Genomic DNA, 57,490 nt, shown 5'->3' with positions numbered 1-57,490 from the left:
CGCCCTTGCCTTCCAGCACCGCATTCGTGGCGACGGTGGTGCCGTGCAGGAACACTTCGATCTCGTCCGGCGAAATCGCGGCATGGGCGCAGATCGCCTCGACGCCGTTGAGAATGCCTTCCGAACTGTCGTGCGGGGTAGACGGCGTCTTATGCCGCCAAAAGGCTCCGCTATCGTCGTCAAACAGCAGAAGATCGGTAAACGTGCCGCCGACATCGACGCCCAAGCGATAGCCCATTCCTATTGCCCCTTGTTGGAAGACTGATCCTGTTTCGGAAACATGCCCGACCGGCTGACCATGCCGGGCAGTGATTTACCCATGACGCCGGAGAGCCAGGTCGCCGCCTCGATCGCGCGGTCCAGCGCGATACCGGTGGATACGCCCGATCGTTCGAGCAGGTAGATGACGTCCTCGGTCGGTACGTTGCCCGCCGCGCCAGGCGCGAAGGGGCAGCCGCCCAGGCCGCCGAGCGAGCCGTCGATCACGCTTGCGCCCGCCTGCCAGGCGGCCCAGACATTGGCGATCCCGGTATTGCGCGTATTGTGAAAATGGACGCGCACCGGCAGCGGCGCGATCGCATCGCGCACCCGCTCGACCAAGTCGGTGACGGCGGCAGGCACCGCTACACCGATCGTGTCGGCAAGCCCGATCTCCAGCGGCTGCGCATCGGCAGCGCGGCGCGCCATCTCGACAATATGGTCGGGAGCGATCTCGCCCTCGAACGGGCAGCCGAAGGAAGCGCCGATGGTGATTTGCGCGCGCCGGCCCTGCTGGCGCGCAAGCGTGACGATATCGCACGCCGACCGGAGGGACTCGAGCGCCGTTTGCCCCTGGTTGGCCATGGCGAAGCTGTCCGATGCGACACACACCGCGCCCAATTCGCGCACCTTTGTTTCGAACGCACGCAGCGCGCCGCGCTTGTTCATGACGAGGCCGACGGTGATGACATCGTCATAGTCGGGCAGGGCCGCTATCACGGCTTCCGCATCGGCCATTTGCGGCACGCGATCCGCGCGCGTGAAGCTGGCGACCTCGATCCGCTTGATTCCGGCAGCGACCGCTTTCTCGATCAGCGCGACCTTGTCCGCCGTGGCGACGATCAGCGATTCGTTCTGCAATCCGTCACGGGGGCCGACCTCCACGAAATCGACTGCCGCGCGGCCCGAAAGCGGGGGCGTGGTCGCCCCTGTTTCGTCCTGGGATCGTGTCGTGCTGCCGGTCAACTCATCGTGCTCCCGCATCGTGATTTTGTACACATAAATTCATCCATCGACCTTGACAATCGGTTTTATCAAGGGAATTATCGACAAATTACGGGGTTCCGTCGATAATCGTATACATTCTTGAGGAAGGCAAGTCGCGTAATGGCAGCCGCTAAAACCCTCTATGACAAGATATGGGCTGCTCATGCGGCCCCTTTCGACGCAGCGGGGGAGTCGCTCCTTTATATCGACTTCCATTTGCTCCACGAAATTTCGACGCCTCAGGCATTTGCGGGGTTGCGCGCGGCCGGCCGAACGGTCCGCCGGCCCGGGCGCGCGCTGGCGCTTTTCGACCATAACATTCCGACGGAGCGCCAGGCGGACGGTCTTGATGCCATTTCCGATCCTGTTGCGCGCATCCAGCTCGAGGCGCTGCGCAACAACGCGGCCGCCGCTGGTATCGAGGCCTTCCAGATAGGCGATCCGCGCAACGGCATTGTTCATGTCGTCGGTCCGGAACAGGGCCGCACCCAGCCGGGCATGACGATCGTTTGCGGCGACAGCCACACCTCTACCCATGGGGCCTTCGGCGCGCTGGCGCATGGCATCGGCACCTCGGAAGTCGAGCATGTCCTCGCCACCCAGACGCTGCGCACGCGCAAATCGCGCAACATGCGGGTCCGCTTCGAAGGCGAAGCGCCCGCAGGCGTGACCGCCAAGGATTTCGCGTTGGCATTGATCGCGAAGATCGGCACCGGCGGTGGCACCGGTGCGGTGATCGAATATGCCGGCGAAGCGGTGCGTGCCCTGTCGATGGAAGGGCGCATGACGCTGTGCAACATGACGATCGAGGCGGGCGCGCGCGCAGGCCTGATCGCGCCGGATGAGACGACCTTCGCCTATCTGAAGGACCGTCCCGCTGCGCCCAAGGGGGGCGATTGGGATGCCGCTGTCGCATACTGGCGGACATTGTGCAGCGACGATGACGCCGTGTTCGACCAGGAGATCGTCATCGACGTCGCCGCGCTCAAGCCCCTGCTGACGTGGGGCACCAGTCCCGAGCAGGTGATCGCCATCGATGGGCAGGTGCCCGATCCGCGCGATATCGCCGACCCGGTTCGCCGCGCCAGCGCCGAACGCGCGCTGGATTACATGGGGCTCGAACCTGGCCAGCCGATCGCGGGCACGCCGATCCAGCGGGTTTTCATTGGCAGTTGCACCAACAGCCGGATCGAGGATTTGCGCGCGGCGGCCGCTGTGATCGATGGGCGCCATGTCGCCGAGGGCGTCAATGCCATGGTGGTGCCAGGTTCGGGCCTGGTGAAGCGCCAGGCGGAAAGCGAGGGGTTAGACCGCGTTTTCCTCCAGGCGGGGTTCGAGTGGCGCGAGCCGGGTTGCTCGATGTGTCTCGGCATGAATCCGGACCGGCTGGCGCCGGGGGAACGGTCGGCCTCCACATCCAACCGCAATTTCGAGGGCCGGCAGGGACGCGGCGGGCGCACCCATCTGATGAGCCCGGCCATGGCGGCTGCCGCGGCGGTCACAGGGCATCTGGTGGACGTGCGGGCACATGCCAGCGCGGAAGGTGCGGCGGCATGACGCCCTTCACGCGCCTTTCGGGCATCGCCGCGCCGCTGCCGGTCGCCAATGTCGACACGGACCAGATCGTGCCCAAGCAGTTTCTCAAGACGATCGAGCGCACGGGCCTTGCCGGTGCGCTGTTCTATGATTGGCGTTTTGACGAGGCGGGCCAGCCGATGCCCGGTTTCGTCCTCGACACGCCTCCCTATGACAAAGCGGTTGTCCTGGTTGCGGGCGACAATTTCGGCTGCGGTTCCAGCCGCGAACACGCGCCATGGGCGCTGCTCGATTTTGGCATACGCTGCGTCGTATCGACCAGCTTCGCCGACATCTTCTACAACAATTGCATCAACAACGGCCTGCTTCCGATCACGCTGGGCGAGGCCGACGTGGCCGCGCTGCTGGCCGACGCGGCGCAGGGCCTCGTCTTCACCATCGATCTTCAGAACCGCACCATCAGCTGCGGCGGGGTCGTACGCACGTTCGAGATCGAGCCCGCCATTCGCGACAAGCTCCTGGCGGGCCTTGACATGATCGGGGAGACCCTTGCGCGGGCCGAAGATATCGCCGCGATAGAGGGCAAGCTGGAAAGGGCAATGCCGTGGCAACCGCATATAAAACGGGAGGTTGTATGCTGAATGAAGTGACCCCGCCGCGGGCCTATGTCGTCCGTATCGATCTCGTCCATGAAATGTCGCGCCGTTGCATCGCGCAAACCTCGACCAGCCTCAGCGACCAGTTCGGGATCAGCTGGAATACCTGGTCGAAGCTGCGCCGGGGTGAGCCCATCCGCCGCTCGGTCGCGCTGCGCCTGGTAAAGCGCGTCCTTGCCCAGCAGGGGCAGGATGCCGATCCGCTGCATTATCTGAGCGACAGCCAGGCGGAGGGAATTTGAGCATGGCGACGTTAGCCGAAGCTGGCCTGTACGATCGGTTCGCAGCCATTTGCGGTGCGGAGAACGTGGCACGCGCGGGGGAGGATCGCGACTATATGACGCGCGACATCTTCTATGATGGCGCGTCGGCGGCCTTCATCGTAAGCCCCCGCAACAAGGAAGAGATCGTCGCGATAGTCCGCGAGGCGGCTGCCGCCGGGCTCGCCGTCTTTCCGCGCGGCGGTGGCATGTCCTATACCAAGGGCTACGTTCCCTCGGTCGAGCAGTCGGTGCTGATCGACCTTTCGGCACTCGACCAGATCATAACGATCGACGAGGCCAACATGTTCGTGACGGTGCAGCCGGGGGTGACCTGGAAGCAGCTTTACGAGGCGCTTCGGGAAAAGGGTCTGCGCCTGCCTGCCTTCGGCACCATGTCGGGGGCGAAGGCCACGGTTGGTGGTGGGCTCAGCCAAGGCAGCATCTTTTACGGTTCCACCCAGTACGGCACGACCGCCGATCATGTGCTCGGGCTGGAGGTGGTGCTGGCCGATGGTTCGCTGGTGAGGACAGGGCAGGCTGCCATGACCGGTTCCAAGCCCTATTTCCGATGGCATGGCCCTGATCTTACCGGGCCGTTCCTGGGCGATTGTGGCGCGCTCGGTATCAAGGTGGAAATGACCTTCCGCCTGATCCGCTGGCCTGAGCACATGATCACGCTGTCGTTCGGCTTCGATGATTTCGAGTCCGTCTGGCAGGCGCAAAATGCGATCGCCCGCGCGGGCTGCACCGCGGATTGCTTCTCGTTCGACGCCGTGCTGCAGAGCCAGTTGATGGAGCGCAACAGCCTGGTGCAGAACGTCGATGCGCTACGCCATGTCGTCAGCGCCGGCGGCAGCCTGTTCAAGGGCCTGAAGAATGCTGCAAAGATCGTTGCGGGCGGCAAGGGCTTCATGAATGAGAGCGCCTATTCGATGCACGTGGTCGTCGAGCACGCGCTGAAGGCGGCGGCGGAAGCGGCGGCGGAGGAGGTAAGGCTGATCGCCACCGCGCAGGGCGGCAAGCCGATCCCCAACAGCATCCCGCAGGTCATGCGCTCGACCCCATTCGGATCGATGGACCAGGTTCTCGGTCCCTCTGGCGAGCGCTGGGTTCCGGTGCATGGTTTCATTGCGCTGTCGGACGGGATGGAGGGGATGAAGCGGTTGCTCGAACTGCTCGCATCCTACGGCCCCCGCATGATCGAGCACGGCATATTGACCGGGATACTCAGCAACCCGGTCGGCGCGTCGGCGATGATCATCGAGGTGCTGTTCTACTGGCCCGATTCACCGCACGAACTCCACGAGAAGATCCTTTCGCCGCGCAAGCTTGCGCAGGCGCGGAGCTTTGCCAGCAACCCTGCGGCGCGCGCGCTGGTGCAGGAGATCCGCACCGCCATCCTTGCCATGTTCGCTGAAGTCGGCACAGCGCCCTTCGGCATCGGCAAGGTCGCGCCCTATAAGCAGAACCGCGATCCGGCGAGCTACGAGGTGCTGGAAAAGATCAAGACTGCACTGGATCCGGAGCGTCGGCTCAATCCGGGGGCGCTCGGGCTGTCATGACCGAGGTGTTCAGCTTCTCTTACGGCCCGCGGCTTGTCTCGGGGGTCGATGCGGCGCTCGATATGGGCGCGATGCTGCCGGACGGGCCGGTCCTGTTCGTCACCGACGCCAACATGCGCGCTTTGGGTCTGTGCGATGCGCCGATTTCCGCGCTGGAAGCGACGGGGCGTGCGGTGGTGATATTCGATGCCGTAGAGGCCGATCCCTCCGAAGCAACGGTTCTGGCGGCAGTCGCGGCCGGGCAGGGGGCAGCGGGGCGGCGAGCAGAGAGTGTGGTTGGCTTCGGTGGCGGCAGCCCTATGGATGTCGCCAAGGTTGCCGCCTATTTGCTCGGCTCGGGCGATGCGATAGACGCAATCTACGGTGTTGGGCTCGCAACGGGGCAACGCCTGCCGCTGGTGCTTGTGCCGACGACGGCGGGTACCGGTTCGGAAGCGACCCCGATCTCAATCATCACCGTCGGCGATGCCCAGAAGAAAGGCATCGTGGCGCCAGCGCTCTACGCCGACTGGGCGTTGCTCGATGCGAACCTGACGCTGGGGCTTCCGCCCGCTGTCACCGCCGCCACCGGCATCGACGCAATGGTTCACGCGATCGAGGCCTACACTTCGGCCCGGCTGAAGAATCCGCTGTCGGATGCCTTGGCGCGCGAGGCGCTGGCGATGCTCGCCGCGAACATCCGCGTTGCCGTCAAGGATGGGGCGAACGTTGCGGCGCGGCGCGCCATGCTGCTTGGCAGCCACCTTGCGGGCGTGGCTTTTGCCAATGCGCCGGTTGCTGGCGTGCATGCGCTTGCTTATCCGCTGGGGGGGCAATTCCATGTCCCCCACGGCCTGTCCAACGCGCTGATGCTGCCCCATGTCCTGCGGCATAACATGGCGTCCGCCATGGATCTTTACGCTGAACTGGGGCCGCTGGTCGATCCAAAGCTGGCCGCGCTTGGCCGGCAGGCTCAGGCCCAGGGGCTGATCGAGGCGCTGGTCGCGATCGCGTCCGATTGCGGTCTGCCGGATACTCTGGGCGCGGTGGGGGTCCATGGCGACGATCTCGATCGGCTCGCCAGTGATGCGATGCTGCAGACGCGCCTGCTCGTCAACAACCCCTGCGCCATCACACGGGAAGACGCCCGGCGCCTTTACGAAGCGGCCCTCTAGGCGGCGCGGGCAAACTCCCCGGACCGCCTGAAAGCAAAACGCGAGTTGCCGGCGAGGCCAAGAATCCGGTCACGACGCGAGCCGGACCGACTCACGCGTCGCCGTGTGTAATCCCGCGCTGAGGCGGGGCATGGGGTTTTTCCGCGTGCCTGGCGCTTTGCGATCCTTCAATGTGTACAATTGAGCGATGGCTTGAAAGCCGATGGCTACGACGATCCTCCTGAAAATGCCGAAATAATGTCGCATTTGTCGTTGTGTGTTGCATCAAAAAGCGATTGACGTCGTCAATATTGCGTACAAGATTGGGATTGAAGCGGCGGGGCGCACGGGGTTTGCGGTACCGCATCGGGGCTTTCCAGGGGAAAGATTTTGCAAGTTAGAAAAGCCTACATCGACGTTGCCGCCGGCCAGATGCACTACTGCGCGGCCGCCGGTGCGGGCGTGCCTATCGTCTTCTTTCATCAGACGGCCAGTTCTCACAAAATGTGGCTGAAGGTGCTGGATCAGCTCGATCTCGGCCTGCCGATGTATGCGTTCGATACGCCGGGCTTTGGTGGCAGCTTCGATCCTGACGGGGCGACAAGCATGCCGATGTACGCGGACTGGATGGCGGAAGCCATGACGGCGCTTGGCATCGACCGGGCGCACGTCGTCGGCCATCATACCGGCGCCGCGATCGGTGCGGAACTTGCCGCCCGACGGCCTGATCTGGTTGCGTCCGTCACGCTCATCGGTCCGCTTCCGCTGACCGAGGCGGAGCGTGAAGAATCGGCGAAGCAATATGGCCCGGCCTTCCTGCCCGAGCCGACGGGCCGGTATCTCCTCGACAACTGGACCTACATGAGCTTCGGCGAGGAAGTGGACGATCCGCTGGTGCTTCACCGCGAGATGGCAGACATGCTGCGCGCCTATCTGTCCCGTCCGTTTGCTTATCAGGCGGTATGGGATCAGGATTTCACCGCCGCTTACCGCGCCATCGCCTGTCCGCTCCAGATCATGTGTGCGCCCGACGACGTGCTCTACCCCTTCTTTCAGCGAGCGGCGGAAATCCGGCCGGACGCTGTCGCGCACGAACTGGGGGGAGGCGGCAATTTCGAGCCGGACCTTCGCGCCGGGGAAGTGGCTGACAGGATCGCGGTCTTTATCCGGGGAGTTGCGGCGTGATGTCGGCGGGGGCTCTTCTGCGGGCGCGTCTCGCCGAGAACAAGCTGCTGATCGTGCCGGGTGTGCACGATATGATCGCAGCCATCACCGCCCGGAAAATGGGCTATGACGTGCTCTATGGCAGCGGCTTCTGGCTTACCGCGTCCTGCCACGGCATCCCCGATGCCGGGATTGTCGGTTACGCGGAAATGCGCGAGCGCATGGCGACGCTGGTGAAGACCACCGGCCTGGCGATCATCGCCGATGCCGATACCGGCTACGGCGGCCTGCTCAACGTGCATCACACGGTCCGCGGCTATGAGGATGCAGGGGTGGCGGCGATCCAGATCGAGGATCAGATATTTCCGAAGAAATGCGGTCATACCCCCAACCGTCAGGTCATTTCTCTCGAGGACATGGTCGACAAGATACGGGTCGCCTGCGACGCGCGGCAATCGGCCGACACGATGATCATCGCCCGCACCGATGCGCGCGAAAAAGAGGGGCTTGATGGAGCGTTGCGCCGGGCGGAGGCCTATGCGGCCGCCGGCGCTGACATGATCTTCGTCGAGGCGTTAAGAAGCGCGGAAGAGATGCAGCGTGCCGCCGCCGCGCTCGATGCGCCGCTTGTCGCCAATATGTCGAATGGTGGCTACACCCCGATGGTGACCGCCGCCGAACTCGAACAGATGGGTTTTGCCTGCGCTATTTATCCGGCGTTGACGGGCCTTGTGTCCGCCTATGCGATGGAGCGCGCCCTCACCGGACTGCGCGAAACCGGGCGCGCCGATCCGCCCGGCGTTGGCATCTCGAGTTTCAGCGAGTTCTGTGAAGACATCGGCTTTCCAGCAATATGGGAATTCGACCGGAAGTGGGCGCGATAAGTCGGCCTTCGGTTTCATGGTATACTAAAATTGATGACTCGCCAGGTGTCAGTAGGGCCGTCTGCAATGCAGATTTGTTATATTATTGTTAAATAACAATGCATTGATTTTCAATTTTCGGCTTTTCTCAAATCCAATATTCAAACGGAAAAGCGATTGACTCAATAAAAAATGAGTACAAATTTGAAGTTGCAGCCTTGATGAAAAAGTGAGTCAGTCAACCTGACGTCATCGCTGCTCGGGAGGTTTCGGGCTTTCATTTTCAGCAAAACGAGGGGCTTATGACAGACAGATCATTGGTTAGGGCGAGTTCGGTTTCCATCGCGGCGATGGTCGTCTCTCTCGCCTGCCAGCCAGCTTTCGCGCAGGAAACGGTCGCGCCGGCCGACGCCGCTGCAGCTGATAGTGGCGAGATTGTCGTCACCGGTCTGAAGCGCAGCACCAAGCTGATCGATACGCCCGTGTCGATCTCGGTCTTCGACGCCAAGACGATCGAGAACGCCGGTATCGTCAAGCCGACGGATTTCCTGGCGCTGACGCCCAACGTCAACATCACCTCATCGGTCAATGGCGGTGATTTCCTCATCAACGTGCGAGGCCAGGCCTCGATCCGCAACGCGGAACCGGCCGTCGCCATTCTCGTCGATGACGTGAAGGTGGGCAGCCCGGCGGAATTCAACTCCGCGCTTTTCGACCTTGAGCAGATCGAAGTGCTGAAGGGGCCGCAGGGCGCCTACTATGGCCGCAATGCTTCGGCGGGCGCGATCATCCTCACGACGAAGAAGCCGACCGAGGAATTCACCGGGAACATGATGTTCTCGTACGGGAATTTCAATTCCTACAATGCGAACGCAAGCGTCAGCGGCGCGATCATTCCCGGCAAGCTGCGCGCGCGTCTGTCGGGCGCCTTCACCGGTACCGACGGCAGCTATACCAACGTGAATACGGGCGAACACCCGCACCGCTTCAAAGAAGAAGTTGGCCGTCTTCGCCTGATCTGGGACGAGGGTGGTCCGTTCACCGCCGATGGCCGCGTGGTGCTCTCTCATGCCACCGGTGGCGCCGTCGCCTACACTCCGAAGATTCAGGCCACGCCGGGTCTGTCGCCCAACGGAACCATCGTCCACGGCGTCCCCGTCACCGACATCAGTGCGAACGAAAATCTCGACGTGCCCTTCACCTCGGACGTTCCGGGGCGCTATGAGCGCAATGTCCTGAGCATCGGCCTCAAACTCAATTACGCCTTCGACTTTGCCGATTTGTCTCTCATCACCGGATATTCCAGCACGAACCAATATTCGAGCGGCAAGAACTATCCTTACACGGATGCGGCGGATGGTTTGACGAACTACTACGGCTGGGCCCCGATCTTTGGCGATCGCACGCAGAACCTGATCATTCGCAACCGCCAGGTCACCCAGGAAATCCGCCTCACCTCGAAGAACGATCCCAACAGCTTCCTCGAATGGCAGGCTGGTTTCGAATACACTTGGGCGCGGCGTGACTACACCATCGCCAACACGCTGAATGGCGGTATCCCCGCAGGCATGTCAGCGGCTGATCTGGTCGGCTATGTTGGCTATAACGCCGCGGGTGTCCGGACGCTTGTGGGTGGCGGCGCGGGCATTCCCTTCCCGGTCCAGATTTTCGGTCTTAACACGCCGTACGCGACCACCAACTATTTCACAGGTCGCTTCGACGGGACGAACTACGCGCCTTACGCCAACGTGAAATTCAATTTCACGTCCAAGCTTTCGCTTGCCCTGGCAGGCCGTTACGACATCGAAAAGCGTACCGTGGGCGACATTGGCCCCGACCAGCCCAACCCGTTCCTGGGCGGCGCGAGCTACAACCCTTGCGTGCGTATCCTCAGCGAGACGGCGGCGCAGTGCGCTACCGGCATCTCCCGGACCTTCAAGCAGTTCCAGCCGAAGGTCACGCTGACCTACAAGGTACTGCCGACGGCATCGGTATACGCAAGCTGGGGCAAGAGCTTCAAATCGGGCGGCTTCAACCCCATCGGCACCCGTGAGACCGCCGTGTTGAGCCGCGTGACGCTGTATCGCAGCCAGGACCCGACGTTGACGCCCGCGGCCGCGCGTGCCCGCGCCGAAGCGGCGATCATCACGCAGGATTCGTTCAACAAGGAAGTCGCCACAACCTACGAGGTGGGCTTCCGCAGCGAACTGATGAACCGCCGCCTGACTCTGAACGCGGCGCTGTTCTGGACCGACGTGCGGAACGCGCAGCAGTATCTCTTCGACCCCATCGCCTTCGTGGAATCGATCGAGTCGATCGACAAGACGCGGGTCAAGGGCCTTGAGGTCGATGCGAGCATCAAGGCGACGGATTGGCTGACCTTGTTCGGATCCTATGGCCTGATTGACGCCGAGATCCGTGCGCTTGCGGCTAACCCCGCCGTCATCGGCAACAAGCCGCCGTACGTGCCGAAGGACACGCTCACTCTCGGCGCCTCGATCAACGCGCCGATCTCCGATACGAAAACGCTGGTCAGCCGCGTTGACTTCAACCGCGCGGGCCGGACCGAGTACAACACCGCCAACGATCCGGACTTCGCGCGCAAGCCCTACAACGTCGTGAACGGTCGCCTCGGTATCGCCACCGACCGGTTCGACATCACGGTGTGGGCGAAGAACATCTTCAACAAGAAATATGTGAACGAGATCGCGCCGATCATTACCGGTACGGCCAATGCCTACTACCGCGCCGAGCTCAGGACCTTTGGTCTGGAAATCAAGGCTCGCTTCTGATCTTTCACTGCGGCCCCTGCCTGGTTTGGCAGGGGCCGTTCTTTTTGGTCTGTTCTGCTCCGGGAGATAGCGATGACTGGGAAAGTACGGCACGGGCAGGTCATCCCTACCTGGTCTCCGCCTTACGCGCCCGGCCCCTATTTCATGGAAAAATACCACGCGATCATGGTCGAGCTTGAAATCCCGCGAGAGGAGATCGAGTTCATGACGCCCGAGCCACTCAGGCCCGCCGATCACAACCGCGTCATCGCGATCATCATGGACGGCGCGCAGCCGCCGCACAGCCTCCACTACCACGAGGCGCTGATCTGCCACGAGGTCGAGTTCCAGGGGAAGAAGGGGATGCATATCCCCTATATCTGGACTTCGACCGACACTGCCACGCTCGTCGGGCGCGAAATCTTCGGCATGCCGAAGCTGCTGTGCGATGACGACCATATCGCGATCCATGCCAACGAGGTCTACGGCAAGCTGGAGAAATACGGCCGCACCATGATGGAGGTTGCGGTGGTGATAGACCAGAAGGCGTCTCTGGAAGATCTGCGGGCGCTCAATAGCTGGATTATGATGCGCCACATCGCTTCGCCGGACCCCGATGTTCCTGCGCGGCGTCAGATCGTCCATGCGCAAACCGCGGATTTCAAGATGGACTTCTGCTGGAAGGGGCGCGGATGGGCGCGAATGGGTTATCCCGGAACCTCGCGGATCGATCGTATTCCCACGAACAATGTCTCGCGTGCCTGGTACGGCAATTTCACCTTCGTCCTGAATCCCGCTAAAATTCTGGATGATGTCGAATATAAATTCGAAGATTGGCAGTAGAGGCCGAACGATATTCGGGGAGTCGTCCGGGCAATACGTTCCGTACATATTTATGTATACTTTTATGGGTGGCGGCAAAATGAATGCTCCGCCTTATCTTGAATGATGTGGCTGCATATTTCCCTGTTTTCCGACATTTCGTGAGGAAAATTCCAAGAGATTAGCGATTGCAAGTGGATGCAAATGAATACAAATTTCACCCACTGACGCGTAGCGCCTGATTCGGCGCGGTTAACATGAAACTCCCACCGAAAGGCAGGTTCGATGAATACCGCGACTCTCGATCCCAACCGGCAGTTTGAACATGACGCGCTGGCAACGCCGACCTCCGAGGAGGAAAGCCGCCAGATGTTCGTCAAGTCGCTGAAATATCACCTCGCAACCCGTGTCGCACCCGGCAACAAGCTTGCGTACGAAGCGCGCGTTCTGCCGGAGGCGGAGAAGGCGGGCAGGGCGCCCGGCAGTTATCACGATGTTCGTGCGCTGATGGCGGACGATGGCTATTATCGCCTTTGGGGTGCGATGCAGCGCTCCAGCCAGGAGATGATGTGGCGCTCTGTTCAGGTCTCGGTGGAACGCCAGATCGACGAATTGCAGGCAAAGGCGAAGGGGAACACCGCGCCGCTCGGCAGTGTCACGCTCGATCCCGACATGCCGATCCCCGGCTATATCTCGGCGGTCGATATCCACTGCATGCCGGGCAACTATCACGGCGAATTCCGGGAGGATGACCTGTCCAATGGCGCGGTCTATGACCGCGCGGTCTGGTTCTATGCCATGGGACGCATGGGCCCTCTCAACGACGACATGGGGCGTTCGATGAGCGACCATATCAAGGCGCACTATCCGGGCCTGAAGCCCAAACGCGTCCTCGACATGGGCTGCGGCGTCGGCCATTCGACGCTTCCCTATGTCGATGCCTTCCCCGAAGCGGAGATCTACGGCGTCGATCTCGGCGCGCCGATGATCCGTTACGCCCATGCCCGCGCCGAGGCGATGGGCAAGAAGGTCCACTACAGTCAGCAGAACGCGGAGAAGACGAACTTCCCCGATGGCCATTTCGATCTGATCGTGAGCCATATCCTGGTGCATGAAACGTCGAACAAGGCCATCCGCAATATCATGAAGGAGGCCTATCGGCTGCTCGCGCCGGGCGGTGTGGTCCTCCATCTCGAAACGCCGCCCTACCGGGCGATGACCGATTTCGAGGCGTGCATGCTCGACTGGGATACGCGCAACAACAACGAGCCGTTCTGGGGCGGCAGCCACCTTATACAGCCGGAGGAGATGGCCGAGCTCGCGGGCTTCGGCGCCGAACAGGGTTTCGAACGGACGATCCCTTCTGCCTTCGATCAGGCGGAAAAGCAGCGGACGAAAATCTTTCAGGCTGGCGATTTCGGCGGCGGCGGATCCTGGTACATCTGGGGTGCGGAGAAGGAAAAGGCATGATCGAACTTCCCCGCAAGGCCAAGGGCGAACGCCCCAGCTATTTCGAGGACGGCACGCTCGACAGCATGCTCTCCATGCTGCTCGCGCTGGCGGGCGAGGTGGTCGTGCTGCGCGAGCGGCTGGACAGCGCCGAGCGCATCATCGACGGGAGTGGTCTCCTGACCGACCGGATCGATGCTTACCGCCCGTCACCCGAAGTGGCGGCAAAGCGTGAAGCGTTGCGCGCCCAGTTCATCGATCTGGTGATGCGGCCGGTCCAGCAGGAATACGAGAACCTGCAGGAAAAGGCCGCGCGGCAGGAAAGCTACCACAAGGCGATCGACCTGTGCATCTCGGGGTGAGGGCACGGCGCCTTTACCCTTGGGAAGCATGATATGACCAACATCGCCATTCGTCGCGGCTATGCGGATAGCCGCGACGGACAGGTCCATTATCGTCGCGTGGAAGGTGTGGGCCGGCCCGTCGTATTCCTGCACCAGACTGCCAGTTCGGGCGCGATGTTCGAAATGGTGATGCAGCGCCTGGGCGATGACCACCCGAGCATCGCCTTCGATACACCGGGCTTCGGCAACAGCTTCCGGCCTGAGGGCGAGTTTACATTGCCCTATCTCGCCGCACGTCTGGTCGAGGCGCTCGATGACATGGGCGTCGGCGAGTTCGATCTGATCGGTCATCATACCGGTGGCTGCATCGCGCTCGAAATGACCGCGCAGGTTCCGGATCGGATCACCAGCTTCGGCTTGATGGGGCCGGTGATCGCGACCGCGGCCGAGCGGGACAGCTTTCGCTCCACGTTCACCACACCGTTCAGGATGGAGGCCGATGGCAGCCATCTCGGCCAGGCTTGGGAATACCTCAAGATCATTGGCGCGCACACCCGGACCGACCTGCATCATCGTGAGGTTCTGGACCACCTGCTGGCCTGGGATTCGATTCCCAAGGCATTCAGCGCTGTCTGGGACCAGGATAGCGAAAAGCTGCTGGCCGGGATCAAGGTGCCGATCCTGTTGATGATCTCCGAGGATGACGTGCTCTACCGGATCTTCCACAACGCAACCCGCGCCCGCCCGGATGCCTTGGTATCGATCGTCAAGGGCTTCGACTTCCAGCCGGACAATGATCCCGACGGCGTGGCGGCGGGCGTGCGCGATTTCCTGAAGCGCGGCTTGGCCGTTTGAGGGCGCCCTTCGGTGCCGCCTTGCGGTTATCCCGCGCTTGCCGTCACTCGTCGCAGCAGCGCTTCCAGCTGGATCGGAACTTCGACACCGTGCCGCGCCCTGCGGGCATGAATGGCACACGATCGCCCGGGTCGGCATCGCCCCACAGCGCGGAATCGCCGCTTTTGCGCCATTCATGATAGTCGGGGGAGGCATCCTGCAACTTGGCGACGGGATGCTGGTCCCAGGGGATATGGGCGGTCGGCTTGTCCCACTCGGCGCCTTCGAAATAGGCGCGGGCGAGGGCATCGACGCCCGGATAGTCACGCGGCGGCCACGGATACCCCATCGGCGCGTCGGTATGGACGAGGAGGAGCGCGCCGGTGCGCGATATGAACGGCGCATGATACCATTCCTGCGGATGGTTCACCACGCTGCCGATGCCCATCTGCCCTTCGTTCACCAAGAAGCAATCGCCCTGCAGCAGGATGATTTCCTCGAAGCATTCATGATGGACATGCTCCTTGGGCGCGATTGTGTTGGGTTCGATATATTGAAAGCGCAGATAGCCGCCCGGCCCGCCGTCAAAGCCTTCGTCGGTTGGGTGGGGGACGGAGTCGGGCTGGCGGAGCGACTTGTGCATCACGCCGTGGCTGCCCGGCACGCTGTTGATCCACTGCTCGCGCCAGGGCTCGATAACCCGGTTGCGCGTGTAGGGGTAGGGGAAGCAGGGCATGTCGGGGTTCCAGAAGGCAAGCACGAGCGCACCGCCTGTGGTGCTGAACTCGCCGCCGCCGCAACCTTGCGCGACATGGACATAGGCCGACGCCCCGATCACCTGCCCGTTGAAGCTGAGGTCGCCGCGCAGCACGAACAGTTCGAGCGAGGCGAGCTTGCCGTCGGTGCGGCTCCTCCAGCCGGGAAACAGCTCGATGCAGAAGGTCTGCGATCCGGATCGCGGATCGGCGCTCATGAGCGCCCCGCAGAGCCCGCCGAGGAAATCGGGTGCATCCAGCGCATTGCGACCGAGTGCGAGGAAATTGTAGAAGCCCGGATCGGCACGGCTGACGCTCCTCACGCTCATTCTCCTCAATATGCGTTACCGTTCCCGTGTGCCCAGAAAGGTCGACAGCGCCGCGGCAATCTCGCCCGGGACGCGGTCGGTCTGGTAATTCTCCCCGCCCGACAACAACACCGCCTTCGCGTCGGGGCGCATGGCCTTGGCGCGATCGAACAGCGGGAACAGGAAGTCGTCGGGCGAGCAGAAGATGAGAAGCGGTGCCCGCACGGCCTGATAGCGCTCGGCAAAGTCGAACTGCCACACCGCGTCATAGGTCCAGGCCCGTGTCTGCCAGGACCGCAGCATCGCGCTCATCTCGCGATTGGCGAGATCGATGTCCGCCGCGCCCGCCGTGCGAACGTAGTTCCAGTTTTCGAACAGGTATTGCCCGGTGTCTTCCGGCGTGAAGGGCGTACCATATTTTGCCGCACTCTCGGCTTTCTCTTCCGCATTCTGCGGGAGAGGGCCGATCATGCTCAGAGAGAGCGCGAGATCGGGACGATCGGTCGCCAGCGCCAGCGCGACGCCCGCGCCGGTGTGGTGGCCAACGATATGGCAGCGCGCAATGCCCAGGGCGTCGATCGCCTCGGCCAGCCAGGCACCATATTGGGCGAGCGGCACCGGGCTGGAGGGATCGAAGCTCTCGCCGAAGCCGGGCATGTCGAACGCGATCATTCGCCGCCCCGGTTCCATGCGTTCCATTACCGGCAGCCACATGCGATAAGTGCTGACGGTCTTGTGGATGAACACGATCGGATCGCCCGATCCCGCGACCTCCGCATAGTGGATCTGGCCAGAGGGCGTATCGGCATAGGCCTTGCGGTACTGCATCGCGTATTACCTCGCGTTCGCGAGCAGGTAGCGGCGTTCTGCATCATAGGTTGGCAGGTGCGCCATGGTGCCGCCATCGACAGGGAGGACGTGGCCGGTGATGTAGGCGGCATCGTCCGAGGCGAGGAAGGCGACGACTTTGGCGACATCTTCGGGTTGGCCCAGCCGATCCAGCAGAGCCGCATCGGCGTTGTAGTCGATGATCTCCTTGGGCACGAGGCGTTCCAGCGTCGCCGTGCGCATCATCGAGGGGGCGACGGCGTTGCAGCGAATGCCTTCCCGTCCGTGCATCGACGCCACCACTTCGGTCAGCATGTTCACCGCGCACTTCGATACGCTGTAGGCGGGCATCCGGTTGGCGGCGCGGATGCCGTTGATGGAGGAGGTGTTGATGATGCTGCCCCCGCCCGCGCGGCGCATCGCCAGCACGGCATGGCGGCACCCGAGCATCGTGCCGCGCACTGTCACCTCCATGATCCGGTCCCATACGTGCACGGGTACGGTCAGTATATCCTGGTCCCCGATCAGCGCTTCGTCAGAGAGCATGGCGGCATTGTTGTGCAGTACGTCCAGCTTGCCGAATCGGCGCTCCGCCGTCTCTATCGCGTCGCGGATGCTGTCTTCCTCGCCAATGTCGCAGACTGCGGCTTCGGCGGTCCCGCCGGCTGCGACGATCTCGGCCGCGACCGCTTCGGCGCTTTCCAGATTGAGGTCGGTGACCAGCAGCTTGGCGCCCTTGGCGGCCATGGTCATGGCCGATGCGCGGCCAATGCCGGAACCGCCGCCGGTCACCATGGCGACCTTGTTTTCGAGGGACATGAGGTGTTTCTCCGAACCACAAAAAGGGAGGTGCGCCTCCGTGGAAGGCGGCATCACCCGGTTGATACCGGATGCGCCGGGGGAGGGAGTCACTTTGTAATCACATAAACGGGTTTGGGCGCGTGCCGACGGCCAATCGGGTGGCAAGGGGCTTGCGCGGCGCGTCAAGGCAGCATGTATTTCGGCCAGAACAGTCCATCGCGACCGCCCCCCTCCCGGAGTGACAATGTACCAGCAGCAGACCGCTTCCCCGACGTCGCCTGCCATGGACCCAGCGACCAGACGCTCCCTCTTCATCGTCCTGATGAGCGCGGCCGTCCTGTTTGTGAACAACGGCTTCATCGTAACCGGGATCACCGCTTTCGACAGCGAGTTGCTGACCCGCTTTCACGTGAGCGTCGGCGCGCTCAAGCTCCGCGATACCTTTACCTTCGGCACTGTCGCAGTCGCCGGACCGCTGGCGGGCTACCTGCTCGATCGGATCGGCCTCAAGCCGCTGATGGTGATCGGGATGCTGCTGATGGCGATCGGCATGGCCATGTATTCGCGCGCCGATGACATTTACGCGCTCTACGCCATCCACATCCTGTTCGGCTTGTGTCTGGTGACGGCGGGGCTCTTCGCCAACGTCATTCTGGTTGCGGCTTCGACCAACAGGCACCGTGGCCTGTCGATCGGCTTCATCATAGCCGGGTCCAGCTTCGGCCAGGCGATCGCGCCGCGCATCAACGATCTCCTCGCCATGAACCTGGGCTGGCGGCACGCGCTGTTGGTGGACGCGGTCACGCCGCTGCTCATCATCCCGGGCATTCTGTTGATCTTCCCGCGTCTCAAGGGGAGCACCAGCTTTGAAAGCGACGATCCCAATGTTCCCGGCGTGACCTACAAGGCGGCGCTGACCCATCGCAATTTCTGGCTGCTGTCGATCACCGCCGCGATCGGCTTTTGCGTCCAGCTCGGCGTCGTCACCAACATGGTCCTGTTCGTCGAGCGCGACCTGCGACTGGGTGGGGCGGCGGCCAGCGGCGCGGTCTTCCTGCTGTTCATAAGCGCGCTGACCTCTCAGATCGGTGCGGGCTTTCTCGCCGACCGGTTCGGATCGCGGATTGTCCACGTGACCAGTCTTGTCATCATGGCGTGTGGTTGCGCGTGTCTGACCATGGCCACGCCCGGCTGGATGTGGATCGGCGCGCTGCTGTTCGGGCTTGGCTGGGGTGGCAATTACTCGCTGATCCAGCTGCTGACATCGAACTTGTTCCTCGGTCCCGCGATCGGTCGGATCATGGGGACGATCGCCGTTATCGAGTCCGTGGGGGCGGCTTCCGGCCCCTATGCGATCGGCGCGCTTTACGACAGCGCGGGCACCTACAGCGTGCCGTTCGGCATCTCGACCGTGTTGATCCTGCTTTGCGTGCTGGCAGTGCGGGCGCTCGATCTGCCGCCACGCCGCCAGGCCGGCGCACCGGCTCATGCCGAGAATCCCCATGAACCTTATTAGGGGTTAGGAAAAATTCCGCGGGAGCAAAGGGCAGGGGGTATCTGCCATCAGTCTCTCGCGGGCAGACCCGCACCGCACAGGTTATCGATGTAGCTTTTGAACGCACGCGCTGAATCTGCGGGAGAGACACGATCCGCATGCGCGCGTAATTGAGTACGCTCCTGGGGCGAACAGCGGCGATCGAACGCGAAGAGCACTGGCAGAGCCTGAGACAGTTCTGTCGAGCCACCGTTCATTGCCTGGTCGTAGACATAGGCCCAAGCCGAGGGACCAAGAGCAGCGACATCGTCCGCAAGGACAGGTCGGCTCGGTGTCCGCGAATGCAGAACCTCTACATAAAGAGCGTATCGCTCCGGCAGAGCCCGCTGCCTCGCAATCCCGTGGAGCGTTTCATCGGCGACCGTTGCGTAAGGACTTGCGTTACAGCCCGTGACAGCGACCGCGATAATGAGCCAGACAGGTGCGCGCATCCTGCGATGCTAAACGATTTGCACGTCGACCGCTATTAGGCGACAACCGTCGAGACATCTTCAAGCCTCTCCCCCCGTCATGCCAGCGTAGGCTGGCATCTCTGGCCTCAGGCAATCCGGCATGAGATCCCGGCCTGCGCCGGGATGACGGGATTTTGGGCGATAGGTGCCGGGCCATAGCTGTCCGTTTGAAGCGGACCGCCGGTGTCGAGTTCGTGCGTGACTATCTCGCGGCGCGGTTGGCCGCTTTCTCCCCTTCCTTTCGGAAGGGGAGGTCGCCGGTTCCGGTCAGCCCGGCAGCTTGAACAGCTTCAGCGCGTTTTCGCGCATCAGTAGCGGATAGGCCTCGGGCCGGACGCCATGCTCGTTGATCTCGCGAATGCCGCGTTCGGGATCGATAACCGGCCAGTCGGTGCCGAACAGGACCTTATGCTTGCCGTAAGTATTGAGGTAATGCCAGAGTTCCTCCGGCCAGTACTTCGGTGCATAGGCGTCCACGCCGATATAGATGTTCGGGTGCTTCCACGCCATGGCGATCATCTCGCCGGTCCACGGCACGCCGATATGGATGCCGATCAGCTTCAGCTCCGGAAAGTCGATGGCGACCTGGTCGAGCGTGATCGGCCGTGCGACCGACGGCAGGCGGATGTCGGACTGGTAGACGAGGTTCTGCCCGACCTGCATCATCACCGGCACGTCAAGCTCGCAGCATTTGGCGTAATAGGGATAGACCTGTGCCGCGTCGGGAGCGATGCGCGACCAGTGCGGGTACCAGTGGGCGCCGACGAAGCCATACTCCTTGACCGCATGTTCCAGGTCGCGCACGCCCTGCATGCCCATGTTCGGCTCGATGCCCGCAACGCCCGAGAAACGGTCGGGATACTTGGCGCAGATCTCCGCGACGCGTTCATAGGGGATGTGCGCCGACCACTTCATGCGCGGATCGCCCGCGCGGCAGGCGAGCAGCAGCGAGCGTTCTACGCCCGCGGCATCCATCTTCTCGATATAGCGCTCGATGGTGACCCCGCCGCGCATGTCTGCCGGCATGTTGATCTGTTCCATGAACCGTTCGTCGAAGCCCAGGCTGCCCTCTTCGAACTCCACCGGGGTAAAAAGATTGCAGACGATATCGATTGCTTTGACCACTGTTTTGTTCCTCAGGGGATGGTGAGGCCGCCATCGACGGGCAAGACCGCGCCGGTGACGAACGAAGATGCGTCGGAAATCAGCCACAGGATTGCTTCGGCAATTTCCGCAGGCTCGGCGATGCGGCCGATTGGATGGCCGGCGGCCAGAAAGCGCTCCCGGTCGGGGTCTGCCTCGACCCAGCCCGCCAGCATCGGCGTGCGCGTGCCACCCGGGCATACCGCGTTGGCGCGAATGCCTTGCGGCGCATAGTCGATCGCCGCCGACTTGGTGAGTCCGATCACGCCGAACTTGCTGGCGATATACTGGACCTGGTTGGGAACGGCGACGAGGCCCGCGACCGACGACAGGTTCACGATCGACCCGCCGCCAGCCTTGAGCAGCAGCGGGATCGCGGCGCGGATTGTGAAGAACATGCCGGTCAGGTTGACGCCGACAACGCTGTTCCACGTTTCGTCGGTGCATTCGGCCAGCAGCGTCGCGTCACCGGTAAGACCGGCCGCGCAGACGAGGCCGTCGATCGAGCCGGACTTGGCCTCGACTTCCGCCATCATGCGGGCGACATCGGCGGAGTTGGTAACGTCGACGCCCAAGCCGAAGGCGGCACTTTCGCTGCCGATCCCGGCGGCGACGGCGCTGGCCTTGCCAGCATCGATGTCGGCCAGGATCACGCGCGCGCCGCGGCTTGCGGCGATCAGTCCGGTTTCCCGGCCGATGCCCGATCCGCCACCAGTGATGAGGATGGTTTTGCCATCGAGGGATGCGGGGGCCTTGATCAAGACGGTTCTCCGGGGGGAGGCGCTGGCGTGGCGGTCAGGAACCGGGCGCTTCGGCGATCAGCATGTCGCGCAGTTCACGCTTCATGATCTTGCCGCTGGCGTTGCGTGGCAGCTCGCCGATGAAGCTGATGCCGCGCGGCACCTTGTAGCCGGAGAGCTCGGTGCGGCAGGCCTTGATGACGAGGTCGGCATCCACTTCGGCCCCGGTGAAGGGGACGATGAAGGCGTGCAAAGCCTCGCCCCATTCACGATCGGGGCGGCCTACAACGGCGACTTCGGCCACGCCCTCGACCCGCGCCACGACGTTCTCGATCTCACGCGGGTATACGTTGACGCCGCCTGAGACCACCATGTCCTTCTTGCGGTCGACGATGTAGTGGAAGCCGTCGTCATCGCGGATCGCCATGTCGCCAACGGTGACCCATCCGCCTTCCTTTACCGCCTCGGCCGTTTCCTCCGGCCGGTTGAGATAACCGTTGAAGGTTGTGGGGCCGCGCGCGAAAAGTTCGCCCGGCGTGCCATTGGGCACCGGTTCGCCGTTCTCGTCGCGCAGTTCCACCTCTATGCCGTAGAACGGCACGCCGACGCTGTGCGGCTTGCGCAGGTGATCTTCGGGCCGGATGTTGCAGACGAAGCCCACTTCGGTCGATCCGTAGCTCTCGTTGAGCAGGTCCTCGCCGAAATAATCGATGATCTGCTCCTTGGTCGTCTGCGGAAGAGCGGCGGCGTTGGAGATGATCGTCCGGAGCCGATGAGTGCCCTTCCATTTGTCCAGCGTTGCCTGCGGCAGGTCGAATATGCGGTGGAAATGGGTGGGCACCATGAACACGCCGTCGATGTCGCCCTGGCCTATACGCGAGATCATGAACTCGGGATCATAATGGCCGAGCAGGGTGGTCGTGCCGCCGAACACCAGCGGCGCGTAGCAGAACGCGAAGCCCGCCCCGTGGTATTGAGGCGACAGCGCCAGGAAATGGTCGCGGTAACCGAAGCAGTTGTATTCGGCCTGCATGATCAGGAAGGCGAGGCCACGCCCCCGATGCGACAGCATGACGCCCTTCGGCATGCCGGTGGTGCCGGAGGTGTAGGAAATCGAGAAGGTGTGATCTTCGGGAACGTAACCGGGAACAAAGCTGTCGCTCGCCTGCGTCAGCAGGTCATCCCATTGCGTGCCGAGTTCGAACAGCTTGAGGTCGCGCGCCCGTTCGTCGGACACCAGGTGGCGCGTGGACGGATGGCAGACGATCGCCTTGGGCCGGCAGTCATCGAGGATACGCTCCAGCTCCGGGCGGGTGAGGCGGGGATTCAAGGTCGCGACGATGATGCCGAGATCGGAGAGGCCCGCAACGAGTTCCACGTATTCGAGGCAGTTCGGCGAGAGCACCGCCACCGTATCGCCGAAGCCAAGGCCCAGGCCGGCGGCGATGTTGGCGGTCTTGTTGATCCGTGAAACCAGCTGCGAATACGTGAGCGAACGGTTTTCGAAGATCAGGGCCGTCTTGTTCGTTGACCGTGCATTCGCGTTCCTGATGCCACGGCCGAGCGTCAATTCTGCACGCGCTGGGTGATTCGTCATCGGATTTCCTAGATTGCTACATCGATTATGCAGAACGCATCGGCGTATATTCATAAATAGAAGCCGATATTTCTTGGATGATAAAATACACGGCACCAGAACGACATCAATTTGCGTTCTATCGCTCTGTAGTTACTTATTTGTCCTATTAACTATTTCATGGCTGTACAACCTTGTCAAGCGCATCTACAATCATGTCTTGTTCGTCTATATTTATAGATAGACGTTATGGGGATTGCGTGTGCCAGTCGCCGCGCCTGCGGCGTTTGGTGCTGCCGGAAGGGCATTCATGGTTCGAGCGTCGGTCAGTCAGTCGGTAGAGCGTACGGTGCAGATCCTCGCCCTGTTCGAGGCCGAGCGTCGTCCGCTCCCCCGTCTCTTCATCGCCGATGCGCTCGACATGCCGCGCTCGAGCGTCGCGGCCCTGCTGCAGGGATTGACCGAACTCGACATCCTGCTGCTCGACCGGCGCACACAGACCTATTTCCCGACCGCCCGGCTTGGCCGGCTGGCGGGCTGGATCGACCAGCTGTTCAGTGTCGATCCCCAGGTCTTGGCGCTCGCCAAGCAATTGCAGCAGGCGACGCTTGAAACGGTGACGCTGGCCACGCCGCTCAATCAGGCGCTGGAGGTAATCGATGTCGAACTCGGCCTTCATCCGGTCTCCTACATCGCAACCGTCGGCCAGGTCGTGCCGCTCTGGGCATCGGCTGTCGGCTACGCCTGCCTGTCGATGGAGAGCGACAAGACGATCGCCGAGATGCACCGGCGTTCTGCCCCTGGCGATACGGCCGCGCCGTCACCCGCCGCGCTGGCGACGATCATGGACGCGGTGCGCAAGACGCGAGCAGACGGTTATGCGCTGTATATCGGCAGCGTCGCATCCGACGCGGCCACAATCGCCGCACCCTTGCCTGTGCCGGAAGGCGCGCGGGCGCTGGCCGTTGCCATTTCCGGGCCAACCAGCCGCATCGTCGCCAACGAGCGAGAACTCGCCCGGGAGATGAAGCGCGCCATCGAATCTCTGAATACGTCACATCGTTAGAAGGACAGCACCATGACCAATCCGATCTCCATGGCGGATATGCGGTTCGGGAATTTCATTCCCCCCATTCACGTCCGCCCCGAAAATCCCACGCTGTTGCTCGACCGCGACATGCAGGTCATCCAGCATCTCGACACCCTCGGCTACGATGAATCGTGGATCGGCGAGCACCATTCGGGCGGTGGTGAACTGATCTCGTCGCCCGAACTGATCATTGCGGTGATGGCCGAGCGAACGAAGTCGATCAAGCTGGGCACCGGCGTCAATTCGCTGCCCTATCACCACCCGCTGATTCTCGCTGACCGCTGGATGCAGCTCCATCATATGACCCGCGGCCGCGCCATGTTCGGTTCGGGGCCAGGGTCGCTGCCGTCCGACGCCAAAGCGATGGGCATTCCCGTGGCCAAGCAGCGCGATCGGATGGAAGAGGCGCTGGCCTGCGTCGCGAAGCTGATGCGCGGCGAAACCGTCAGCTACAAGTGCGAATGGTTCGAACTGGTCGAGGCGAGCCTGCAGCTTCGTCCCTATCATAACATCCCGGTCGAAATGACGACCGCCTGCGTCGTTTCACCCTCCGGGCCGATGGCGGCGGGGCGCAACGGCACGGCGATGATGACGCTGAGCGCCACCGCACCGGCCGCGCTCAAGGCCGCCTCGGCCAACTGGCAGGTCGCCTGCGATATCGCCGAGGCCAATGGCCATGTGATGGACCGGCGCGGCTGGCGCATGGTTGGCCTGTGCCACATCGCCGAGACCAAGGATCAGGCGATGAAGGACATTGAATATGGCATGATGGACTGGATCAACTATTTCAGCACGATCGGCACCTTGCCGATGGTGCCCGAGGAGGGGAAGGACGATCCGATCGGCTACATGATCGAGAACGGCCTTGCCGTGATCGGCACACCGGACGAGGCGGTGAAGCAGATCGAGCGCATCTGGGAGGCCTCGGGCGGTTTCGGCTGCTACTTGATCGCCGACACCAACTGGGCTCCGTTCGATGCGAAGCTCAAGTCCTATGATCTTTTCGCACGCTATGCGATGCCCGAGATCAAGGGCATGAACAAGGGGCGCGACATTTCGCACGACCGCATTGTCAGCCAGCATGCACAGTTCGTGGCCGACCAGCGCAAGGCCATGGATGCCCAGTTCGCCAAACTGGAGAAGGTGAAGGCGGACATCGCGAACCAGCCGAAATAGGCGGCGTTCGTACCCGCAGCCGGCGCAGCGGATGCTGCGTCGGGAACCGCGAGGATCGTAGGCCGGAAGCATGGGCCGGCCGGGCAGGCGAAGTGTGTCTCCGCCTCGCGCGACGACAGCTTTGGTCCACTCGAGCCTGCTGCGCCGCGGTCAGCTTCCGGCATTGGCGAGCAGCGTGCATCGGGACGATTTCAACAGGAGTATCTATCGTGGAACATCGGCAACTGGGACGAGCGGGGCCGCAGGTGCCCGTGCTGAGCTTCGGCACGGCGACCTTCGGCGGGCTCGGCGATTTCTATCGGCAATGGGGCGCCACCGACGTCGCGCAGGCGCGTCGGCTGATCGACATCTGCATCGAGGCAGGCGCCAATTTCTTTGATACCGCCGACAGCTATTCCCAGGGCCTGTCCGAGGAGATATTGGGGCAGGCCCTGGCAGGGCGGCGGAACGCGGCGATCATCTCGTCCAAGATGGCGTTGCCGATGGGGGACGGGCCTGACGATTTCGGCACCTCGCGAAAGCGCGTTGTCGAAAGCTGCGAGGCCAGCCTGAAGCGGCTTGGCACCGATCATATCGACCTCTATTTCATGCACAGCTTCGATGCCATGACGCCGGTTGAAGAGACGCTGCGGGGGATCGAGGACCTCGTCACCAGCGGCAAGATCGGCCATGCCGGCGTTTCCAATTTTTCCGGGTGGCAGGTGATGAAGGCGCTTGCCGCCGCCGACCGCGAACAGCTCGGCCGCTATGTCGCCTATCAGGGGTATTATTCGCTGATCGGGCGCGAATACGAGTGGGACCTGATGCCCCTGGCGGTAGATCAGGGCATCGGCCTGATGGCCTGGAGCCCGCTTGGCTGGGGGCGGCTTACCGGCCGCATCCGGCGCGGCGAACAGGCAACGTCCGGCAGGATCGCGGAAGGGCGGGGCGCCTATGGGCCGCCGATCGACGACGAGCACGTCTACGACGTGGTCGACGAGTTGGACCGGATCGCGGAAGAAACGGGGAAAAGCGTCTCCCAGGTGGCTCTCAACTGGCTGCTCTGTCGTCCCACGGTGGCGAACGTTGTCGTGGGCGCCCGGACCGAGCAGCAACTGCGCGAGAACCTGGGAGCGACTGGCTGGCGGCTATCCGACGAGCAGATCGGCAGGCTGGATGCTGTCAGCCATCGCGAGCCGATCTATCCTTATTGGCACCAGCGGCACTTCCCCCAATTGACGCCCCAGCCAACGCCCTGGTGATCGGCGAGAGCGCCTGGCGACGATTCACCAGGCGTGGGGATGGCACCGCTCTATCGCTGACGGCGGGGTGGCTGCCTGTCGCTAGTTCATTTCCGGCCCGGCCACGGCCTGCGCGATGGCCTGATACCCGTTTCCCAGCCATTGCACCGGGGGCAGGATCAGGCGATCGACAATGTGCAGGTTCGGCGCGATCTGCGGCAGCACGAACAGCAGCAGGATCATGATGGGCAGTCCGTAAGGCCGCATCCGCGCATAGGCCATGGCCGCGCGATCGGGCAGCAGTCCCTCGACGATATGGGAGCCATCGAAGGGCGGCACCGGCAGCAGGTTGAACACCGCCAGGAAGATGTTCAGCGCGATGAAGTTCTGGAGATTGGCGGCGAGGAACAACAAGGCCGTTCCAGGTTGCGCCGCATCCGTGGTGAAACGGGCGAGCAGGCCAAGGCCGATCGCCCCCAGCAAGGCGAGCACGAGATTGGTGCCGGGGCCTGCCGCCGCCACGATCATCATGTCACGGCGCGGATCACGCAGCCGGCGGGCATCGACCGGCACCGGCTTGGCCCAGCCGAACACCGGCGCCTTGATCAGCGCCAGAAAGCCCGGAAGAATCACCGTGCCCATGGGATCGACATGGCGCAGGGGATTGAGGCTCAGCCGGCGCTGTTCGCGCGCGGTCGGGTCGCCCAGCAGACCGGCGACCCAGCCGTGCGCCACTTCGTGAAACACGATAGCCAGCACCAGCGGCACGATCAGTGTCGCCGCTTGCCACATCGTATCGCTCATGGATGCAAAGCCTCGCTGAAATGGCGCCGGCAGAGCGCGACATAGCGATCGTTCCCGCCGATCTCGGTTTGCGCGCCGGCCCTGACCGCCGCGCCGTCGCTGTCGACGCGCAGGTTCATCGTGGCCTTGCGACCGCAATGGCAGACGGCCTTCAGTTCGACCAGCGCATCGGCAATGCCCAGCAGCGCGGCCGAACCGGGGAACAGCTCGCCCCGGAAATCGGTGCGCAGGCCATAGCAGAGAACGGGGATACCGGCCTCGTCCGCCACGCGCGCCAGCTGCCACACTTGCGGCCCGGAAAGGAACTGCGCTTCGTCGATCAGCACGCACGACAGCGGCTGCACCGCGTGGGCGGCGGTCACGCGCGCCCACAGGTCGGTGCCCTCGTCGAACAGGTGCGCGTCCGCCTCCAGCCCGATGCGGCTGGCGATCGGCTTGCGCTGCCAGCGATCATCCACCGCCGCCGTCCACAACATGGTCGCCATGCCGCGTTCGCGGTAGTTGAAATCGGCCTGCAGCAGCGTGGTCGATTTCCCCGCGTTCATGCTGGCGTAGTAGAAATAGAGCTTGGCCATGCGTGGCGGCGATCAGCCGGCGTCGTCTTCGGGATCGCCGTCCAGATCGCGGGTTACGCGCGGGTCGGCCAGCAGCGCATCGATCCGGCTCGCCTCTTCGAAGCTTTCGTCGGGCAGGAACTTGATCTTTGCCGCGTACTTGAGCTTCAGGCGGCTCGCCACTTCCTTCTGGAAGAAAGCCGTATTGGTACGCAGCGCCTTGATGACGTCCGCCTCGTCCGTTCCGAGCAGCGATTTCACGAAGACGGTGGCGTGGCGCAGGTCGGGCGACATGCGGACTTCGGTGACCGAGACGGTATGCGCGGTCAGCACGTCGTCATGCACCTGCTGGCGCGTGAGCAGTTCGGACAGGATGTGCCGGACCTGTTCGCCCACCTTGAGAAGCCGGACGCTGCGGGTTTCGGGCGTGGAAGTGTTCAAGCGTGCCAAGGCGGTGTCTGTCTTTCAATCCATCTTCGCCGGGATGCGGGCCAGTGAACGCGCGTTGCGTGCCGTTCCCCGGCATCCCGGCCGTTTTCCATGAAGGCGCCGACGAACGAGGTGTCCGTCATGCCATCGACGGTTCCGATATAGAGAGAGCGGCCGCTTATTGCGAGCCCTTCGGCGCGCCGTGCCACACGCCCGTTTCCGCGGTGCCCGGCGTTTGTAACAAACGGAGAAATTTCTGCGACATTTTCTGACGGTTGGTGACGGACCTTGTCGCAGGGGCTGAGCGTTTCTTCCGCAACCACGCAGGAGACCGCATCATGAAGAAGATTGTTTTCACCGCTATCGCCCTGGCCATGGTCCTTCCGGCAGCGACGCCCGCTCTGGCCGATCCGCCCCGTCATCAAAATGGCCGGCATGACAACGATCGGCGCGATTTCCGCCATGACGACCACCGCGCGGGACCGGGCTATTCGCGGTATCAGCCCAATCCGTTCCGCAAGGGGCAGCGTTTTGAACAGCGCCGCGCGCCGAACTACCGCGTGATCGATTATCGCCGCTATCACCGCCTGCACGCGCCGCCGCGCGGCTATCGCTGGGTCCAGTCGGGCGGGGATGCCCTGCTGGTCGGCATCGCGACCGGCGTCATCGCCTCGGTGGTGGCAGGTACGTTCAACTGAAGATTGCCGCCCGTCACGTTTCGGAAATGGGTAGCTTTGATCGCTTTTTGCGATGAAAGTTACCCAATAAATCAATTTTGCGATTTTGGTGTTCCGCGAGACAGTTTCCCCAGGCACGCAACAGGGGAACTGGATCGCGCAGGGTTAAGCCCTGCGCGGACGCCTGAAAGGAAACAGGGCAAGCATCGGCACCGACGCGCGGGGGTGTTCCCGCGCGGCAGGTCGCCTATACCTTGCTCACGCGTTTTCCACCTCCTGTCCGCCGTGCCTCTCGGGTTGCATGAGAGAGGAGACGAGGACATGCGACGTACTTCGATTTCGATGATCGCCATGCTGGCGGTGGCCGTCACGCCGATGGCAGGGGTGGCCCATGCCGAAGATGCGGCGGTGCTGAACAAACCGACCGCCAACAAGGATTGGTGGCCGCAGCTTCTCGATCTGCGGCCGCTGCGCCAGCATGCCGATGCGGCGAACCCCTATGGCGCGGATTTCGACTATGCGAAGGAATTCGCCACGCTCGATATCGCCGCCGTGAAGAAGGATATCGACAAGGCGCTGACCACGTCGCAACCGTGGTGGCCGGCCGACTACGGCAATTACGGGCCGTTCTTCATCCGCATGGCCTGGCACAGTGCCGGCACCTATCGCACGATCGACGGCCGTGGCGGCGGCGGGGGCGGAGAACAGCGGTTCGAACCCCTCAACTCCTGGCCCGACAACGTCAGCCTCGATAAGGCGCGCCGCCTGCTGTGGCCGATCAAGCAGAAGTATGGCCGGAAGATATCGTGGGGCGATCTCATGGTTCTGGCGGGCAACGTCGCGCTGGAGAACATGGGCTTCAAGACCATCGGCTTCGGCGGTGGCCGCGTGGATTCGTGGGAGCCGGACCTGGTGTACTGGGGATCGGAAAAGAAGTGGCTCGGCAGTTCCGAACGCTTTTCAGGCGGCCGCAAGCTCAACGGGCCGCTTGCCGCCACGCAGATGGGCCTCATTTATGTGAACCCTGAAGGGCCGAACGGTAATCCGGACCCGATCGCCGCCGCCGCCGACATCCGCGAGGCATTCGGCCGGATGGCGATGAATGACGAGGAAATCGTCGCGCTGATTGCGGGCGGCCACACCTTCGGCAAGGCTCACGGGGCACATGCTCCTGACAAGTGCGTCGGCGCCGATCCGTCCGCCGCGCCGATCGAGCAGCAGGGGCTGGGCTGGGCCAACACGTGCGGCAAGGGTAATGCGGAGGATACCGTCTCCAGCGGCCTGGAGGGCGCGTGGTCGGCCAATCCGATTGCGTTCACCACGCAGTACCTCGACAACCTGTTCGCGTTCGACTGGGTGCAGACCAAGAGCCCGGCCGGCGCGACCCAGTGGATACCCAGCGACAAGAACGCCGCGAATCTTGTGCCCGACGCGCATCTGCCCGATGTGCGCCACGCGCCCATCATGTTCACGACCGACCTTTCGCTGAAACAGGACCCGGCGTTCCGCGCCATCGCGCTGCGCTTCCAGAAGAACCCGCAGGAGTTTGCGGACGCCTTCGCCCGTGCCTGGTTCAAGCTGACCCACCGCGACATGGGGCCGCGCGCCCGCTATCTGGGCAACGACGTGCCGAAGCAGGCCTTCACCTGGCAGGACCCGCTGCCTGTGGCGGACTATGCGATGATCAATGGGCAGGATGAAGCGCAGCTCAAGTCCAGGATCCTCGCGTCCGGCCTGACCGGACCCGAACTGATCCGCACGGCCTGGGCTTCGGCCTCGACGTTCCGGGGTACGGACATGCGCGGGGGTGCCAACGGCGCGCGCATCCGTCTTGCCCCGCAGAAGGACTGGGCCGCGAACAACCCGGCCGAACTGGCGAAGGTGCTGGCGGCGCTGGGCAAGGTGCAGGCCGATTTCAACAAGGCGGCGCCGGGAGGACGCAAGGTGTCGCTGGCCGATCTGATCGTGCTGGGCGGCAGCGCGGCGGTGGAGCAGGCGGCCGGGAAGGCGGGATATGCCGTTGCCGTGCCGTTCAGGGCCGGACGGGTCGACGCCACGCAGGCGCAGACCGATGCGGCCTCGTTCGCGGTGCTGGAGCCGAAGGCCGACGGGTTCCGCAACTACTACGATCGGGCGGCTTATCTGGCGCCGGCGGAAGCGCTGGTGGACAAGGCCAACACGCTGGGCCTGACCGTGCCGGAAATGACGGTGCTGCTGGGTGGCTTGCGTGTGCTGGATGCCAATGCCGCGGGATCGCGCAACGGCGTGTTCACCACCCGTCCCGGCCAGCTGACCAACGACTTCTTCGTGAACCTGCTCGATATGGGCACGGTCTGGTCGAAGTCGGCCGCCGATGTGGGCCTCTATGAAGGCAAGGACCGCACGAGCGGGCAGGTGAAGTGGAAGGCGACGCCGGTGGACCTGATCTTCGGGTCCAATTCGGAACTGCGGGCGGTGTCCGAGGCCTATGCTTCCGATGACGCGCGCGAACAGTTCGTCAAGGACTTCGCCGCCGCGTGGGCCAAGGTGATGAACGCCGACCGGTTCTGACGGCAAGCGCGATCACATGCGGAAAGGCCGCGCTTCCGGTGCGAAGCGCGGCCTTTCTGTCATTCGTCGAACCCCACGAAAGTTGCCGCCTCGGCCACCGACTTGCGCTTCGAGACCACGGCGTTGGCGGGGAAGCTCTCGTCCGGCCAGCCCATCGCCACGCAGATCATGATGACCTGATCGTCGGCGATCTTCGCGTGTTCGCGCACGACCGGGCTTTGCATGATGCCCTGGCTGTTGATCACGCAGCCCAGTCCGCGCGACCAAGCCGCGTTGACCAGCGCCGTCGTTACCGCGCCGCAATCGAACGGGGCGATATCCCCGCCGAATAGCGCGCGGTCATACGTAACGACGATGGACACCGGCGCGTCGAACTGGCGGAAGCCGCGCAGCACCCAGTCCAGCCGCTTTTCCTTGTCCTCGCGCGCGATACCCATGGCGCCGAACAGTTGCTTGGCGATTTCCACCTGCCGTTCGCGGTGCGCGCCTTCATAAACCTCGAACTTGCGGAACTCCCGGCTTTCGGGAACGCCTTCCAGATTGCGGCGGGTGTTTTCCGCGCGGATGCGGTCGAGCGGGGCGCCGGTCACGACCGTGAAATTCCACGGTTGCGTGTTGAGCGAGGAGGGCGCGCGGATCGCCAGCGCCAGGATTTCCTCGATCAGTTCGCGCGGAACCGGTTTCTTCTGAAAGCCGCGAATGCTGCGGCGGCCATAGACGACCTCGTCGTAGCCAGGCCCGTTAAGTGTTGTCACTGTCCTCTCCCACCGACCGTTTAACCGCATGATTAAACGGTCGGTGGCGGAGAGCAAGAGAGAGGATCAGGCGGCCTTGCGCTTTTCGAGGTCGAGGCGGCCCCAGATTTCGACGAGCGCAGCGGTCAGGTCTTGCATCATCGCTTCGGTGTGCGCCGGCCCGGGGGTGAAGCGCAGGCGTTCGGTGCCGCGCGGCACGGTCGGGAAATTGATCGGCTGCACATAGACGCCGTATTCGGCGAGCAGGATGTCGCTGACCTTCTTCGCGCGCACCGGATCGCCGACCATCAGCGGAACGATGTGCGTGGAGGACGGCATGACCGGAAGACCGGCTTCGGCGAACAGGCGCTTGAGCGTGGCGGCCGACGCCTGCTGCGCCTCGCGCTCGACGCTCGACGCCTTGAGATGCCGCACCGCCGCCAGCACGCCGGCGACCAGCACCGGGGAGAGCGAGGTGGTGAAGATGAAGCCCGGCGCGTAGGAACGGATCACGTCGATGATCCGCGTATCGGCCGCGATATAGCCACCCATCACGCCGAAGGCCTTGCCCAGTGTGCCCTCGATGATGTCGATCCGGCTGGCCGCCTCGTCCCGCTCCGAAATGCCGCCGCCGCGTGCGCCATACATGCCCACGGCGTGGACTTCGTCGATGTAGGTGAGGGCGTTGTACTTTTCGGCAAGGTCGCAGATCGCGTGGATCGGCGCGATGTCGGCGTCCATCGAATAGACGCTTTCGAACGCGATCAGCTTGGGCAGCGCCGGATCGGTTTCGGCGAGCAGTTCTTCAAGGTGCTCGACGTCATTGTGACGGAACACCTTCTTCTCGCAGCCCGAATTGCGGATGCCCGCGATCATGCTGGCGTGGTTCAGCTCGTCCGAGAAGATCACGCAGCCCGGCAGGATTTTGGCGAGCGTGGACAGCGTGGCATCGTTCGAGACATAGCCCGAGGTGAACAGCAGCGCGCCGTCCTTGCCGTGCAGGTCGGCCAGTTCGCGCTCCAGCTCGATGTGGTAGTGCGTGTTGCCGCCGATGTTGCGCGTGCCGCCGGAACCGGCGCCCACGTCATGCAGCGCTTCTTCCATCGCCGCGATCACCTTGGGATGCTGGCCCATGGCGAGATAGTCGTTGGAACACCACACCGTGATCGGCTTCGGGCCGTTGTGGCCGGCAAAGCAGCGGGCGTTGGGGTAAGCGCCCTTGTTACGGAGGATGTCGATGAAAACCCGGTAGCGGCCTTCGGAATGCAGACGGTCGATCGCCTGGTCGAAAACTTGATCGTAATTCACCCCGCCGCTCCTTGTGTCAGGCTCGAAAATGCCGGGCCATCGGCGAATGGCGCGGCTTGTACGCTTGTTGTTTGTGCTTGGCCAGCCGGTTTTCGCGCCTGCACCCGTGCGGGATCGCCGAAGCCGATATGGAAGGCACCGTCATTGCGCTGGCGCAAAAGCCAGTCGCGATCATGCTGAAAAGCGATGGTCAGGCCCGGCGTGCGCGCCTGCAGCGTGCGCAGGCCCTTGATCCAGCCGATCACCGCCCTGCGGTTCTCTGGAGCAAGCCAATCCGCGACAAGTCGCGAACGCCCCCGTGTTTCGGACAGGTTCCGTTCCATCGAGGTCACGTCGCCAGGGAACAGATATTCGCGCCCGCTGGCCAGCGCCACGTAGATCAGTTGCGATCCCGGCGTGTGCCCCGGCATCGGCATGACTGCGACTCCGGGTGCGAGCGCCGTCGCGCCCTGCCGCTCGACCGGCGGCGGCAGGGCTTGTGCGCTCTTGCCCGCGCGGCCAAGCTCCGCCGCTAGCGGGAGATACTGCGTGCGAGGCAGGAACAGCTTCGCCGCGTTGCTGGCCATGCCGCGCGAAGCTGCAAAGCCGCCGATGTGATCGTAGTGTTCGTGCGTGAAGACGATGCGGTCAGCCGAGTCCATCGCGGCCTCGACGCGCTGCTGCGCGGCGGCGTCGTAGTCGGTCATGTCGAGCTTCCCGGCCTGTTCGCGCGTCAGACCGCTGTCGATCAGCACCGTCCCGCCGGGGCCGCGCACGCGGAACGCCGCCGCCGCGATCCCCGCCTTGCCGAAACCGCCGCCCGCAACCAGCAGCGTGGCGGGCGAGGTGCCCTGCGCCACGATTTCAAGATCGATCGCATCCGGGCGCGGCCCTGGCATCGCAGCCGCTGCGTGACGCAGCGCGGCGATGTCGATCGGGCGTTCGGCGATGGGCCCGGTGCGGTTGTCGATCAGCAGCCAGTAGGCCGCGCCCACCACGGCGAGCAACAGGACAGCAGCGATCTTCCATCCCGTGCGCAAGAACCGTCCCCCCCTTTTGAAGCGCGCGCCTAAAGTATAGCAACGCGGCCCAGGCCATAGGCCGCCAGAGCGGGCCGCAGGCGTTCCACATCCTGCCCCCCGCGCGTGAACAGCGCAACGTCGTCCTGCTCGCGGTTCCAGTTCTGCCCTTCAGTCAATGCGGCGACCCGTCGGGCGATGCCGTCCGATCCATCGATGAACCGCACGTCTCCGCCGAAAGCGTGCGCCAGTTCCGGCTGCACCAGCGGGAAATGCGTGCAGGCCAGCACCACCGTATCGATCCTGTCGCCGCCGGGCATGGCGCGCAGCGCGGCGGCGACGCGGGCATAGACCGCCGGATCGACCGGTTTGCCGCGCAATTGCGCTTCGGCCGCCTGCACCAGTTCCGGCGCGCCGTGGCGCAGCAGGGTCTTGCCCGCCGCGAATTCGGCTTCCAGCCGGTCGACGTAGACCTGCCGGATCGTGGCTTCGGTGCCGAGCAGGCCGATCACGCCGGTCCGCGTCATTGCCGCCGCCGGCTTGATCGCCGGCACGGTGCCCACGATCGGCACTTCCAGCACCTCGCGCACCGAAGCGAGCGCGATGGTGGAGGCGGTGTTGCAGGCGATGCAGACAAGGCGCGGGCGAAAGCGTTCGGTCATGCGGCCCAGCAGGCCGGAAACGCGCGCAGCGATCTGCGCCTCGGTCTTGGTGCCATAGGGCAGGCCGGCGTTGTCGGCGGCGTAGATCACCGGCGCATCGGGCAGGAGCGCGCGGATCTTGCGCAGCACCGAAAGCCCGCCCACGCCGGAATCGAACACCAGCAACGGCGCCGAGGCATCGACTTCGGCGGGTCTGGCCGGTTGCCCGGCCCGTATTGTCGTGGCTGTTGCTGTCACGCCTGTCGGGTTTCCTTTGCTGGCTCTGGTCCCTTCTATCGGTTTCCGAACTGAAAAGGAAAGACGCCCCTTTCCGAACCCGCGCGATGAATTGTAAGAGTGCCGTCGTGGATGCCCTGCTCGCCTCGCTCGCCGCCTATGCGCTCGGTTCAATTCCGTTCGGGCTGATTCTCACGCGCCTGGCCGGTGCGGGGGATCTGCGCAGCATCGGTTCGGGCAATATCGGCGCTACCAACGTGCTGCGCACCGGGAACAAGGGGCTGGCGGCGGGCACGCTGCTGCTGGATCTGGCAAAGGGTGCGCTGGCCGTGCTTCTGGCCCGGCACGTCTGGCCCGGCACGGAAGCGCTGGCGGCGTTCTTCGCGGTGATCGGGCACTGCTTCCCGGTGTGGCTGCGGTTCAAGGGTGGCAAGGGCGTGGCCACGATGATGGGCATTTCGCTCGCGCTCGCCTGGCCGATCGGCCTTGCCTATGCGCTGGTGTGGCTGGGCGTGCTGTTCGCCTCGCGCATTTCCTCGCTGGGCGGTATGTGCGCCGCGCTGGCCGCCCCGCTGGCAGCGTTCGCGGCGGGCTATGGGCAGTACGCCCCCGTTCTCGCGGTGCTGGCGGTGATGATCCTGTGGCTTCACCGCGCCAACATCGCCCGGCTGCGCGCGGGCACCGAACCCCGGGTTGGTTCGGGGAGCGGCAGCGCCAAGTGAGCGCGCGCGGCGTGCCCGATCCTGCGCGGCCCGCCGATACCCCGTTCGCCCTTGCGCGTGAGGAGGCTTTCGCTCGAATCCGCCTGCTGCGCACACCGCACATCGGGCCTGCCAGCTACTTTCATCTGCTGCGGCGGTATGGCAGCGCGGTGGCCGCCCTCGAAGCCGTACCCGAACTGGCGGCGCGCGGTGGCGGGCGCGTGGTCCCCACGCCCGAAGAGCGCATCAGCGCGGAGATCGCGCGGGTCCGCCAGCTGGGCGCGCGCTATCTCTTTCACGATTCCCCCGCCTATCCCGCGCTGCTGGCCGCGCTGGACAGCCCGCCGCCGATCTTGACCGTGCGCGGCGACGACGCGCTGTTGCGGCGCCCTTCGGTCGCCATCGTCGGCGCGCGCAATGCCTCGGCCGGCGCGGTCAAGCTGGCGCGCGATTTCGGCGCTGCGCTGGCGGGCGCTGGCTGCGCCGTGATTTCCGGCCTTGCGCGCGGGATCGATGCCGCGGCGCACCGGGGCGCGCTGGCCGCCATGGCCGACGGCGGCGGCACCGTGGGCGTCATCGCCAGCGGGATCGACATCGCCTATCCGCCCGAAAACGCCGCCTTGCAGGACGAGGTGGCGGAAAAGGGCCTGCTGATCGCCGAGATGCCGCCCGGCACCGAACCACTCGCGCGCCATTTTCCGCACCGCAACCGCATCATCGCGGGCCTCGCCACAGGCACGCTGGTGGTGGAGGCCGCGCCGAAGTCCGGCTCGCTGATCACCGCGCGGCTGGCGGGGGAGGCGGGGCGCGAGGTCATGGCCATCCCCGGCTCCCCGCTCGATAGCCGCTCGCACGGCTGCAACCAGCTGATCCGGGACGGCGCGGTGCTGGTGCAATCGCCGGAGGACGTGCTGGAATTGCTGCGGGACTTCGGCGGCGCGCCGCGATCGCTGCTGCGCGAGCCGGAAGCCCTTGCGCCATCCTTCCCGGAGGAGGAAGCGCCCGCCGATATCGAGGCCCTGCTGGGCGCTGCTCCCGTCGCGGTCGACGAGCTCGTCCGGCAGAGCGGCGCATCGCCGGGTGCGGTGCAGATGGCGCTGATCGAGCTGGAAATCGCCGGACGGCTTGTGCGCCATGCCGCCGGCCGCGTTTCGCTGGTGTAAGAGGCAACAAGGGACTGGGGAGAGGTACGATGCAGGATCACCGTTTCGCACGCCGGATGTTCCGCTGGGCGGCGATCTACGGGATCGTGGTGCTCGCGCCGCTCTATCTCGCGCCGCTGCCCGAACGCGGCGCGGAAGTCTCTTTGGGTTTCATCGGGGTGGCGCTGGTGTTCCAGGCGGTGTTCTGGATCATTGGCGGTGATCCGGCGCGCTATCGGGCCTTGATGCCATGCGCGGTGGGGGAAAAGCTGGTGTTTGGCCTGCCGGCGCTGGCGCTGTTCGCGCAGGGGAGGGCCGTGCCGGCCGTGGCCGTGTTCGCGGCGATCGACGTGCTGCTCGGGCTTGGTTTCCTGCTGGCCTGGCGGAAGACGGCCTGATTTTCCGACCGCTGCTCTTACTTTTCGTGAAATCCGCTTGCGTGCGCTCCGTCCCATCGTAATGTTTCGCAACATAAACGGGTCGCGGAAGATTGTCGGGATGGGGGACTATCATGAATTTCCGCAATACGTTTGTGCTTGCCGTTGCGGCGGCAGGCTTCCTGATGACCGCGCCCACCGTTGCCTGGGCGGGAGATGACGCACCGGTAAAGGTACAGGGCAAGGATGCGGTGAAAGGCGCCTCGCAGGTCGCCATTGCCGCGTTCAACGTTGGCTTCATTTTCGAATCGACCGATCAGACCAAGGCCTCGGGCGGCCTGATGGGGGCGTTCGGAGGGGCGACCAAGGCCAAGAGTTCGCTCGTAGGCGTCACCCCGGAAATGATGCAGTCGATCGCCGACGCGGCCTACGCCGATTTCGTCGCAAAGCTGAATGCCGCCGGCCTGACGGTGCAGGACCCGGCCGCCGTTTTTGCGTCGCCGGCCCTGGCCAACCCGCACGGACAGCAGCCGCCGGTCGAAGTCGGCATCCAGCTTGAAAAGGGCAGCAAGGGCAAGGCCACCTACATGAAGCCCACGGTGCTGCCCACGCTGATCCTGCTGCCGGGCGATTTCACCGGTAGCGGCATGTCCAGCATTGGCCTCAACATGTCAGCCGGGCAGGCCAGCGGCGCGCTGTCGAACTACGCCAAGGCGGCCGGCGTACCTGTGCTGGACGTAACCTACCTGATCGACTTTTCCGACCAGAAGCGGCCTGGCGCGTTCAGCTTCGGCGGGCTGGAGGTCAACGCCAACCTTTCCGTCACGCCAGGCTATTCGCGGATGACGGCGCTGGGGCCGAACGGCAAGACCGTAACGGTCACGCTCAACCGGGGCGTGTCGGTGGATGGAGATTTCGTTGACAAGCAGGATGCGTCCAGCAACCTCGACAAGACCACGCAGGCGGCGGCCAACGTCGGTGGCGGGGTAATGGCGGCGATGGGCTTCGGCGGGATGCGCTTCGGCAAGACGCGCAAGTTCGAGTTCACCGCCAAGCCTGGCAATTACGAACAGGGGGCGGCCAAGGCGGCCGCGCTCGCGAACGACCAGATGGTGGGGCAGATCGTCTCTCTGCGCTAGGAATGGAAGGACGGGGTTGCATGGCGGACGGAGAACGGAAAGTCAGCGTAAGCGAGATCTTTTCCGAGTTCGGCGGCACCCTGACCCGCCATGCCCGCCTTTCGCTGCTTGCGGGGCTTGGCATCGTGGCGGTCACCTCGATCGTCGATGTCCTGCTCGGGGATAGCGGGGGGCAGTTTGGCGGTACGATCGCCTCGTTCCTGATCCAGTATCATCTGATGGAGCAGATGCTTGCAGCGGATGGGCTGCTGTCCCCTTCCGTCACGGGCAGACGCTATCTCTCGGTCGTCGGCGCCAGCATTCTCACCACACTGGGCATGATGCTCGGTTTCGCTCTGTTGATCGTTCCGGGCCTGCTGTTGCTGGCGCGCTGGTCGCTGACCTGGCCCTACATCATCGGCCAGGGAATGCGCGCGACCGAAGCGATGGGCGCAAGCTGGCGGCACACCCGCGCCTCGATGGTGTCGATCGCGCTGTTCTATGTGATCTGCCTGGTGTTGCTGGTGGTGCCGCTGGCGGGCGTGGGCGTTGCCCAAGGGCTGGCTTCCGCGCTGTCCGGTCCGTCGATCACCGCAGGAGTCGGAGGGACCATTCTCGGCAACGCGGTGGCCGCGCTGATGGCGGTGGGCGGAACCGCGTTGACGCTCGCGCTCTACCGGCTGCTTGGCCATTCGGACAACCGGCTGGCCGAGGTGTTCGGGTGACGCCTTTGTTCGTGACGATCAAGGCAGTGGGATGATCGGCGCAAGGCAAGGCTTGACGATCGGCGTGCGGCATCGCCACCCTCGCGCGTACACATACGCGTAAGGTCACGATATACCCGCCATGCAGCTTGTCATTGTTGAATCGCCGGCCAAGGCCAAAACCATCGAGAAGTACCTTGGCCCCGGCTACAAGGTTCTCGCCTCCTACGGTCACGTCCGCGACCTGCCCGTGAAGGACGGCTCCGTCCGCCCGGACGAAGACTTCGCGATGGACTGGGAACTTTACGGCGACAAGCAATCGCGCGTGAAGGCGATCACCGATGCCGCGAAGGAAGCCGACCGCCTGATTCTCGCCACCGACCCCGATCGCGAGGGCGAGGCGATTTCCTGGCACGTCCGCGAACTGCTTTCGAAGCGCCGCGCCCTGCCCAAGGAGGTGGAGCGAGTCACCTTCAACGCCATCACCAAGGCCACCGTGACCGAGGCGATGCAGCACCCGCGCGCGCTCGATCAGGACCTGATCGATGCCTATCTGGCCCGCCGCGCGCTGGATTACCTGTTCGGCTTCACGCTCTCGCCCGTGCTGTGGCGCAAGCTGCCGGGCGCCAAGTCCGCCGGCCGCGTACAGTCGGTGGCGCTGCGGCTGATCGTGGAGCGCGAGCGCGAGATCGAATCGTTCCGTGCGCAGGAATACTGGTCGGTCGTCGCGCGGCTGGAGCAGGGCGGCACCGAGTTCCAGGCCCGGCTGGTGCGGTTCGATGGTGAAAAGCTCGATCGCCTGAGCCTGGGCGACGAAGGCGTAGCGATGCGCGCCAAGGCGGCAGTGGAAGGCGCCACGTTCCGCGTCGAGGAGGTCGAGACCAAGCCCGCCCGGCGCAATCCCTATCCGCCGTTCACCACCTCCACACTGCAGCAGGAAGCGGCGCGCAAGCTGGGCTTTTCGGCCAGCCACACCATGCGCGTGGCGCAGACGCTCTACGAAGCCGGCGCGATCACCTATATGCGGACCGACGGCGTGCAGATGGACCCCAGCGCCATCAGCATGGCGCGCAAGGCGATCTCGGACCGCTATGACGGGCATTACCTGCCCGAAAAGCCCCGGCACTACGAAACCAAGGCCAAGAACGCGCAGGAAGCGCACGAGGCGATCCGCCCGACCGACTTTGCCAAGGATCGTTATGGCTCGGGCGATGAGGCGCGGCTCTACGATCTGATCTGGAAGCGCGCGATCGCCAGCCAGATGGCTTCGGCTAGCCTGGAACGCACCACGGTAACGCTGCGCGAGGGCACCGGGCGACACGAATTGCGCGCCACCGGGCAGGTGGTGAAGTTCCCCGGCTTCCTGGCCGTGTACGAGGAAGGGCGCGATCAGAAGCAGGATGCGGAGGACGACGATTCCGGCCTGCTGCCCATGATGAACAAGGGCGATACCCCGGCCAAGCGCGGGGTGGACGCCACCCAGCACTTCACGCAGCCGCCGCCGCGCTATTCGGAAGCCAGCCTTGTCAAGCGGCTGGAGGAACTCGGCATCGGTCGTCCTTCCACGTATGCCGCCACGTTGCAGGTGCTCAAGGACCGCAACTACGTGCGCACCGAGAAGAACCGTTTCTTCGCCGAGGAATCGGGGCGGATGCTGACGGCGTTCCTCGAACGCTTCTTCGATCGCTACGTCGCCTACGATTTCACCGCCGGCATGGAGGACGAACTCGACGACGTTTCCGGCGGCCGCGCGGCATGGAAGCAGGTGCTGGCCGCGTTCTGGCGCGATTTCAAACCGAAGTCCGACGAAGTGATGGAAAAGAAGCCGAGTGAGGTGACTGCCGCGCTCGACGAATTCCTGGAGGACTATCTGTTCCCGCCCAAGGCGGACGGCACCGATCCGCGCCTGTGCCCCAAGTGCGGGGAAGGGCGCCTGTCTTTGCGCGGCGGGCGCTATGGCGCGTTCATCGCCTGCTCGAACTATCCGGAATGCAAGTTCACCCGTAAGTTCGCGCAGCCCGGCGGGGCCGACGGCGAAGGCGGGGACGAGGATGGCGCGCTGGGCAAGGACCCGGCCACCGGTCTGGAGGTGGTGCGCCGGTCGGGCCGGTTCGGCCCCTACATCCAGCTGGGCGAAGGCAAGGAAGCCAAGCGCGCCTCGATCCCCAAGGACATTCCCGAACTCGATCTGGAATGGGCGCTGAAGCTGCTCAGCCTCCCGCGCGAGATCGGGGCGCATCCGGAAAGCGGCAAGCCGATCACGGCCAGCATCGGGCGCTATGGCCCCTATCTGGCGCATGACGGCAAGTATGCGCGGCTGCGCTCGACCGCCGAAGTGTTCGAAACGGGCATGAACGCGGCCGTGGTCAAGCTGGCCGAAGCCGCCAACGGCGCCGCCGCGCGGGGATCGCGCGCGCCGGCCGAACCGCTCAAGATGTTCGGGCCGCACCCGACTTCGGGCGGCGAGATCAAGCTGATGGCGGGGCGCTATGGCCCTTACGTCACCGACGGCACCACCAACGCCACGCTCCCGCGCGACAAGCAGCCCGAAGCGCTGACGCTGGAGGAAGCGATCGCCCTGATCAACGAACGCGCCGCCAAGGGGCCGGCGAAGGGCAAGAAGAAGGCTCCGGCGAAAAAGGCGGCACCGAAGAAAGCGGCGCCCAAGAAGGCGGCTGGCGAGAAGAAAGTCGCGGCAAAGAAGCCCGCGGCGAAGAAGGCCGCTGCCGAATAGGCGGGGCGGGTCCTGGCGCGCCGGTCAATTGATGATCGGCGCGTGGTCCTCCTCCAGCGTGGCCGCCACGTTCGCCTGGACGGTGCCGGGGCGGGCGTTCTGCGCCAGCCAGGTGCGGAAATCGTGCAACTCGGCGGGCTTGATGCGTCCCAGCTTGTAGGCCCGGGCGATGGCCAGTGCGGCCTGATCGTTCCCCTGCCGCGCGGCCTGGATGTACCAGTCGAGCAGATTGTCGTGCAGCGGCATGTACGGATGCCGATCGCCTTCGCTCGCCACGAGAAACTGGCCGCGTTCGGACCCGCGCCTGGCCGCTTCGCGATACCAGTGCGTTTCGCGGCCGAACGTATCGATGCGGTCCCACGCGCGGTTGGGATGCGTGGTGGCGGCGCGGTAGAAATCGCCGAGGAAAAGCGCTGCCTGAGTGCTGCCGGCGTCGGCTGCCTTGACCACGCAGGTTCCGGCCGGTGTTTCCTCTATCGGCCTGCCTTGCGCCAGCATGGCTTCCGAAAGGCCAGCCGTGGGGCAGGCGGCAAAGGCCCGGTCAGCTTGGGCTTTGCTGCCCGCACTGGTGTCTCCGCCGTACTCTGGTGCGCAGGACGTCAACGCGATGCAGGCCATCGCCAAGGGCAGGAGGAACCGGCCCGTCAATGCCCCAGCCTTCGCAGCACGGTGTTGTAGTCGAAGTCGCCGGGGGGCACGGTGCAGGTGCCCGGCCGCATGAACAGACAGAACTTCTGCTTTTCGGGCGCCTTGTGCGGTTGCAGGCACTCCACCTGTCGATAGGACGCGGGCAATTCGGGCGCGGACAGGCGTGGCGCGATGATGACGTTGAAAGCCGGTGCCATGGCCTGCGCCGATGCCGCCGATCGGCGGCCTTCCAGCAGCATGACGGGAACGGAGCGGTTTAGGTAAGTATAGTTGGCCATCGGCAGGTCCGGCTCCTGGAATAGCGCCAGGCCGCAGATGCCGGGAGTGCGGCCGGCCTTGGCCAGCATGGTGTTGGCCGCGCGCCCGTTGCCCCAATAGGCGCTGAACGGCTTGGTCGCGCCGACGACGGCGGAGAGCAGGAACCACAGCACGCAGAGCGCGATGGTGGCGTTGATGCGCTCCGCTACCCGCCAACGCCCCGCCAGTGCCTTCCACAGATCGACGGACCCGATGGCCGCCAGGAATACGCCCAGCGCGATGGCGAGGATGACAAACCGGTATTCCTTGTGTGGGATCAGCGAGTGGCTGGCGATCACGACTAGCGCGATGACCGCCACGAACGGAAAGCGGCGTGCGCCGGTCAGCAGGGAGGGCAGCAGGACGAGCATGGCGATATGCCAGGTCGCGCCGATCTGCGTCACGAACCACCACGGCGGCTGGGTGCCGAACGAGGCGCTGCGGTTTTCGCCCAGGTTGATCGCGAAATTGCGCCACAGCCACAGCAACGGCGGCGCGCCGGCTGCCATGTCGGCGAGCGCGCCAAGGGCGATCGCGACGAGGCTGCCACCGGCGAGCGGCAGAAGCGTGCGGCGCGGATCGCCGCTGACCGCGAGCAGACCGATCAGCGCCAGCGCTGGCGCGTACTGGAAGCGAACGATGAAGGCGAGGCCAAGGAGCAAACCCAGCATCCCGGCAAGCCTCATCGACGGGCGCTCACGCAGCCGCATCGCCAGCCAGAGCGCGGGCACGGTCAGCGTCAGCGCAATTCCGTCGCCCGAAGGCCGTGCCGCGAAGTAGAAGATTTCCACCCATATCGCGCCGACCCATCCGGCGACGATCGCGTGTTGCCGGCTGATCCGTTCGCCCATGGCAAAGAAACTGGCGACCACGCCCAGCGACAGCAGGCCCAGCAGGCCCCGCGTCAGCCACAGATGCAGCATCGTGTCCGGCGCGATCGCGTGGCCGAGCGCGAGCGAAGGGGTGAGCAGCATCGGCACCAGCCAGCCGCGAATGCCTTCGTGGAATTCCCACGCCACGATCCAGTGGCCGGTCAGGCGGCCCCAGGCGGGCTCCAGATACTGCCAGATTTCATCCGGCTGGTGGACAATGGTCTGGCTCGCCATCGCCAGCCGGAACACCAGCGCCACCCCGAGTATGGGCGCCAACGCGCGCCAGGCCGCCGGGATCTTGCGGCCGGTTGTGTCAGTAAAATCGCGTGGCGCGGGCATGATCCGAACAGGCCGATGCTGTTAAGAGGGGCAGCGGGAATGAGGCGCTGGCGTCAGCGATCGGCGGCGTGGCGCGGGGCGATTTCGGGCTGAACGGGCTTGAGGCGGTACAGGCGGAAGTTGCGGGTGCCGATCGCGACCGTGGCGTAGGTTTCGTAGTCGCGGTCCAGCAGCCGCATCAGCAGCGCGCGCGAAGACTGGTTGGCTGGCCGTGACAGCGGCTTGACGCCAACCATCACCACGCTGGGGCGCCGTGCCATGATCCGCCGCATCTCGTCTTCCACATCGATGCCCAGCGAACGGCTTTCCACCGCTCCGGCAAGGTGCGTGGGGAAGATATAGCTCGTGGCAAGGCAGGCGTTGGTGGTCTGGTAGAGCACCGGATCGCCTTCGTTCATGTAGAAGCAGCCGTCGCCCAGCTCAGCCCGGATCAGGCTGGTTGCGTGTTCCACATCGCCAAGCGTGCCATGGTGATAGAACTGGTAGGCGGGGACGACCACGCCGCCGATCGCGCCCAGCCCCAGCATGAACCGCGCATACCACTTCTCGCTGCGGATCTGCCGCCCCAGCGCGGGTGCGGCCAGAATGCACAGGGGGGCCAGCAGAGGCCCGACGTAGTGATCGTACCAGGTGCCGAACGCCAGGAATCCGGCGAACGCCGCCACGCCCCAGGCCCGCAGCACATGCCGCGCGCGCGGATAGGAACCGCCGGTCATCGCCAGATGGCGCGGGGCGTGGAAGATCGCGAGCCAGAACGGGGCGAGGGTGAGCATTTCCTTGGTCAGCCGCCACCAGGCCTCGCCATCGGACTGGCGCGACATGATCGAGAAGAAATTGGCCTGCATGAAGGCGCCGGCATGGCCCATCGCGCCATAGATGCCGAGCGCGAGCGCCGTCGGCGCCAGAGCGGCACCTATCCAGAGCACGGCGGCGGCGCCCAGCTTCTTCCACGACCAGACATCGGCATAGGCGCGGCCGAGCAGCAGCGCGCCGAAGGCCACGCCTTCGAACACCACCGTGTACTTGATCTGCATGGCGATGCCGACCAGCGCCATGATGCCGGCGCCGCGCCAGAGCAGTTGCGGGTCTTCAAGGCGCTTGAGCGTGTCGACCACGGCCCAGGCGGCAAGTGCGACCGGCAGATTGAAGAACACCGGCGCCTGTCCCAGCACGCAGTTGAACACCGGCATGAACAGGATGTAGGCGAACCCGGCCTGCCACGCGCCCGCCCGCGGCGCGATCTCGCGCGAAAGCCGCTCGATCACCATCGCCGTCGCCACCGTGCTGAGCACGCCCGCGAGCTGGTAGGTGACGACGCCGTCGCCGGGGAACAGGTGGAAGAGTTCGAACAGCAGGAACAGGCCGATTGGCTTGCGGTCCCAGATGTCCACATAGGGCACCGCGCCGTGCAGCATCCGGTCTCCGACGAGCAGATAGAACTGTTCGTCGATGTGGATCACCGGATTGCCGATCAGCAGCGCGCGCAGCAGCAGCGTCAGCGTAAGGTAGCTCAACGCCAGCGTCAGCCAGTCCGGCAGGCGGAGCTGCCGCCAAGCGGCGGCGGCCCGGACCGGAAGGGTGGCCGAGAGCAGGGGCGGTGCATCCTGGGTTCGGACCGACGTCGTCCGGACGGCACCGACGCTTTCGACCATTCATTCGCTCCGTTGCTGCTGCACGCTAGACCTGTAACGGGCGAGCAAATCGATACCTTCGCGCTTGCGAACGCGATAATGGCCGACGCCCCTCATTTGGCGCCATAACCTGTATCGCCAGTGAACGACAATCGGAAACCGCAAGGCGGAACGGTGGGAGGAACGGCTCTCGCGCCGGGCCCCCGCGGGAATACCGCAGTGTCGGTCAGCGTGTTGGGGACCGTGGGGTTACGATGAACACCGGCGGGGGAGGTGTCGCGCCGGGCACCGGGGCCAGCCGTCGCACAATTTCGTCGGCAATGGCGGCGTGGCCGAGCGCGGTCGGGTGCCAGGCGGGACCCGTTCCGAAACCCGGATAGCCAGAGGCCCAGGGGATGACGGAACAGGGCGTGTGGGAACGTGACATGCGGGCCGCCTCGATCAGCAGCGCTCCCTCCTGCCCGGCGACGCGCGCGATCACCTCCCGCAGCCGGTCACCCACCGCGCGCCGGTCGGCGGCTTCGGCGGGGGTCAGGGGCGTGCGATCGCACAGGACCAGGCGGGGCAGCAGCGCCAGATAATCGACGAACACCAGCCGCGCAGCCGGTGCGCGGGTGCGTACTTGCGCGGCAATCAGGCGCAGGTTGGCTTCCAGTGCGGTCCAGGCGGCCTGATCGGGTAGCGGGGGCGGCACGGCGCATTCGGGCTTGGCGCGGGTTTCCGGGGAAAGGCGACACAGTCCCGCGAAGAAATCGCCGACATAGCGCACGTCGTTGGCGCCGATCGTCACGGTGACAAGCCGGGTATCCGGCGTGACGGCATCGATCTGCGGCGGCAGTTCGTCCCACTTGCCCAGCACGTGTTCCGTCCTGGCCGAACTGCACGTCGCGTCCGCCAGCACCAGGTTCAGGCGCTGGGCCACGAGATGGCCGTAACTGGCGGCCGTGCGCGAACAGCGCGGCGGCGTGCCGGGGTCGGGCGGGCCAAGCTGCAGGCCGGACGCGAACGAATCGCCAATGGCGACATAGCGTGCGCCGGCGGGCAGACCTTGCGCCACCGCGCCCGACGGGAGGGTAAGGGCGGATGCAAGGGCAAGGAGACCAGCCCGCAAGGCCGTCACTTCACCCAGTCCAGCCCGATTTCCTCGTAGATTTCGCGGCTGTCGGCCCAGCCTTCCTCCACCTTCACGTGCAGGAAAAGGTGGACTTTTACGCCCAGCAAATCCGCCAGTTCCTTGCGCGCGGCCTCGCCGATCGCCTTGATCCTGGCGCCGCCCTTGCCCAGCACGATGGATTTCTGGCTATCGCGTGCGATCACGATCTGCTGGTGGATTTCCACCGACCCATCGGCCTTGTGCTGGTAGCTTTCAGGCCGCACCGCGCTGTCGTAGGGCAGTTCGTCATGCAACTGGCGGTAGAGCTGCTCGCGCGTGATCTCGGTCGCCAGCAGACGCTCGCTGGCATCCGAAACCTGATCTTCGGGATAGTGCCACACGCCTTCCGGCATCAGCGCGGCCAAGCGCCGCTTGAGTTCGGGCACGCCATCGGCGGTGAGCGCCGAGACGAAGAACACCTCGTCGAACGATCCCTGTGCGCTGAGTTCCTCCGCCATGACCAGAAGCGGTTCCTTGGGCGTGGAATCCACCTTGTTGAGCACCAGGATTTTCCGTTCCTTGCGTTCGGCCAGCGCGGCAAGGATCGGTTCGAGATAGTCGCGCTTCTTCTTGCGCGCGTCGACCACCAGCAGGATCGCATCGGCTTCAACGGCGCCTTCCCACGCGGCGCTGACCATCGCGCGGTCCAGCCGGCGGCGCGGTTCGAAGATGCCGGGTGTGTCGGCGAGGATGATCTGCACCCGATCCACCCCGCCCGCATCGGTGGGCAGGTCCTCCAGCGCGATCCCCATCAGCCGCGCGCGCGTGGTCTGCGCCTTGGCCGAGACGATGGCGACCTTCTGGCCGACCAGCGCGTTGACCAGCGTGGACTTGCCCGCGTTGGGCGCCCCGATCACCGCGACGAGGCCGCAGCGTTCCCTTGCGTTGGTTTCCGTCAAAATAACTCCATTCGCCCCAAGTCAGCGGGGCTGTTTCCTGTTTAGCGTGAAGCGCCGGTTGCCGGAAGAAGGCAAGCTGCCCGGCGGGTATTCTTTCCGCAGGCAACTCTTTCCGGCGGGCCTTTCAGGCGAACCGGTTCATGAATTCGCGGGCGGCGGAGGTTTCCGCTTCCTGCTTGCTCGATCCACGCGCTTCCATCACGCCCACGCCCTTAACCTCGACGCTGACCGTGAAGCTGGCGGCGTGATCCGGCCCATCGCGGCGGACCAGCGTATAGACCGGGGGCTTGCGGCGGTTGCCGGCGGCCCATTCCTGTAACGCGGCCTTGGGGTGCTTGCGCTGGCCCGCGCCGCCGGCCATCGGCTTGTTCCACGCGCGGCGCACGAAGGCTTGGGCCACGTCGAAGCCACGGTCGACGAACAACGCGCCGATCAGCGCCTCCATCACATCGCCCAGGATGTTGTCGCTGTCCGCGCCGCCATCGTCGCGCGCTTGCTTGCCCAGACGGATGTGCGCGGGCACGCCCAGCGTGCGCGCCACGTCGGCACAGGTTTCGCGGCTGACCAGCGCGTTGAGCCGCTGCGAGAGCTTGCCTTCGGCAGCATCGCTCTTTTCGTGCAGCCAATCGGCGATGGCGAGGCCGAGAACGCGATCGCCGAGGAATTCGAGCCGCTGGTAATCGCGCGCCTCGCCCATCGACCCATGCGTCAGCGCCTCGCGCCACAGGTCGTCGCGCAAAGGCGCATGGCCGGTCAGGGCGGTCAGGAAGGCAATCGTATCATCGGCCAGCGGTGCGGCCGGGACGGGCTGGGGCTTGCTCAGAACAGCCCCCCAAGCCGGTTCCAGCGCGCCGCGGTGAACCAGGTCCAGGGCAGGAACCAGTTGGCGGAACCATCAGTGGACCACATGACGATGGTCGCGCGGCCGATCAGGTTGTCCATCGGCACCAGCCCGATCCCTGCGCCTTCCACCGCCGGGAAACGGCTGTCCATGGAATTGTCGCGATTGTCGCCCATCAGGAACAGCCGGTTTTCGGGGATGACCACGGGCGGAGTATCGTCCTGCGGGCGATAGCCGAGGTCCAGCACGTTGTAGCTTTTGCCTTCGGGCAGCGTCTCGCGGTACTGCGGGTAGTGGCAGCTTGGCGAACCGTCCTTCTCCACCGCCTCGAACTCGGGCGAGATGCAGTTGGTGTTGGCCGATACGTGGATCACGAAATCCTCGATCCGCTGCTTGGGCACGGGCTTGCCGTTGAGGTGCAGCACGCCCCCCACCATCTGCACGGTATCGCCCGGCAGGCCGATCACACGCTTGATGTAGTCCACGTCGTTGCCCGGCGGCGCCTTGAAGATCACCACGTCGCCGCGCTTGGGCGTACCGGCCAGGATGCGGTGGGGCAGCAGCGGCACGCCGAACGGCAGCGAATAGCTGGAAAAGCCATAGGGCCACTTGGCCGCGAGCAGGTAATCGCCGTTCTCCAGCCGCGGCAGCATCGATTCCGAAGGAATGTTGAACGGCGAGAAGATGAAGCTGCGGAAAATCGCGACCACGAGCACCAGCTTGATCAGGAAGACGGCGAAGCTGTCCTCCTTCTTCTCCTTTTTCGGCTTGCCCGCGATCGGGGGCAAACTTCCTGAACCCGGCGTTTCGGCGGGGGAGGCGGCGCTCTCTGGGGCGGCTGGAGTCTCGGGAGTCTCGGTCATCGTCGCGGTCATGTGGAGGGGGCGCGCTTTCGTCAAGTGTGTTGTGTGTGCAATACACTGTGCCGGAATACGTCTGCGCACCCGTACCGGAGATGAACGGGACGCTTGGCGGAATGCCTGCGAGCGGGCATGAGGAGTTTCGCAACTGCGAAGAAAAGGGATACCGGCGCGATGAGTGAACAGGATCTTGCGGGCTGGAACGCTCTGGAAGCGCTGGCGCGGCCTTCCCTGAAGGACCTGTTCGGCGATTCGGAGCGTCTTGCGCGCTACAGTACTGAACTGGAACTGCCGGGCGGGCCGATCCGCTTCGACTGGTCGAAGACGCATCTTTCGCCGGACGTGGAACGGGTGCTGGGCGAGATCGCCGGCACGATGGACCTTGCGGGCAAGCGCGAGCAGCTTTTCGCCGGCGCACGGATCAACAACACCGAAGGGCGCGCCGCCGAACATGCCGCCCAGCGTGGCGTGGGCAGTGACGCCAGCGTCGAGGAAGCCGGCGCCCTGCACGCGCGGATGCGGGCGCTCGTCGACGCGATCCACGCGGGCGTGCTGGGTGAGGTCAAAAGCCTGATCCATATCGGCATCGGCGGTTCCGCGCTTGGACCGGCGCTGGCGATCGACGCGCTGGCCCGCGAAAGCGCGCTTGTCGACGTGCATGTCGTCTCGAACATCGATGGTTGCGCGCTGGAAGCCGCCATGGCCGCCTGCGATCCGGCGGCGACGCTGATCGCGGTCGCCTCCAAGACCTTCACCACCACCGAAACCATGACCAACGCCGCCAGCGCGCTGGAATGGCTGCGCGATGGCGGGGTCGACGATCCCTATGGCCGGGTGGTGGCGCTGACCGCCGCCCCGGAAAAGGCGGTGGAATGGGGCGTGGACGAAACGCGCGTGCTGCCATTTTCGGAAACGGTGGGCGGGCGTTATTCGCTGTGGTCGTCAATCGGCTTCCCGGTCGCGCTGGCGCTCGGCACGCAGGCGTTCGGGGAGTTCCTGGAAGGCGCGGCGGCGATCGACCGGCATTTCATCGAAGCCCCGCTGGACAAGAACGTGGTCGTCCGCGCGGCCTTCGCCGATCTCTATTACACCCAGGCGCGCGGGTGCCAGACCCGCGCTGTGTTTGCCTATGACGAACGCCTGCGCCTGCTGCCCGATTATCTCCAGCAGCTGGAGATGGAATCGAACGGCAAGCGGGTGACGGCCGACGGCCAGCCGCTGGCCCGGCCCAGCGCGCCGGTGACGTGGGGCGGGGTGGGCACCGATGCGCAGCACGCGGTGTTCCAGCTGCTCCATCAGGGCACGCACCTGATCCCGGTGGACTTCCTGGCGGTGAAGGTACCGGGCCACGATCTCGATCCGGCGCACCACCGCATCCTGCTGTCGAACTGTTTCGCGCAAGGGGCGGCGCTGATGGCGGGCAAGGCTTCCGACGACGGCGCGCGCGCCTATCCGGGCGACCGGCCTTCGGCCACGATCTTCTGCGACGATCTCAACCCGGCAACGATGGGCGCGCTGATCGCGTTCCACGAACACCGCACCTTCGTTTCGGCGATGCTGCTGGGTATCAATCCCTTCGACCAGTTCGGCGTCGAACTGGGCAAGGCGATCGCGAAACAGATCGAGTCCGGCGGCGGGGAGGGCTTTGATCCTTCCACCGAGGCGCTGCTGGCGGTGGCCGGCATCGGCGAATAGGGCAGGGCCGGCGCGCAAGAGTTTCGTTAGTCTGGCAAACGAAACTCTTGCGCGCCGCCATTGGCAATCCGTCACCGGCCCGCCATATGCATCGCTCGACAGGAGCAGACCATGGCTGAGCAGGAATACGACTACGATCTTTTCGTCATCGGCGCGGGTTCGGGCGGCGTGCGCGCCAGCCGGATCGCGGCATCGCACGGCGCACGCGTGGCCGTGGCGGAGGAATACCGGGTCGGCGGAACCTGCGTGATCCGGGGCTGCGTGCCCAAGAAACTGCTCGTGTACGGATCGCACTTCGCCGAGGAACTGCAGGATGCGTCCAATTACGGCTGGACGGTCGAGAAGATGCATTTCGACTGGCCGACGCTGCGCGACGCGGTGCTGAAGGATGTCGATCGCCTGAACGACGCCTACACCACCACGCTGGAAAACAACAAGGTCGAACGCTTCCTCGAACGCGCCACGATCACCGGGCCGCACGGCGTGCGGCTCGCTTCGGGACGGGACATTTCGGCGAAGTACATCCTCGTCGCCACCGGGGCCTGGCCGCTGATGCCCGAGTTCGAAGGCAACGAACACTGCATCACCTCCAACGAGGTGTTTCACCTGCCCGAACTGCCGCGTCGCATCGTCATCCAGGGCGCCGGCTATATCGCGCTGGAGTTTGCCGGCATCTTCAACGCACTGGGCAGCGCGGTAACCGTGGTGAATCGCAGCGACGCGATCCTGCGGGGGTATGACGAGACGCTGCGCGATCGGCTGCTGCAGATCACCATGGCGCGCGGCATCACCTATCGTTTCAACTGCCCGATCACCAAGGTGGAAAAGCAGGAGGACGGCTGCCTGCACGTGTGGGTGAAAGGCGCGCAAGACCCGATTCCGGCCGACGCCGTGCTGGTGGCCACCGGTCGCCGGCCGAACGTTGCCGGGCTGGGGCTGGAGACTGCCGGCGTCGAACTGGGCGAACGGGGCGAGATCAGGGTCGACGATACCGCGAAGACCACGTGCGACAGCATCTATGCCGTGGGCGACGTGACCGATCGCGTGCAACTGACGCCCGTTGCCATCCGTGAAGGACACGCTTTCGCCGACCGGTTGTTCGGTGGCAAGGACGTGAGGATCGATTACGCCTGCATCCCCAGCGCGGTATTCTCGCAACCGCCGCTGGCGGGCGTTGGCCTCACCGAGGGGCAGGCGCGCAACGCCTATGGCAACGTGAAGGTCTATTCGTCCGATTTCCGGCCGATGAAGAACATCTTCGCGCATCGTCCGGAACGCGGGCTGTACAAGATGATCGTCGATGCCCAGACCGACCGCGTGCTGGGTATCCACATGATCGGCCCGGATTCGCCCGAGATTCTGCAGGCAGCGGCGATCGCGGTGAAGGCGGGGCTGACCAAGGCCGATTTCGATGCCACCGTCGCGCTTCATCCGTCGATGGCGGAAGAACTCGTCCTCATGCGTTAAAGGTTGCAAGTTGCAACTTATGTGCTAGTTTTCCCGCACGAACGGGGAGGCAGGACATGCGGTTGCAGGGCAAGGTTGCGCTGGTCACGGGTGGCACTGACGGGATAGGCGCCCGTCTGGTCCGCCAGTTGCGCGACAAGGGCGTTACCGTCATCACCACCGGGCGCACGGCGGACAGGATCGCCGCCGCCCGGGCTGATGGGTTCGAGGTGATCGAGGCCGACCTGTCCCTGCCCGAAGGCGTGGACGCGGTGCTCGCGGGTCTTGCCGGGCGTGAGATCGCCATTCTGGTCAACAACGCCGGGGCGGGGACCGACCATGATTTCCGCAATGGCGCGCCTGATCTCGCGTCCACCGACCGCACGATCTTCCTCAACCTTCACGCCCCGATCCACCTGGTCGCGCGGTTGATGCCGGTGCTGCGCGCGCAGCCCGAAGCGATGATCGTCAACGTCACCTCCGGCCTCGGCATCGCGCCCAACGGCGGTGGAGCGGTCTATTGCGCGACCAAGGCGGGCTTGCGCAGCTACACCATGGCTCTGCGCTACCAGTTGAAGGACACCGCGATCCACGTGCTGGAAGCGCTGCCGCCGGTGGTCGATACGCAGATGACGGCGGGGCGCGCCAACCGCAAGATGGCGCCGGACGAATGCGCGCGCCAGATCATTATGGCGATGGAGCGCAACGCGGACGAGGCCAGCGTGGGCATGGTCAAGCTGCTGCAACTGGTGCATTCCATCTCGCCGGCGCTGGCGCGCAGGATCATGATCCGCTTCTGAAAGCGGGCGGACGGGGAGAAGAGGAATGAAGGGCAAGGTTCTGGTGACCGGCGCGAGCGGTTATATCGCCGGCTTCGTGGTGCGGCAGCTTCTCGAACAGGGCTGGACGGTCCATGCCACCGTGCGCAACCTTTCGCGTGAGGCGGAACTGCGACCGCGCCTGGGTGGAACGCCCGACACGTTGCGCTTCTTTGCGGCGGACCTGATGGCAGACGCGGGCTGGGCCGATGCGGTGATCGGCTGCAGCCACGTGTGCCACGTCGCCTCGCCGTTCTCTACCAACGCGCCGAAGCACGAGGATGACCTGATCGTTCCCGCGCGCGAAGGCGTGCTGCGCGCCTTGCGGTTCGCGCGTGCTGCGGGCGTCACCCGTTTTGTGCAGACATCGTCCGTCGCCGCCATCGCCTATGGCCATGGCAAGGGCCAGCATCACTTCACCGAAAGCGACTGGACCGACGTGGACGGGCCAGACGTCTATGCCTACGTCAAGTCCAAGACCATCGCCGAACGCGCCGCGCGCGATTGGGTGGCGGCCAACGGCGGCGCAATGGAGTTCGTCTCGGTCAATCCCGCCGCCGTGCTGGGACCGGTGTGGAGCGATGATTTCTCGCCCTCGATCGAAGTCGTGCGCCAGTTGCTCGCCGGGGCCTTGCCCGGGTGCCCGGACCTTGGCTTCGGCATCGTCGACGTGCGCGATTGCGCGGACCTGCACGTGCGCGCGCTGACCGAACCGGGCCTCGCAGGCGAACGCTTCATCAGCGCGGGGCCGTTCCTGAAGCTGGTGGACGTGGCGCGCGTGCTCAAGGACAACCTTGGGGTTCAGGCGCGCAAGGTGCCCACGCGCCGGCTGCCGGACTGGCTGGTGCGCTTTTCCGCGCTGTTCAATCCGATGATCCGCCAGATCACCGGCGAACTGGGCAACGTGCGCGATGCCAGCGCGGCCCATGCGCTCGAACGGCTGGGCTGGCGCACGCGGCCCGTGGAGGAATCGATCCTCGATTGCGCGCGCAGCCTGATCGAGCGGGGGATCGTGAAGGTCTGAGGAACCCGCTTGGGGCCGGGACCGCACAATTCCGCGCTGGAGGGATGACCGCTATTCGCGGTCGTCGATAAGGCACAGAATGGTAAGAAGGGCGGGGGAAGCGGACGTTCGAGGGTTACGGGATCGGCAGCTCATCGCGCACTTTCGTCAAAATCCTTCCCAACAAGTTTTGCCCACGCCAACTGCTCGGGGCATGGCCTGCGGGATCGTCCACCCCACGGCCAATTCCCCAGATCCAATCTCTGGGGTTCGCCTCCACCAGCATAGCATTCCCGGTGTTGCGGAGCTGCCTTAGCGCTCCAGCGTTTTGCCCAAACTTTGCAATGTTGCCGCGATAGACGATGTCAATTTTCCACCGATCCCATTGTTTATGGTCAAAACCTGCGACCGCCTGACCCAATCGCTTTTGCGTCGATGGATCGGGACTGGCTAAAATTTGCTGTGCGACTGCTAGATCGCCAAACAGCGATGCCTTCGCAAACATCATCCATTGTTCTGCGGTTACGAATGATAGCCCTTCGAGAGTGAAAGGTGTGAAATGCCACTGGCTGAAGACGCCCTTCAGAAACGGCATGAAGGATTGATAACAGGCCGGATCGGGCAAGTCGGTGTTATCTACGGATGGCTCAAGATCAAAGCTGACTGGTCGCATGCTAACTGAGCTCGCTGATTGCTTCGGCACCGTTGGCACCGTCCGCGAATGTCCGCAATCGCGTCGTGTCCGGACATGCTGTTCTTGCGGAAAGATGTCAGATAGCTGCGACTCCGGCCCCGCCCGAATTGGACCGCGCCGCCTAAATCCCCGCGTACCACTGGTAGTCGTGATGGTCTTCCCAGTAGCCCCCCTTGCCGCCGTAGATATCGGCCAGACTGCTCACGGCCTGGATGCGCATCACGTACTTGGCCTGCTTGTAGCCCAGTTGCCGTTCCACGCGCAGGCGCAGCGGTGCGCCGTGGCCGATGGAAAGCGATTGGCCGTTCAGGCTGTGCGCCAGGATCGTCTGGGGGTGAAAGGCATCGACCAGATCGATGCTCTCGTAATAGGGCGCGCCGTCATAAAGATCGGCGCAGTGGAACACGATGAACTTCGCGTTGCCGGATAGCCCGGCGCGGCGCAGCAGCAGACCCAGCGGTAGTCCCGTCCACTGGCCGATCGCGCTCCACCCTTCCACGCAATCGTGCCGGGTGATCTGGCTGCGTTGCGGCGCGGCGAGGATCTGCGCCAGGCCCATCGCAAGCGGCTGGGCGACCATGCCGTCGACCACCAGACGCCAGTTGGCGAAGCGTTCGGCCGCGTGCGCGGCATAGTCCGGCGATCCGGGATTGCGCGTGCCGTTTTCGCGGAACACGGGCGAAAGATCGGCGCGGGTGAATTCGCGGGCGAGCGCGTTGCGATCGGTGACGATCCGCTGCGCGGTGCGCGTAGCCTTTTCGCCCAGCGTCAGCACTTCGCGCACCGAGGGCGAAGCGGCGATGCGGTCGCAGCCCGAAAGCAGCAACCCGGTGCCGCCGATCAGCGCGTTGCGGCGGGTGATGATCGTCATGCCGCGTCCTCCGTCCTGATGGTTGTCGGCCCCTTCGCCTGCGGCAGGCGGTACCAGCCCGTAATCATCGAGCGCAGTTCGTTGATCGGCCCCGCCAGCACCACCATGGCCAGATGGACCGCGATGAAGGCCGCGAAGCCCAGCGCGCAGAGGAAATGGATGGAGCGCGCCGATTGCCGCCCGCCGAACAGGTCCAGCAGCCAGGGCCATGCCGCATTCATGGTGGGCGACATGGTCAGGCCGGTCAGGATCACGGTGGGGATCAGGATCAGGATCACCGCCAGATAGGCGATTTTCTGCAAGGGATTGTAGCGCCGCGCCGCTTCGCCGGTGGGAAAGCGCAGGCGGGCGTGCTCCTTGATGTCGTGCCACAAGTGTGAAGGGCGCATTTCCGCCCGCGTCAGCGCAAGATCGCGCTGCAAGTGGCGCGATACCAGCGCGTAGAGCAGGAACAGCGTGGCCGAGATCGCCAGCACCCAGGCGAAGAAGAAGTGCCATTCGCGGCCGCCGGCCAGATCGTAATGAGAAGGGATCGTCAGCAGCGGCGGAAATGCCCGCGCGCCTTCGGACGAGACGCCCAGCAGGCCGCCGGCCGGCAGTTCCAGGCCCAGCAGGTTGACGAAGCCGCGATCGCCGTGGTTGCCGATCACCAGCCATGGCTGGTCGAAGTTCGCGCCGTACTGGCCCCAGTAAAGCCGGGGATGGGCGTTGAAGATCGACATGCCGCTCATCAGCATGACGAAGATGCTGAACGCGTTGATCCAGTGCCAGATGCGCACCGGCAGTTTCGTGCGGTAGATCAGCGGCGCTTCCGGTTGCATCCGGTTGTCCGCGTTCGCGTGTTCCATCCCGCTCTCCCCTGTCAGCCCGACGGCAGCATGACACAGCTTCGCGTGGGTGCAAGCCATGAACAGTCCGCCCGTGGCATTCGCAGCAGCGGGCGGAATGGTTACGGGAAATGTTACAGCGGGCGCGTCATCGCGATCAGATCGCGGCGGGTGAAGCGCCGCGTCTCCGCGCCGGCATGGCAGGGCCGGGGCACGGGCAGCAGCGCCTGCACGGCCGCCTTGCCGATCCACGCAATCTTGCGACCCTTGCCGACCACCGTGCGGCTGTCCCACGCCTTCTTGCCGCGCCGGGCGACTTCCACGGCGATCTCGCCATAGATGCCCGCCGCCGCCAGGATCGCCCAGCGCTGGCGCGGGGCGAGCCGCGCCGCGCCGATCCGCGCCGAACAGCGGTGCGCCTGCGCCCGTTCGCACAGCCGCGCGGCCAGCCGCGCCATCGTCGCGCGGTAGGGCGGCTTCATCTGCTCGCCCGGCGGAACATCGTGTTCCGCCAGCCATTCGGCGGGCAGGTAGCACCGCGCCGCCGCGTCATCCTCGGCCAGATCGCGCGCGATGTTGGCCAGCTGGAAGGCCAGCCCCAA

The 57,490-nt window shown here is 64.6% G+C and carries 55 protein-coding genes (2 of these 55 cut by a window edge); 28 read left to right on the top strand and 27 right to left on the bottom strand.

Translation table 11 applies throughout. From position 1 onward, the window contains the following. Both NMD1_RS18765 and NMD1_RS18760 read right to left on the bottom strand, forming a co-directional pair. On the bottom strand, positions 1-238 hold the 5' portion of the coding sequence (locus tag NMD1_RS18765) for a hydantoinase/oxoprolinase family protein (RefSeq protein ID WP_125956423.1). The gene continues 1,811 nt to the left of window position 1, outside the view; the window shows 238 of its 2,049 coding nt (coding positions 1-238); its start codon is at positions 236-238; its stop codon lies beyond the left edge, outside the window. Between the two features lie 2 nt (positions 239-240). After that, positions 241-1,242, bottom strand: coding sequence for a hydroxymethylglutaryl-CoA lyase (locus tag NMD1_RS18760; protein ID WP_125956868.1), 1,002 nt, complete (start codon positions 1,240-1,242; stop codon positions 241-243). A gap of 123 nt (positions 1,243-1,365) precedes the next feature. Here NMD1_RS18760 and leuC point away from each other — a divergent pair, with 123 nt between their 5' ends. From leuC to NMD1_RS18725, 7 genes are all read left to right on the top strand, one after another. Continuing rightward, positions 1,366-2,802 (top strand): 3-isopropylmalate dehydratase large subunit, encoded by a 1,437-nt coding sequence (gene leuC / locus NMD1_RS18755; protein ID WP_125956421.1) that lies wholly within the window; start codon positions 1,366-1,368, stop codon positions 2,800-2,802. Next, entirely contained in the window at positions 2,799-3,422 is a 624-nt protein-coding gene (gene leuD / locus NMD1_RS18750; protein WP_125956419.1) for a 3-isopropylmalate dehydratase small subunit, read from the top strand. Before leuC ends, leuD begins: the two co-directional genes overlap by 4 nt. Next, positions 3,416-3,679: a hypothetical protein gene (locus NMD1_RS18745; RefSeq protein ID WP_199558164.1), complete on the top strand. Its 264-nt coding sequence runs from the start codon at positions 3,416-3,418 to the stop codon at positions 3,677-3,679. Before leuD ends, NMD1_RS18745 begins: the two co-directional genes overlap by 7 nt. Before the next feature lie 2 nt (positions 3,680-3,681). Then, a complete protein-coding gene (locus NMD1_RS18740) occupies positions 3,682-5,262 on the top strand; it encodes an FAD-binding oxidoreductase (protein WP_125956417.1) in 1,581 nt (526 codons plus the stop codon). After that, positions 5,259-6,416 (top strand): iron-containing alcohol dehydrogenase, encoded by a 1,158-nt coding sequence (locus NMD1_RS18735; protein ID WP_125956414.1) that lies wholly within the window; start codon positions 5,259-5,261, stop codon positions 6,414-6,416. The genes NMD1_RS18740 and NMD1_RS18735 overlap by 4 nt, the downstream gene beginning before the upstream one ends. Positions 6,417-6,785: 369 nt before the next feature. After that, a complete protein-coding gene (locus NMD1_RS18730) occupies positions 6,786-7,580 on the top strand; it encodes an alpha/beta fold hydrolase (RefSeq protein ID WP_125956412.1) in 795 nt (264 codons plus the stop codon). Then, positions 7,580-8,443: an oxaloacetate decarboxylase gene (locus NMD1_RS18725; protein WP_125956409.1), complete on the top strand. Its 864-nt coding sequence runs from the start codon at positions 7,580-7,582 to the stop codon at positions 8,441-8,443. Before NMD1_RS18730 ends, NMD1_RS18725 begins: the two co-directional genes overlap by 1 nt. A 262-nt stretch (positions 8,444-8,705) precedes the next feature. On the opposite strand, the gene NMD1_RS21605 is transcribed toward NMD1_RS18725, so the two are convergent. Further along, positions 8,706-9,011, bottom strand: a complete 306-nt coding sequence (locus NMD1_RS21605; RefSeq protein ID WP_233497869.1) for a hypothetical protein — start codon at positions 9,009-9,011, stop codon at positions 8,706-8,708. On the opposite strand from NMD1_RS21605, the gene NMD1_RS18720 reads away from it, so the two are divergent. The 5 genes from NMD1_RS18720 (at position 8,905) to NMD1_RS18700 (ending at position 14,663) form a co-directional block, all read left to right on the top strand. Then, on the top strand, positions 8,905-11,214 hold the full coding sequence (locus NMD1_RS18720; RefSeq protein WP_233497854.1) for a TonB-dependent receptor: 2,310 nt from the start codon (positions 8,905-8,907) through the stop codon (positions 11,212-11,214). The genes NMD1_RS21605 and NMD1_RS18720 overlap by 107 nt on opposite strands. Positions 11,215-11,286: 72 nt before the next feature. Beyond that, a complete protein-coding gene (locus NMD1_RS18715; RefSeq protein WP_125956404.1) occupies positions 11,287-12,036 on the top strand; it encodes an acetoacetate decarboxylase family protein in 750 nt (249 codons plus the stop codon). A 264-nt stretch (positions 12,037-12,300) separates the two neighbouring features. Beyond that, a complete protein-coding gene (locus NMD1_RS18710; RefSeq protein ID WP_125956401.1) occupies positions 12,301-13,485 on the top strand; it encodes a class I SAM-dependent methyltransferase in 1,185 nt (394 codons plus the stop codon). Next, entirely contained in the window at positions 13,482-13,826 is a 345-nt protein-coding gene (locus tag NMD1_RS18705; protein ID WP_125956399.1) for a hypothetical protein, read from the top strand. Before NMD1_RS18710 ends, NMD1_RS18705 begins: the two co-directional genes overlap by 4 nt. A 33-nt stretch (positions 13,827-13,859) precedes the next feature. After that, positions 13,860-14,663, top strand: coding sequence for an alpha/beta fold hydrolase (locus tag NMD1_RS18700; RefSeq protein ID WP_125956396.1), 804 nt, complete (start codon positions 13,860-13,862; stop codon positions 14,661-14,663). 43 nt (positions 14,664-14,706) lie between these two features. Here the strand turns inward: NMD1_RS18700 and NMD1_RS18695 are convergent, their stop codons facing one another. The 3 genes from NMD1_RS18695 to NMD1_RS18685 are packed head-to-tail and all read right to left on the bottom strand — an operon-like array spanning position 14,707 to position 17,352. Beyond that, positions 14,707-15,726 carry a hypothetical protein gene (locus NMD1_RS18695; RefSeq protein WP_147457763.1) on the bottom strand — a complete coding sequence of 340 codons (1,020 nt, stop codon included), beginning with the start codon at positions 15,724-15,726 and terminating at the stop codon, positions 14,707-14,709. Between the two features lie 15 nt (positions 15,727-15,741). Further along, positions 15,742-16,533 (bottom strand): alpha/beta fold hydrolase, encoded by a 792-nt coding sequence (locus NMD1_RS18690; protein WP_125956392.1) that lies wholly within the window; start codon positions 16,531-16,533, stop codon positions 15,742-15,744. 6 nt (positions 16,534-16,539) lie between these two features. Next, positions 16,540-17,352, bottom strand: a complete 813-nt coding sequence (locus NMD1_RS18685; protein ID WP_125956390.1) for an SDR family NAD(P)-dependent oxidoreductase — start codon at positions 17,350-17,352, stop codon at positions 16,540-16,542. 304 nt (positions 17,353-17,656) lie between these two features. On the opposite strand from NMD1_RS18685, the gene NMD1_RS18680 reads away from it, so the two are divergent. Continuing rightward, positions 17,657-18,850: an MFS transporter gene (locus tag NMD1_RS18680; protein WP_158454014.1), complete on the top strand. Its 1,194-nt coding sequence runs from the start codon at positions 17,657-17,659 to the stop codon at positions 18,848-18,850. 758 nt (positions 18,851-19,608) lie between these two features. Here NMD1_RS18680 and NMD1_RS18675 read toward each other — a convergent pair. Genes NMD1_RS18675 through NMD1_RS18665 form a run of 3 tightly spaced genes read right to left on the bottom strand, consistent with a single transcriptional unit; the run spans position 19,609 to position 22,821 of the window. Next, a complete protein-coding gene (locus tag NMD1_RS18675) occupies positions 19,609-20,466 on the bottom strand; it encodes an amidohydrolase family protein (RefSeq protein ID WP_125956384.1) in 858 nt (285 codons plus the stop codon). An 11-nt stretch (positions 20,467-20,477) separates the two neighbouring features. Then, on the bottom strand, positions 20,478-21,245 hold the full coding sequence (locus tag NMD1_RS18670; protein ID WP_125956382.1) for an SDR family NAD(P)-dependent oxidoreductase: 768 nt from the start codon (positions 21,243-21,245) through the stop codon (positions 20,478-20,480). Between the two features lie 34 nt (positions 21,246-21,279). Continuing rightward, complete coding sequence (locus tag NMD1_RS18665) at positions 21,280-22,821, bottom strand: class I adenylate-forming enzyme family protein (RefSeq protein ID WP_158454013.1); 1,542 nt, start codon at positions 22,819-22,821, stop codon at positions 21,280-21,282. Positions 22,822-23,110: 289 nt separating this feature from the next. Here NMD1_RS18665 and NMD1_RS18660 point away from each other — a divergent pair, with 289 nt between their 5' ends. The 3 genes from NMD1_RS18660 to NMD1_RS18650 all read left to right on the top strand — a co-directional run bounded on the left by NMD1_RS18660 (position 23,111) and on the right by NMD1_RS18650 (position 26,307). Then, positions 23,111-23,866, top strand: coding sequence for an IclR family transcriptional regulator (locus NMD1_RS18660; protein ID WP_125956377.1), 756 nt, complete (start codon positions 23,111-23,113; stop codon positions 23,864-23,866). A 12-nt stretch (positions 23,867-23,878) separates the two neighbouring features. Next, a complete protein-coding gene (locus NMD1_RS18655) occupies positions 23,879-25,066 on the top strand; it encodes an LLM class flavin-dependent oxidoreductase (RefSeq protein WP_125956375.1) in 1,188 nt (395 codons plus the stop codon). Between the two features lie 209 nt (positions 25,067-25,275). Continuing rightward, positions 25,276-26,307 carry an aldo/keto reductase gene (locus NMD1_RS18650; protein WP_125956372.1) on the top strand — a complete coding sequence of 344 codons (1,032 nt, stop codon included), beginning with the start codon at positions 25,276-25,278 and terminating at the stop codon, positions 26,305-26,307. A gap of 81 nt (positions 26,308-26,388) precedes the next feature. Here the strand turns inward: NMD1_RS18650 and NMD1_RS18645 are convergent, their stop codons facing one another. Genes NMD1_RS18645 through rbfA form a run of 3 tightly spaced genes read right to left on the bottom strand, consistent with a single transcriptional unit; the run spans position 26,389 to position 28,094 of the window. Further along, positions 26,389-27,090, bottom strand: a complete 702-nt coding sequence (locus NMD1_RS18645) for a site-2 protease family protein (protein ID WP_124809177.1) — start codon at positions 27,088-27,090, stop codon at positions 26,389-26,391. Then, entirely contained in the window at positions 27,087-27,665 is a 579-nt protein-coding gene (locus tag NMD1_RS18640; RefSeq protein ID WP_124809176.1) for a thymidine kinase, read from the bottom strand. The genes NMD1_RS18645 and NMD1_RS18640 overlap by 4 nt, the downstream gene beginning before the upstream one ends. A gap of 12 nt (positions 27,666-27,677) precedes the next feature. After that, positions 27,678-28,094 carry a 30S ribosome-binding factor RbfA gene (rbfA, locus tag NMD1_RS18635; protein ID WP_125956370.1) on the bottom strand — a complete coding sequence of 139 codons (417 nt, stop codon included), beginning with the start codon at positions 28,092-28,094 and terminating at the stop codon, positions 27,678-27,680. 317 nt (positions 28,095-28,411) lie between these two features. Here rbfA and NMD1_RS18630 point away from each other — a divergent pair, with 317 nt between their 5' ends. Both NMD1_RS18630 and katG read left to right on the top strand, forming a co-directional pair. Beyond that, positions 28,412-28,771 carry an RcnB family protein gene (locus NMD1_RS18630; protein ID WP_233497820.1) on the top strand — a complete coding sequence of 120 codons (360 nt, stop codon included), beginning with the start codon at positions 28,412-28,414 and terminating at the stop codon, positions 28,769-28,771. Positions 28,772-29,071: 300 nt separating this feature from the next. Continuing rightward, positions 29,072-31,300 (top strand): catalase/peroxidase HPI, encoded by a 2,229-nt coding sequence (katG, locus tag NMD1_RS18625; RefSeq protein WP_125956367.1) that lies wholly within the window; start codon positions 29,072-29,074, stop codon positions 31,298-31,300. Positions 31,301-31,359: 59 nt separating this feature from the next. On the opposite strand, the gene NMD1_RS18620 is transcribed toward katG, so the two are convergent. From NMD1_RS18620 to murI, 4 genes are all read right to left on the bottom strand, one after another. Further along, entirely contained in the window at positions 31,360-32,055 is a 696-nt protein-coding gene (locus NMD1_RS18620) for a nitroreductase (RefSeq protein ID WP_233497818.1), read from the bottom strand. A gap of 66 nt (positions 32,056-32,121) precedes the next feature. Further along, positions 32,122-33,342, bottom strand: a complete 1,221-nt coding sequence (hemA, locus tag NMD1_RS18615; RefSeq protein ID WP_125956362.1) for a 5-aminolevulinate synthase — start codon at positions 33,340-33,342, stop codon at positions 32,122-32,124. Then, complete coding sequence (locus tag NMD1_RS18610; RefSeq protein WP_125956360.1) at positions 33,339-34,361, bottom strand: MBL fold metallo-hydrolase; 1,023 nt, start codon at positions 34,359-34,361, stop codon at positions 33,339-33,341. Before NMD1_RS18610 ends, hemA begins: the two co-directional genes overlap by 4 nt. 29 nt (positions 34,362-34,390) lie before the next feature. After that, positions 34,391-35,218 (bottom strand): glutamate racemase, encoded by an 828-nt coding sequence (murI, locus tag NMD1_RS18605; RefSeq protein WP_125956864.1) that lies wholly within the window; start codon positions 35,216-35,218, stop codon positions 34,391-34,393. Positions 35,219-35,346: 128 nt separating this feature from the next. Between murI and plsY the strand changes: the two genes are divergently transcribed. The 6 genes from plsY to topA all read left to right on the top strand — a co-directional run bounded on the left by plsY (position 35,347) and on the right by topA (position 41,994). Beyond that, positions 35,347-35,940 (top strand): glycerol-3-phosphate 1-O-acyltransferase PlsY, encoded by a 594-nt coding sequence (plsY, locus tag NMD1_RS18600; RefSeq protein ID WP_223806602.1) that lies wholly within the window; start codon positions 35,347-35,349, stop codon positions 35,938-35,940. Further along, complete coding sequence (dprA, locus tag NMD1_RS18595; protein WP_233497814.1) at positions 35,937-37,082, top strand: DNA-processing protein DprA; 1,146 nt, start codon at positions 35,937-35,939, stop codon at positions 37,080-37,082. Before plsY ends, dprA begins: the two co-directional genes overlap by 4 nt. Before the next feature lie 29 nt (positions 37,083-37,111). Further along, positions 37,112-37,459, top strand: a complete 348-nt coding sequence (locus NMD1_RS18590) for a hypothetical protein (protein ID WP_124809169.1) — start codon at positions 37,112-37,114, stop codon at positions 37,457-37,459. 113 nt (positions 37,460-37,572) lie between these two features. Next, positions 37,573-38,577: a hypothetical protein gene (locus NMD1_RS18585; RefSeq protein ID WP_233497812.1), complete on the top strand. Its 1,005-nt coding sequence runs from the start codon at positions 37,573-37,575 to the stop codon at positions 38,575-38,577. A 20-nt stretch (positions 38,578-38,597) separates the two neighbouring features. Then, the gene (locus NMD1_RS18580) at positions 38,598-39,281 is read left to right on the top strand and encodes a glycerophosphoryl diester phosphodiesterase membrane domain-containing protein (protein WP_158454011.1); all 684 of its coding nucleotides are present in this window, start codon (positions 38,598-38,600) and stop codon (positions 39,279-39,281) included. A 121-nt stretch (positions 39,282-39,402) separates the two neighbouring features. Next, on the top strand, positions 39,403-41,994 hold the full coding sequence (gene topA, locus NMD1_RS18575) for a type I DNA topoisomerase (protein WP_125956356.1): 2,592 nt from the start codon (positions 39,403-39,405) through the stop codon (positions 41,992-41,994). Positions 41,995-42,018: 24 nt separating this feature from the next. On the opposite strand, the gene NMD1_RS18570 is transcribed toward topA, so the two are convergent. From NMD1_RS18570 to lepB, 7 genes are all read right to left on the bottom strand, one after another. Next, positions 42,019-42,642 (bottom strand): hypothetical protein, encoded by a 624-nt coding sequence (locus tag NMD1_RS18570; protein WP_125956353.1) that lies wholly within the window; start codon positions 42,640-42,642, stop codon positions 42,019-42,021. Beyond that, positions 42,639-44,150: a mannosyltransferase gene (locus NMD1_RS18565; protein ID WP_125956351.1), complete on the bottom strand. Its 1,512-nt coding sequence runs from the start codon at positions 44,148-44,150 to the stop codon at positions 42,639-42,641. Before NMD1_RS18565 ends, NMD1_RS18570 begins: the two co-directional genes overlap by 4 nt. A 53-nt stretch (positions 44,151-44,203) precedes the next feature. Further along, entirely contained in the window at positions 44,204-45,802 is a 1,599-nt protein-coding gene (locus NMD1_RS18560; protein WP_125956349.1) for a glycosyltransferase family 39 protein, read from the bottom strand. Between the two features lie 205 nt (positions 45,803-46,007). Then, positions 46,008-46,901 carry an SGNH/GDSL hydrolase family protein gene (locus tag NMD1_RS18555; protein ID WP_158454010.1) on the bottom strand — a complete coding sequence of 298 codons (894 nt, stop codon included), beginning with the start codon at positions 46,899-46,901 and terminating at the stop codon, positions 46,008-46,010. Continuing rightward, a complete protein-coding gene (gene era / locus NMD1_RS18550; RefSeq protein ID WP_124809162.1) occupies positions 46,898-47,833 on the bottom strand; it encodes a GTPase Era in 936 nt (311 codons plus the stop codon). The genes NMD1_RS18555 and era overlap by 4 nt, the downstream gene beginning before the upstream one ends. Before the next feature lie 124 nt (positions 47,834-47,957). Beyond that, the gene (rnc, locus tag NMD1_RS18545; protein ID WP_375336198.1) at positions 47,958-48,680 is read right to left on the bottom strand and encodes a ribonuclease III; all 723 of its coding nucleotides are present in this window, start codon (positions 48,678-48,680) and stop codon (positions 47,958-47,960) included. Further along, positions 48,653-49,549 carry a signal peptidase I gene (gene lepB / locus NMD1_RS18540; protein WP_199558163.1) on the bottom strand — a complete coding sequence of 299 codons (897 nt, stop codon included), beginning with the start codon at positions 49,547-49,549 and terminating at the stop codon, positions 48,653-48,655. The genes rnc and lepB overlap by 28 nt, the downstream gene beginning before the upstream one ends. A 159-nt stretch (positions 49,550-49,708) precedes the next feature. On the opposite strand from lepB, the gene pgi reads away from it, so the two are divergent. From pgi to NMD1_RS18520, 4 genes are all read left to right on the top strand, one after another. Further along, positions 49,709-51,229: a glucose-6-phosphate isomerase gene (gene pgi / locus NMD1_RS18535; RefSeq protein ID WP_125956340.1), complete on the top strand. Its 1,521-nt coding sequence runs from the start codon at positions 49,709-49,711 to the stop codon at positions 51,227-51,229. A gap of 111 nt (positions 51,230-51,340) precedes the next feature. Next, entirely contained in the window at positions 51,341-52,696 is a 1,356-nt protein-coding gene (gene gorA / locus NMD1_RS18530; protein ID WP_125956338.1) for a glutathione-disulfide reductase, read from the top strand. Between the two features lie 56 nt (positions 52,697-52,752). Continuing rightward, positions 52,753-53,475, top strand: coding sequence for an SDR family oxidoreductase (locus NMD1_RS18525; RefSeq protein ID WP_125956336.1), 723 nt, complete (start codon positions 52,753-52,755; stop codon positions 53,473-53,475). Positions 53,476-53,500: 25 nt separating this feature from the next. Continuing rightward, positions 53,501-54,517 carry an aldehyde reductase gene (locus NMD1_RS18520; protein WP_125956333.1) on the top strand — a complete coding sequence of 339 codons (1,017 nt, stop codon included), beginning with the start codon at positions 53,501-53,503 and terminating at the stop codon, positions 54,515-54,517. A 115-nt stretch (positions 54,518-54,632) separates the two neighbouring features. On the opposite strand, the gene NMD1_RS18515 is transcribed toward NMD1_RS18520, so the two are convergent. The 4 genes from NMD1_RS18515 to NMD1_RS18500 form a co-directional block, all read right to left on the bottom strand. Beyond that, positions 54,633-55,169 carry an NADAR family protein gene (locus NMD1_RS18515; RefSeq protein ID WP_125956331.1) on the bottom strand — a complete coding sequence of 179 codons (537 nt, stop codon included), beginning with the start codon at positions 55,167-55,169 and terminating at the stop codon, positions 54,633-54,635. A 142-nt stretch (positions 55,170-55,311) separates the two neighbouring features. Continuing rightward, positions 55,312-56,061, bottom strand: a complete 750-nt coding sequence (locus NMD1_RS18510; RefSeq protein WP_125956328.1) for a molybdopterin-dependent oxidoreductase — start codon at positions 56,059-56,061, stop codon at positions 55,312-55,314. Further along, entirely contained in the window at positions 56,058-56,909 is an 852-nt protein-coding gene (locus NMD1_RS18505) for a cytochrome b/b6 domain-containing protein (protein ID WP_124809151.1), read from the bottom strand. The genes NMD1_RS18510 and NMD1_RS18505 overlap by 4 nt, the downstream gene beginning before the upstream one ends. 113 nt (positions 56,910-57,022) lie before the next feature. After that, positions 57,023-57,490 carry the end of a phytoene/squalene synthase family protein gene (locus NMD1_RS18500; RefSeq protein WP_125956325.1) on the bottom strand. It continues 495 nt past the right edge of the window, so the window shows 468 of its 963 coding nt (coding positions 496-963); the start codon falls outside the window, past its right edge; it ends in the stop codon at positions 57,023-57,025.

It is taken from the genome of Novosphingobium sp. MD-1 (assembly GCF_001014975.1).
GTDB lineage: Bacteria > Pseudomonadota > Alphaproteobacteria > Sphingomonadales > Sphingomonadaceae > Novosphingobium.
The sequence above is the reverse complement of the archived record's forward strand: the minus strand, read 5'-3'. Positions and strand labels throughout refer to the sequence as shown.

Bases quoted from the DNA above. Each gene is read 5' to 3' on its own strand.
- NMD1_RS18760 (WP_125956868.1), bottom strand. From the start codon at position 1,242: ATGCGGGAGCACGATGAGTTGACCGGCAGCACGACACGATCCCAGGAC.
- leuC (WP_125956421.1), top strand. From the start codon at position 1,366: ATGGCAGCCGCTAAAACCCTCTATGACAAGATATGGGCTGCTCATGCG.
- leuD (WP_125956419.1), top strand. From the start codon at position 2,799: ATGACGCCCTTCACGCGCCTTTCGGGCATCGCCGCGCCGCTGCCGGTC.
- NMD1_RS18745 (WP_199558164.1), top strand. From the start codon at position 3,416: ATGCTGAATGAAGTGACCCCGCCGCGGGCCTATGTCGTCCGTATCGAT.
- NMD1_RS18740 (WP_125956417.1), top strand. From the start codon at position 3,682: ATGGCGACGTTAGCCGAAGCTGGCCTGTACGATCGGTTCGCAGCCATT.
- NMD1_RS18735 (WP_125956414.1), top strand. From the start codon at position 5,259: ATGACCGAGGTGTTCAGCTTCTCTTACGGCCCGCGGCTTGTCTCGGGG.
- NMD1_RS18725 (WP_125956409.1), top strand. From the start codon at position 7,580: ATGTCGGCGGGGGCTCTTCTGCGGGCGCGTCTCGCCGAGAACAAGCTG.
- NMD1_RS18715 (WP_125956404.1), top strand. From the start codon at position 11,287: ATGACTGGGAAAGTACGGCACGGGCAGGTCATCCCTACCTGGTCTCCG.
- NMD1_RS18710 (WP_125956401.1), top strand. From the start codon at position 12,301: ATGAATACCGCGACTCTCGATCCCAACCGGCAGTTTGAACATGACGCG.
- NMD1_RS18705 (WP_125956399.1), top strand. From the start codon at position 13,482: ATGATCGAACTTCCCCGCAAGGCCAAGGGCGAACGCCCCAGCTATTTC.
- NMD1_RS18700 (WP_125956396.1), top strand. From the start codon at position 13,860: ATGACCAACATCGCCATTCGTCGCGGCTATGCGGATAGCCGCGACGGA.
- NMD1_RS18695 (WP_147457763.1), bottom strand. From the start codon at position 15,726: ATGAGCGTGAGGAGCGTCAGCCGTGCCGATCCGGGCTTCTACAATTTC.
- NMD1_RS18690 (WP_125956392.1), bottom strand. From the start codon at position 16,533: ATGCAGTACCGCAAGGCCTATGCCGATACGCCCTCTGGCCAGATCCAC.
- NMD1_RS18685 (WP_125956390.1), bottom strand. From the start codon at position 17,352: ATGTCCCTCGAAAACAAGGTCGCCATGGTGACCGGCGGCGGTTCCGGC.
- NMD1_RS18680 (WP_158454014.1), top strand. From the start codon at position 17,657: ATGAGCGCGGCCGTCCTGTTTGTGAACAACGGCTTCATCGTAACCGGG.
- NMD1_RS18665 (WP_158454013.1), bottom strand. From the start codon at position 22,821: ATGACGAATCACCCAGCGCGTGCAGAATTGACGCTCGGCCGTGGCATC.
- NMD1_RS18660 (WP_125956377.1), top strand. From the start codon at position 23,111: ATGGTTCGAGCGTCGGTCAGTCAGTCGGTAGAGCGTACGGTGCAGATC.
- NMD1_RS18655 (WP_125956375.1), top strand. From the start codon at position 23,879: ATGACCAATCCGATCTCCATGGCGGATATGCGGTTCGGGAATTTCATT.
- NMD1_RS18645 (WP_124809177.1), bottom strand. From the start codon at position 27,090: ATGAGCGATACGATGTGGCAAGCGGCGACACTGATCGTGCCGCTGGTG.
- NMD1_RS18640 (WP_124809176.1), bottom strand. From the start codon at position 27,665: ATGGCCAAGCTCTATTTCTACTACGCCAGCATGAACGCGGGGAAATCG.
- NMD1_RS18630 (WP_233497820.1), top strand. From the start codon at position 28,412: ATGAAGAAGATTGTTTTCACCGCTATCGCCCTGGCCATGGTCCTTCCG.
- katG (WP_125956367.1), top strand. From the start codon at position 29,072: ATGCGACGTACTTCGATTTCGATGATCGCCATGCTGGCGGTGGCCGTC.
- NMD1_RS18590 (WP_124809169.1), top strand. From the start codon at position 37,112: ATGCAGGATCACCGTTTCGCACGCCGGATGTTCCGCTGGGCGGCGATC.
- NMD1_RS18585 (WP_233497812.1), top strand. From the start codon at position 37,573: ATGAATTTCCGCAATACGTTTGTGCTTGCCGTTGCGGCGGCAGGCTTC.
- NMD1_RS18580 (WP_158454011.1), top strand. From the start codon at position 38,598: ATGGCGGACGGAGAACGGAAAGTCAGCGTAAGCGAGATCTTTTCCGAG.
- topA (WP_125956356.1), top strand. From the start codon at position 39,403: ATGCAGCTTGTCATTGTTGAATCGCCGGCCAAGGCCAAAACCATCGAG.
- NMD1_RS18565 (WP_125956351.1), bottom strand. From the start codon at position 44,150: ATGCCCGCGCCACGCGATTTTACTGACACAACCGGCCGCAAGATCCCG.
- NMD1_RS18560 (WP_125956349.1), bottom strand. From the start codon at position 45,802: ATGGTCGAAAGCGTCGGTGCCGTCCGGACGACGTCGGTCCGAACCCAG.
- lepB (WP_199558163.1), bottom strand. From the start codon at position 49,549: ATGACCGCGACGATGACCGAGACTCCCGAGACTCCAGCCGCCCCAGAG.
- pgi (WP_125956340.1), top strand. From the start codon at position 49,709: ATGAGTGAACAGGATCTTGCGGGCTGGAACGCTCTGGAAGCGCTGGCG.
- gorA (WP_125956338.1), top strand. From the start codon at position 51,341: ATGGCTGAGCAGGAATACGACTACGATCTTTTCGTCATCGGCGCGGGT.
- NMD1_RS18525 (WP_125956336.1), top strand. From the start codon at position 52,753: ATGCGGTTGCAGGGCAAGGTTGCGCTGGTCACGGGTGGCACTGACGGG.
- NMD1_RS18520 (WP_125956333.1), top strand. From the start codon at position 53,501: ATGAAGGGCAAGGTTCTGGTGACCGGCGCGAGCGGTTATATCGCCGGC.
- NMD1_RS18515 (WP_125956331.1), bottom strand. From the start codon at position 55,169: ATGCGACCAGTCAGCTTTGATCTTGAGCCATCCGTAGATAACACCGAC.
- NMD1_RS18510 (WP_125956328.1), bottom strand. From the start codon at position 56,061: ATGACGATCATCACCCGCCGCAACGCGCTGATCGGCGGCACCGGGTTG.
- NMD1_RS18505 (WP_124809151.1), bottom strand. From the start codon at position 56,909: ATGGAACACGCGAACGCGGACAACCGGATGCAACCGGAAGCGCCGCTG.